Annotated in this window: 50 protein-coding genes (2 of these 50 only partly in view); 20 read left to right on the top strand and 30 right to left on the bottom strand. The window is 69.8% G+C overall.

The features are described from left to right. The 3 genes in view from ACOCEP_RS28860 to ACOCEP_RS28850 are tightly spaced (each overlapping or abutting the next) and all read right to left on the bottom strand, a layout consistent with a single transcriptional unit that may run on beyond the window. Window positions 1-557 carry the beginning of a hypothetical protein gene (locus tag ACOCEP_RS28860; RefSeq protein ID WP_482332211.1) on the bottom strand. 2476 nt of this gene lie to the left of the window's left edge, so the window shows 557 of its 3033 coding nt (coding positions 1-557); its start codon is at window positions 555-557; its stop codon lies off the left edge, out of view. Continuing rightward, the gene (locus tag ACOCEP_RS28855) at window positions 544-1599 is read right to left on the bottom strand and encodes a hypothetical protein (RefSeq protein WP_482332209.1); all 1056 of its coding nucleotides are present in this window, start codon (window positions 1597-1599) and stop codon (window positions 544-546) included. The genes ACOCEP_RS28860 and ACOCEP_RS28855 overlap by 14 nt, the downstream gene beginning before the upstream one ends. Continuing rightward, the gene (locus ACOCEP_RS28850; protein ID WP_482332208.1) at window positions 1596-2909 is read right to left on the bottom strand and encodes a hypothetical protein; all 1314 of its coding nucleotides are present in this window, start codon (window positions 2907-2909) and stop codon (window positions 1596-1598) included. Before ACOCEP_RS28850 ends, ACOCEP_RS28855 begins: the two co-directional genes overlap by 4 nt. Before the next feature lie 154 nt (window positions 2910-3063). Between ACOCEP_RS28850 and ACOCEP_RS28845 the strand changes: the two genes are divergently transcribed. Continuing rightward, entirely contained in the window at window positions 3064-6048 is a 2985-nt protein-coding gene (locus ACOCEP_RS28845) for a 3-keto-alpha-glucoside-1,2-lyase-like domain-containing protein (protein WP_482332207.1), read from the top strand. A 364-nt stretch (window positions 6049-6412) separates the two neighbouring features. Here ACOCEP_RS28845 and ACOCEP_RS28840 read toward each other — a convergent pair whose 3' ends face one another. Further along, window positions 6413-7159: an EI24 domain-containing protein gene (locus tag ACOCEP_RS28840; protein WP_482332206.1), complete on the bottom strand. Its 747-nt coding sequence runs from the start codon at window positions 7157-7159 to the stop codon at window positions 6413-6415. 28 nt (window positions 7160-7187) lie between these two features. Next, entirely contained in the window at window positions 7188-8531 is a 1344-nt protein-coding gene (locus ACOCEP_RS28835; protein WP_482332205.1) for an FAD-binding protein, read from the bottom strand. A gap of 82 nt (window positions 8532-8613) precedes the next feature. Between ACOCEP_RS28835 and ACOCEP_RS28830 the strand changes: the two genes are divergently transcribed. Next, a complete protein-coding gene (locus tag ACOCEP_RS28830; protein WP_482332203.1) occupies window positions 8614-9786 on the top strand; it encodes an MFS transporter in 1173 nt (390 codons plus the stop codon). After that, window positions 9783-10220 (top strand): Dabb family protein, encoded by a 438-nt coding sequence (locus ACOCEP_RS28825; RefSeq protein WP_482332202.1) that lies wholly within the window; start codon window positions 9783-9785, stop codon window positions 10218-10220. The genes ACOCEP_RS28830 and ACOCEP_RS28825 overlap by 4 nt, the downstream gene beginning before the upstream one ends. Here ACOCEP_RS28825 and ACOCEP_RS28820 read toward each other — a convergent pair. Continuing rightward, entirely contained in the window at window positions 10200-11195 is a 996-nt protein-coding gene (locus ACOCEP_RS28820) for a hypothetical protein (protein ID WP_482332201.1), read from the bottom strand. The genes ACOCEP_RS28825 and ACOCEP_RS28820 overlap by 21 nt on opposite strands. A gap of 98 nt (window positions 11196-11293) precedes the next feature. Here ACOCEP_RS28820 and ACOCEP_RS28815 point away from each other — a divergent pair, with 98 nt between their 5' ends. The 3 genes from ACOCEP_RS28815 to ACOCEP_RS28805 all read left to right on the top strand — a co-directional run bounded on the left by ACOCEP_RS28815 (window position 11294) and on the right by ACOCEP_RS28805 (window position 14465). Continuing rightward, window positions 11294-11866 carry a TetR/AcrR family transcriptional regulator gene (locus tag ACOCEP_RS28815; protein ID WP_482332200.1) on the top strand — a complete coding sequence of 191 codons (573 nt, stop codon included), beginning with the start codon at window positions 11294-11296 and terminating at the stop codon, window positions 11864-11866. 8 nt (window positions 11867-11874) lie between these two features. Next, window positions 11875-13023, top strand: a complete 1149-nt coding sequence (locus tag ACOCEP_RS28810; protein ID WP_482332199.1) for an SGNH/GDSL hydrolase family protein — start codon at window positions 11875-11877, stop codon at window positions 13021-13023. Between the two features lie 383 nt (window positions 13024-13406). Further along, window positions 13407-14465 carry a S1 family peptidase gene (locus ACOCEP_RS28805; protein WP_482332198.1) on the top strand — a complete coding sequence of 353 codons (1059 nt, stop codon included), beginning with the start codon at window positions 13407-13409 and terminating at the stop codon, window positions 14463-14465. Window positions 14466-14484: 19 nt separating this feature from the next. Here ACOCEP_RS28805 and ACOCEP_RS28800 read toward each other — a convergent pair whose 3' ends face one another. Beyond that, on the bottom strand, window positions 14485-15381 hold the full coding sequence (locus ACOCEP_RS28800; RefSeq protein ID WP_482332197.1) for a LysR family transcriptional regulator: 897 nt from the start codon (window positions 15379-15381) through the stop codon (window positions 14485-14487). Window positions 15382-15461: 80 nt separating this feature from the next. Here ACOCEP_RS28800 and ACOCEP_RS28795 point away from each other — a divergent pair, with 80 nt between their 5' ends. Continuing rightward, window positions 15462-15869 carry a hypothetical protein gene (locus ACOCEP_RS28795; protein WP_482332196.1) on the top strand — a complete coding sequence of 136 codons (408 nt, stop codon included), beginning with the start codon at window positions 15462-15464 and terminating at the stop codon, window positions 15867-15869. Then, on the top strand, window positions 15866-17434 hold the full coding sequence (locus ACOCEP_RS28790) for a multicopper oxidase family protein (RefSeq protein WP_482332195.1): 1569 nt from the start codon (window positions 15866-15868) through the stop codon (window positions 17432-17434). Before ACOCEP_RS28795 ends, ACOCEP_RS28790 begins: the two co-directional genes overlap by 4 nt. A 72-nt stretch (window positions 17435-17506) precedes the next feature. On the opposite strand, the gene ACOCEP_RS28785 is transcribed toward ACOCEP_RS28790, so the two are convergent. After that, a complete protein-coding gene (locus ACOCEP_RS28785) occupies window positions 17507-17710 on the bottom strand; it encodes a hypothetical protein (protein WP_482332194.1) in 204 nt (67 codons plus the stop codon). Window positions 17711-17955: 245 nt separating this feature from the next. Here ACOCEP_RS28785 and ACOCEP_RS28780 point away from each other — a divergent pair, with 245 nt between their 5' ends. The 3 genes from ACOCEP_RS28780 to ACOCEP_RS28770 are packed head-to-tail and all read left to right on the top strand — an operon-like array spanning window position 17956 to window position 19902. Then, window positions 17956-18309, top strand: coding sequence for a RidA family protein (locus ACOCEP_RS28780; RefSeq protein ID WP_482332193.1), 354 nt, complete (start codon window positions 17956-17958; stop codon window positions 18307-18309). Continuing rightward, window positions 18302-18946: a helix-turn-helix transcriptional regulator gene (locus ACOCEP_RS28775; RefSeq protein WP_482332192.1), complete on the top strand. Its 645-nt coding sequence runs from the start codon at window positions 18302-18304 to the stop codon at window positions 18944-18946. Before ACOCEP_RS28780 ends, ACOCEP_RS28775 begins: the two co-directional genes overlap by 8 nt. Beyond that, complete coding sequence (locus ACOCEP_RS28770) at window positions 18943-19902, top strand: pyridoxal-phosphate dependent enzyme (protein WP_482332191.1); 960 nt, start codon at window positions 18943-18945, stop codon at window positions 19900-19902. Before ACOCEP_RS28775 ends, ACOCEP_RS28770 begins: the two co-directional genes overlap by 4 nt. Before the next feature lie 426 nt (window positions 19903-20328). On the opposite strand, the gene ACOCEP_RS28765 is transcribed toward ACOCEP_RS28770, so the two are convergent. The 10 genes from ACOCEP_RS28765 to ACOCEP_RS28720 form a co-directional block, all read right to left on the bottom strand. Next, window positions 20329-21306, bottom strand: a complete 978-nt coding sequence (locus ACOCEP_RS28765; RefSeq protein WP_482332189.1) for an alpha/beta hydrolase — start codon at window positions 21304-21306, stop codon at window positions 20329-20331. A gap of 13 nt (window positions 21307-21319) precedes the next feature. Continuing rightward, a complete protein-coding gene (locus tag ACOCEP_RS28760) occupies window positions 21320-22885 on the bottom strand; it encodes an acyl-CoA carboxylase subunit beta (protein WP_482332188.1) in 1566 nt (521 codons plus the stop codon). After that, entirely contained in the window at window positions 22882-29274 is a 6393-nt protein-coding gene (locus ACOCEP_RS28755; RefSeq protein ID WP_482332187.1) for an SDR family NAD(P)-dependent oxidoreductase, read from the bottom strand. The genes ACOCEP_RS28760 and ACOCEP_RS28755 overlap by 4 nt, the downstream gene beginning before the upstream one ends. Continuing rightward, on the bottom strand, window positions 29271-31031 hold the full coding sequence (locus ACOCEP_RS28750) for a fatty acyl-AMP ligase (RefSeq protein WP_482332185.1): 1761 nt from the start codon (window positions 31029-31031) through the stop codon (window positions 29271-29273). The genes ACOCEP_RS28755 and ACOCEP_RS28750 overlap by 4 nt, the downstream gene beginning before the upstream one ends. A gap of 290 nt (window positions 31032-31321) precedes the next feature. After that, complete coding sequence (locus ACOCEP_RS28745; protein WP_482332184.1) at window positions 31322-32236, bottom strand: helix-turn-helix transcriptional regulator; 915 nt, start codon at window positions 32234-32236, stop codon at window positions 31322-31324. A gap of 196 nt (window positions 32237-32432) precedes the next feature. Beyond that, entirely contained in the window at window positions 32433-34595 is a 2163-nt protein-coding gene (locus tag ACOCEP_RS28740; protein ID WP_482332183.1) for an alpha/beta hydrolase, read from the bottom strand. 244 nt (window positions 34596-34839) lie between these two features. Beyond that, a complete protein-coding gene (gene ppk2 / locus ACOCEP_RS28735; protein ID WP_482332182.1) occupies window positions 34840-35835 on the bottom strand; it encodes a polyphosphate kinase 2 in 996 nt (331 codons plus the stop codon). A gap of 10 nt (window positions 35836-35845) precedes the next feature. Continuing rightward, window positions 35846-36301 carry a flavodoxin family protein gene (locus ACOCEP_RS28730; protein ID WP_482332181.1) on the bottom strand — a complete coding sequence of 152 codons (456 nt, stop codon included), beginning with the start codon at window positions 36299-36301 and terminating at the stop codon, window positions 35846-35848. Window positions 36302-36364: 63 nt separating this feature from the next. Further along, complete coding sequence (locus ACOCEP_RS28725; RefSeq protein ID WP_482332180.1) at window positions 36365-37267, bottom strand: serine hydrolase; 903 nt, start codon at window positions 37265-37267, stop codon at window positions 36365-36367. Continuing rightward, the gene (locus ACOCEP_RS28720; RefSeq protein WP_482332179.1) at window positions 37264-38145 is read right to left on the bottom strand and encodes a LysR family transcriptional regulator; all 882 of its coding nucleotides are present in this window, start codon (window positions 38143-38145) and stop codon (window positions 37264-37266) included. The genes ACOCEP_RS28725 and ACOCEP_RS28720 overlap by 4 nt, the downstream gene beginning before the upstream one ends. Window positions 38146-38220: 75 nt before the next feature. Between ACOCEP_RS28720 and bla the strand changes: the two genes are divergently transcribed. After that, window positions 38221-39114 (top strand): class A beta-lactamase, encoded by an 894-nt coding sequence (bla, locus tag ACOCEP_RS28715; protein WP_482332178.1) that lies wholly within the window; start codon window positions 38221-38223, stop codon window positions 39112-39114. A 53-nt stretch (window positions 39115-39167) separates the two neighbouring features. On the opposite strand, the gene ACOCEP_RS28710 is transcribed toward bla, so the two are convergent. The 3 genes from ACOCEP_RS28710 to ACOCEP_RS28700 form a co-directional block, all read right to left on the bottom strand. After that, complete coding sequence (locus tag ACOCEP_RS28710; protein WP_482332177.1) at window positions 39168-41042, bottom strand: Calx-beta domain-containing protein; 1875 nt, start codon at window positions 41040-41042, stop codon at window positions 39168-39170. Between the two features lie 350 nt (window positions 41043-41392). After that, window positions 41393-41935 (bottom strand): hypothetical protein, encoded by a 543-nt coding sequence (locus ACOCEP_RS28705; RefSeq protein WP_482332176.1) that lies wholly within the window; start codon window positions 41933-41935, stop codon window positions 41393-41395. A 103-nt stretch (window positions 41936-42038) separates the two neighbouring features. Then, window positions 42039-42515 (bottom strand): MarR family winged helix-turn-helix transcriptional regulator, encoded by a 477-nt coding sequence (locus ACOCEP_RS28700; RefSeq protein WP_482332174.1) that lies wholly within the window; start codon window positions 42513-42515, stop codon window positions 42039-42041. 92 nt (window positions 42516-42607) lie between these two features. On the opposite strand from ACOCEP_RS28700, the gene ACOCEP_RS28695 reads away from it, so the two are divergent. Together ACOCEP_RS28695 and ACOCEP_RS28690 are read left to right on the top strand one after the other, a co-directional pair. Further along, window positions 42608-43033, top strand: a complete 426-nt coding sequence (locus tag ACOCEP_RS28695; protein ID WP_482332173.1) for a Rid family hydrolase — start codon at window positions 42608-42610, stop codon at window positions 43031-43033. 75 nt (window positions 43034-43108) lie between these two features. Then, a complete protein-coding gene (locus ACOCEP_RS28690) occupies window positions 43109-43504 on the top strand; it encodes an ATP-binding protein (protein ID WP_482332172.1) in 396 nt (131 codons plus the stop codon). A 3-nt stretch (window positions 43505-43507) separates the two neighbouring features. On the opposite strand, the gene ACOCEP_RS28685 is transcribed toward ACOCEP_RS28690, so the two are convergent. From ACOCEP_RS28685 to ACOCEP_RS28670, 4 genes are all read right to left on the bottom strand, one after another. Further along, on the bottom strand, window positions 43508-44296 hold the full coding sequence (locus ACOCEP_RS28685) for an alpha/beta fold hydrolase (RefSeq protein ID WP_482332171.1): 789 nt from the start codon (window positions 44294-44296) through the stop codon (window positions 43508-43510). Further along, window positions 44293-44811 (bottom strand): PadR family transcriptional regulator, encoded by a 519-nt coding sequence (locus tag ACOCEP_RS28680; RefSeq protein ID WP_482332170.1) that lies wholly within the window; start codon window positions 44809-44811, stop codon window positions 44293-44295. Before ACOCEP_RS28680 ends, ACOCEP_RS28685 begins: the two co-directional genes overlap by 4 nt. 118 nt (window positions 44812-44929) lie before the next feature. After that, complete coding sequence (locus ACOCEP_RS28675; protein WP_482332169.1) at window positions 44930-45688, bottom strand: aminoglycoside adenylyltransferase domain-containing protein; 759 nt, start codon at window positions 45686-45688, stop codon at window positions 44930-44932. A gap of 17 nt (window positions 45689-45705) precedes the next feature. After that, complete coding sequence (locus ACOCEP_RS28670; protein ID WP_482332168.1) at window positions 45706-46608, bottom strand: NmrA family NAD(P)-binding protein; 903 nt, start codon at window positions 46606-46608, stop codon at window positions 45706-45708. Between the two features lie 97 nt (window positions 46609-46705). On the opposite strand from ACOCEP_RS28670, the gene ACOCEP_RS28665 reads away from it, so the two are divergent. After that, a complete protein-coding gene (locus ACOCEP_RS28665; protein WP_482332167.1) occupies window positions 46706-47260 on the top strand; it encodes a TetR/AcrR family transcriptional regulator in 555 nt (184 codons plus the stop codon). A gap of 47 nt (window positions 47261-47307) precedes the next feature. On the opposite strand, the gene ACOCEP_RS28660 is transcribed toward ACOCEP_RS28665, so the two are convergent. Then, window positions 47308-50991, bottom strand: coding sequence for a CARDB domain-containing protein (locus ACOCEP_RS28660; RefSeq protein ID WP_482332165.1), 3684 nt, complete (start codon window positions 50989-50991; stop codon window positions 47308-47310). A 269-nt stretch (window positions 50992-51260) separates the two neighbouring features. On the opposite strand from ACOCEP_RS28660, the gene ACOCEP_RS28655 reads away from it, so the two are divergent. From ACOCEP_RS28655 to ACOCEP_RS28640, 4 genes are all read left to right on the top strand, one after another. After that, window positions 51261-51593 (top strand): hypothetical protein, encoded by a 333-nt coding sequence (locus tag ACOCEP_RS28655; RefSeq protein ID WP_482332164.1) that lies wholly within the window; start codon window positions 51261-51263, stop codon window positions 51591-51593. Window positions 51594-52225: 632 nt separating this feature from the next. Then, window positions 52226-52879, top strand: coding sequence for a S1 family peptidase (locus ACOCEP_RS28650; RefSeq protein WP_482332162.1), 654 nt, complete (start codon window positions 52226-52228; stop codon window positions 52877-52879). A gap of 66 nt (window positions 52880-52945) precedes the next feature. Further along, a complete protein-coding gene (locus tag ACOCEP_RS28645) occupies window positions 52946-53944 on the top strand; it encodes a LuxR C-terminal-related transcriptional regulator (protein ID WP_482332161.1) in 999 nt (332 codons plus the stop codon). 189 nt (window positions 53945-54133) lie between these two features. Beyond that, window positions 54134-54265 carry a hypothetical protein gene (locus ACOCEP_RS28640; RefSeq protein ID WP_255432080.1) on the top strand — a complete coding sequence of 44 codons (132 nt, stop codon included), beginning with the start codon at window positions 54134-54136 and terminating at the stop codon, window positions 54263-54265. On the opposite strand, the gene ACOCEP_RS28635 is transcribed toward ACOCEP_RS28640, so the two are convergent. From ACOCEP_RS28635 to ACOCEP_RS28625, 3 genes are all read right to left on the bottom strand, one after another. Continuing rightward, the gene (locus ACOCEP_RS28635; protein WP_482332160.1) at window positions 54255-54485 is read right to left on the bottom strand and encodes a hypothetical protein; all 231 of its coding nucleotides are present in this window, start codon (window positions 54483-54485) and stop codon (window positions 54255-54257) included. The genes ACOCEP_RS28640 and ACOCEP_RS28635 overlap by 11 nt on opposite strands. Before the next feature lie 56 nt (window positions 54486-54541). After that, window positions 54542-55294: a trypsin-like serine protease gene (locus ACOCEP_RS28630; RefSeq protein WP_482332159.1), complete on the bottom strand. Its 753-nt coding sequence runs from the start codon at window positions 55292-55294 to the stop codon at window positions 54542-54544. Between the two features lie 74 nt (window positions 55295-55368). Beyond that, window positions 55369-56337, bottom strand: a complete 969-nt coding sequence (locus ACOCEP_RS28625) for a LysR family transcriptional regulator (protein ID WP_482332157.1) — start codon at window positions 56335-56337, stop codon at window positions 55369-55371. Window positions 56338-56430: 93 nt separating this feature from the next. On the opposite strand from ACOCEP_RS28625, the gene ACOCEP_RS28620 reads away from it, so the two are divergent. Further along, on the top strand, window positions 56431-57393 hold the full coding sequence (locus ACOCEP_RS28620) for a M64 family metallopeptidase (protein WP_482332156.1): 963 nt from the start codon (window positions 56431-56433) through the stop codon (window positions 57391-57393). A 6-nt stretch (window positions 57394-57399) separates the two neighbouring features. Here the strand turns inward: ACOCEP_RS28620 and ACOCEP_RS28615 are convergent, their stop codons facing one another. Continuing rightward, window positions 57400-57671, bottom strand: the 3' portion of a protein-coding gene (locus tag ACOCEP_RS28615; RefSeq protein ID WP_482332155.1) for an SRPBCC family protein. Its footprint extends 187 nt past the window's final position; only the last 272 of its 459 coding nucleotides appear in the window; the start codon falls outside the window, past its right edge — the gene reads right to left on this strand; it ends in the stop codon at window positions 57400-57402.

The following is a 57671-nucleotide window of genomic DNA, read 5'->3' as shown; positions in this document are numbered from 1 at the left end:
ATCAGCTCACGCGCCTTGGCGACGTCACCTTCCTCCGTGCACAGGGAGATGAGCACGCGTTCGGCGACCTCACGGGAGCCTTCGATCATCCGGAGCTCGACGTACTGTCCATAGTGGACAATTGCAACGGTGCTCACCCTGAAGACCTGGAGTACGGCTTCCGCACACTGACGAGCGTTGCGAAGGTCGCCCGCGGAATAGCAGACGGTGGCCAGGTCACTGACGGCGGCGAGGTCCAGATCCGTCCGGTCGAGCCGCTGCGCGATCTCCCGCAGCTTGCCGTACGTCCGGTGGGCACCGGCGACGTCGCGGGCGACGGCGAGCCGTTTGGCCTTGTCCTGGAGCTTGACCGCGTCGACGAGCAGCTTCCGGTACTGGCGTTCGGACAGTGAGCACGCGGGCAGTTCACCGTACGGCGCCGGGTCGAGGCCGAAATGCCGCGCGACGCAACGACAGTTGTAACCGTGCGAGGTCGCCGGGCCCAGTTCGGGCGGCAGCGGGCGGTCCGGCCGGTTCCGGGGCGGTGGCATGCCGACGAGCACGTCAGAACTCCTCATCGGCGGAAGCGGCCGCCGCCCGTTCGGCGAGTGTCCTCGCTGCCGGAGGGCGGGCCCGGACCAGCGCGATCACTTCCGCCCGGTCTTCCACCGTGGTCCCGGCGACGCTCTCGTCCGTCACTCCGACAGCCACCACGATCTGTCCACTGTGGACGCCAGCGGCGAGCCTCGTCGCGGCTTCGTCCAGCTCCGCCGCGCCGGAGAAGCGCGCCACGCCCAGCTCCAGCGGCACCTCGGCGAACGGCTCGCCCGCGTGACTCGCGAACGCGGTGATGGCCGCGTCGGCGAACGCGCCCGCGACGACGACTTCGATCCTGGCGGCGGCCGGGGCGGCGACGATCCGCCAGGTCACCGTGTCCTCCCCGGCGTCCAGGATCCCGGGTGGCACCCGCGCCCAGTCGACGCTCGCGCGCCCGCTCGCCAGGACCCCTTCACCGGGCGGGAGCGGATCGAGGCCCGCGGCCAGCGCGTACGCACGTTGGCCGGGCGCCGCCGATTCCAGCCGTGCCGACATGTCCGCCGCGGCCTCGGCGCGCACGACGTCGTCCTCGTCGTCGAACCAGGCGGCGAGACGCGCGCACAGTCCCCGGACTTCCTCCGCGACCGGCGTGGCCGACGCCAGGAGGGTGCCGTCCGCGATCGCCGCGTCGAACAGCTCGGCCGGGGAGGCTTCGAACCCGTCGAGAAGACCTTCGGCGAGGTCCTCCACGTCCGCCGTCGCGACCGCCGTTTCGAGGTCCAGCAACGCCGGGTCCAGCGAAGGGATCCCGAGCGAGGGGCCCGCGGGCCACCAGCGACGGAGCCACAGCAGCAAGGCGAGCCTGCCCAGTTCCGGGCCGGCGGCGACGTCCGCCTGGCCTCGGCCGAGCGCGGCGAGCGTGGCTTCCGCGCCGACGAGCCGGGCCAGCCAGGGTTCGGCGGCCGCCGCGTCGGTGAGTTCGATGCGCGTCGTGGCGGCCCGGCCGGCGAGAAGGTCGGCCAGGGCGAAGCGGATGAGCGCACCATCGGCCGCGACGACGGGTGTGTGCACCGGATGCGTCACGACACGGCCTCCAGCTCCGGCAGACGGGCCACGAGCGCGCGCCGCACCTTCGTCCGAAGATCCAGCGAAGTGGACCGGACCACGCCGGTGACGAGGTCGCGTACCTCGGCGGCGTCGGCGGGAAGGTCGCCGCGGACGTCGAATCCGTGCAGCCGGACCCAGAGCCGGCCGAGGAAGTGCTTGGCGAACTCGCGAAGGTCGCGCAGGAGTTCGGCGTCGGGCCGAGGAGTGAGCGGCGTGGCACCGGCCAGGGCTCGACGAGCGTGCAGGACGTACCCCTCCCGGGCGGCTTGCGCGTTGAGCTGCCGCGCGAATTCGGGAACCCCGGCGGGGGCCGCGCCGTCGAGTGGCCTCAGCGCGGGCGCCAGAACGACACCGAGCGCGAAACACGCGGCCAGCGCTGGAAAGCCGAGCCCGAATCCGGCGGCGACCCTGGTGAGTTCGTCGTCGACGAGGTCTTCGACCGAAACCGGCTCGGCCGGCGGGGGGCGGCGCAAGGTCGCGCGTACCCGCCGTTCGACACTGCGCTCCAGAAGTTCGTCGCCGGTTTCGCCGCTCCGGTTCAACGGCGGGACGACGGTGCGATCCCCGCGGTGCAGACCCAGATCCGGTGCGCACAGCCCGGAGATCTCTTGGACGACTTCGCTCAGGCCGCGGGCTCCGCCCGGCTCTCGCAGGCTGAGACCGAGTGCGTGCCCGGCGGCCGACTCGGCGAGAGCCCGCCAGGCGGAGTCGGAAAGTTCGTCGACGAACGCCCGGAGCGCGGCGACGTCCTGTGGTCCGGCGGATTCGGCGTGCCAGCGCCGCCGCAGTTCCGCGGTCAGCTCAGCCGAACGCCGCGGATCCGAGAGGTACGCGGTGAGCTGATCGACGCCGATCGTCCCGCCCTCACCGTGCAGTTCCCGCAACGCGGCCGCGGCGGCCTCCGCGGCGTCCGGGCCCGGCGAGCCGAAACCCGTCGCCAATTCGTACGCCAGCGGGAAACACACGTCCTGGACATTGCCCGCCGTGATGCGCAGAGCGCGGCGCTGCCGTTTGAGATGGGTGAACCACGCGGCCGTCGCGCGAAGCCTGTCCTCGTCGGCCAGCAGCGTTTCCGTCAGCTCGGCCGCCGCGACCGGGTCCAGCACCGGACGGCCGAGCCGAGGCCGCGCGGCGGTGCGGACGACCAGCGGGTCGATGATCTTCTTGATCGTCCGGGTCAGCGGGCCGCCGTCGGCCGACGACAGGACCTCGACACCGTCGATGCGTTCCCATGCCTGAGTGAGCACGGCCGAACGCAGCCGGGACTCGCCCGATCCCCTGGTCACTCGCCCTCCCCACGCTCCGGCCGCAACTCTATCCGAGAGACCGTTCGGCCTAACTTTCGTCCGTTTCGTACACACTTTCGTTGACTTCAACCGAAAGTCCTCTTAGGTTCAGCGTCGTCACAGAGGTGCTCCGCCGCCGACCCGAGGAGCAACGATGCTTCCGTCCGTCCGCAAGCGCTTCAGCCGGTCCATCGTCGCCTCGCTGGCGCTGGTCACGGCAGTGTCCGGGCTGGTGACAGCCCCGGCAGAAGCGGCCATCCCGCCCCAGCAACCCGGTGTCACGCTCCGCACGTACGACCTCCAGCGCGAGCTCACGAAGCTCTGCGCGATCAAATCCGGCCAGACTCCCAACGTCGACAAGCTGATGCCGACGATCAACTGGACCACCACGGCCGACTTCGGGCTCAACGAGCAGTTCGTTTCCGAGGTCATCGCCAACATCGACATCACCACCGCCGGGCAATACGAATTCCGGCTCACCAGCGACGACGGCTCCCGGCTCCGGATCGACGGCCAGCCGGTGATCAACCACGACGGCCTGCACGGCGCGACCCCCGCGACCGGTTCGGTCCAGCTGAGCACCGGGTATCACGCCTTGCGGATCGACCATTTCGACAACCTCCACGACCAGCAGGTCACCCTCGAATGGCGGCCACCGGGCGCGGCGGACTTCGCGCTGGTGCCGAATTCGGTGCTCAGCACCGACGCCGACGTCGTCCGGGTGACCTCGCCGGGACGCAAGGAATGCGAAGGTGCCACGGATTCGCCTGGTGACGGCCTGCCGCTGAACGGCGTCCACCCCGGCTTCACGCTGACGAATCTGCGTCCCGAGGGATTCCAGCCGCAGGTCACCGGCATGGACTGGCTGCCGGACGGGCGGCTCGCCATCGCCACGTGGGGCGGCTCCGACAAGGTCCTCGGTGAGGTCCACCTGCTGAGCAACGTCAGCGGGAACACCGACCCGGGCAAGGTCCGCACCCAGCGCGTCGCCAGCGGGCTGAAGGAACCGATGGGCGTCAAGTACGTCGACGGCAAGCTGTACGTGTCGGAGAAGACGCGGCTCGTCGAACTGAACGACACCAACGGCGACGGTGTGACCGACGACTACCGCACCGTGGCCACCTGGCCGTTCGGCGGCAACTTCCACGAGTTCGCGTTCGGCCTGCTGTACAAGGACGGCTTCTTCTACGCCAACCTCTCCGTCTCCATCAACTACGGCGGCGCCACCACCGACCCGCAGCCCGCGCCGAACCGCGGCACGACGATCAAGGTCGAGAAGGCCACCGGGAAGGTTTCCTATGTCGCCGGCGGGTTGCGCACCCCGCACGGCATCGGCTGGGGACCGGAAGGCGACGTCTTCGTCACGGACAACCAGGGCGGCTGGCTGCCGGCGAACAAGCTCGTCCGGGTCAAGCAGGACCGCTTCTTCAACCACTACACCAATCCCCCGGGCCCGTTCGACGCGAAACCGGTCACCGCTCCGGTGTTGTGGTTGCCGCACAACGAGATCGCCAACTCGCCGAGCAACATGGTCATGCTGTCGAAGGGCCCGTTCGCCGGGCAGATGGTATACGGCGACGTGACCTACGGCGGGCTCCAGCGAGCGTTCCTGGAGAAGGTCAACGGCGAGTACCAGGGTGCGGTCTTCCGCATGACCCAAGGCCTCGAGTCGGGTGTCAGCCGGATCAGCCTCGGCCCCGACGGCGCGATCTACACCGGCGGGATCGACGGCGGCGGCAACTGGGGCCAGCCCGGCAAACTCGCCTACGGCCTCCAGAAGGTGACGCCCAACGGCACGAACGCCTTCGACATCCGCGCCATGCGGGCCGTCGCGGGCGGGTTCGAACTGGAGTACACCCAGCCGCTGTCGGCCGAGACCGCGCAGAACCTCGCGGCGAAGTACCAGGCTCAGCAATGGCGCTACCAGCCGACCTCCGCGTACGGCGGACCGAAGATCGACGAGCAGACCCTGTCCGTCACGTCCGCGAGCCTCTCGGCCGACCGCAAGAAGGTCACGCTGCAGATGTCGGGATTGAAGGCCGGGCACGTGGTCCACGTCCGGTCGCCGCGTCCGTTCGCGGCGGAGTCCGGTGCGGCGCTGTGGAGCACCGAAGCCTGGTACACGTTGAACTCGCTGGTCGGTGGGCCTGCGGCGAGCACGACCTACGAGGCCGAGCGGGCCGCGCTGAGCGGTGGCGCCGGGACGAACACGAACCACGCCGGCTACACGGGCACCGGATTCGTCGACGGCTACTGGAACCAGGGCGCCGCGACGACGTTCACCGTGAACGCGCCGAAGTCCGGGGCCTACAACGCGGCCTTGCGCTACTCGAACGGCCCGGATCCGGCGCCGGGAACCAAATCGGTGACCGTCTACGTCAACGGGACGAAGGTGAAACAGGTCCGGCTCGCCAGTACCGGCACCTGGGACACCTGGAACACGCAACCCGAGACGCTGAACCTGAAAGCCGGGTCGAACACGATCTCCTATCGCTACGACACGGGCGACGCGGGCAACGTCAATCTCGACAGTCTCACCCTGACCGAGTCGCGGCGGATCCAGTTGTTCAAGGGCACCGACCTGAACGCGTGGGAGAAACGCGCGGGCGGCGCCGCGACCTGGCCGGTGACCGGCGGTGCGATGGAGTCGAACGGCGGGGACATCCGCACCAAACAGCAGTTCGGTGATTTCCGGCTGCACGTCGAGTGGAACGAACCGAACTATCCGCCCGAGGTCACCGGACAGGCCAGGGGCAACAGCGGCGTCTACCTCCAGGAACGCTACGAGCTACAGGTGCTCGAATCCTTCGGGGACACCACACTCGCCAACAACGAAGCGGGCGCGATCTACTCGAAGAAGGCACCTGACCGGAACATGGCGACGGCTCCCGGGACCTGGCAGACCTACGACGTCACCTTCCGTGCCGCACGGTTCGACGGTGCCGGGAACAAGACCGACAACGCCCGGGTGACCGTGGTGTGGAACGGTGTCGTGGTCCACAACGACGTCGCGATCGACGGCGGGACGGGCGACAGCATCCCCGAGAGCGCGGCGCCGGGCGCCATCCGGCTGCAGGACCACGGGGATCCCGGGGAGAACCCGAGGTTCCGCAACATCTGGATCGAGCCCATCGGCTAGGACCGCTCGTGAGTGGTAAGGACGGTTCTCTTGAGCCGTAGGGCAAAGGTGTCCTGTCGGGCGGCGAGTCCGTGAAGGCCTCCTTCCTCACTCTCAGGGTGGGGAAGGCAGCCTTCACGGACCGGCGCTCCGGGGGGCTCGGCGAGGTGAAGGGAGCTTTCCCCTCATCGCACGCGAGGAAAGTCCCCTTCGCCACAGATGGTGCGGTCCTTCTGCCTGCCGGAAGGCTCGGACACGTCGCGAAAGCCACTTTCGGGACGTCACGTGTCCCGAAAGTGGCTTTCGCGACACCGAAGCCCGCATCCAGCAAGCGTCCGAACACGCCACATTCGCCCTACGGGTCAAGAGAACCACTCACGAGGAATCAGGCCGCCTCCGCCGCGAGGACCTCACGGGCGACAAGCACGCCGCCGACGAAACCCACCGGCATCACGATCAGCGCGGCGAACGGGATCAGGCACAGCAGCGACACGGGAAGCCCCAGCCCGAGGGCGAGCGCGCGGTGCCGTCGCAGCAGCGGCCGCCGCTGCTTCAGGCCCATCCCCCGCCGGTAGAACGGCACGGCGATCAGCTCCAGCGCGAGGAACCACGCCGTCACCAAGGCCAGCAGGACCGGCACGACCGTTTGCCCCACCACGGGGATGAAGCCCGCGATCAGCAGCGGGATCGTGAACAGGAGCGAACGGAGTACGAGCGCGACACCGTCCTTCAGGCCCATGACCAGCAGGCGCCCCCACGAGAGGTCCACCGCGCCGGGCACGCCGCCGAGATCGTCCTCGACCTTCTCCGCGATGTGCTCGTAGAACGGCCCGCCGACCGCGAGGGTGATCGCCGTGAAGCCGATCATGGCGATGGCCAGCACCGCTCCGAACACCGCGACGCCGACCGCCACCCGGATCGTCGTCTGCCAGCCCGGCGACCAGTCGTCGGCGAACGGGGTGATCAGGAGCGAGAGATCATCGATCCAGAACGCCAGCGCGACGATGCCGCCGATGAGCAGCAGCGTGGTCAGCAACGCGGGAAGCGCGCCGATCAGCAGCAGTCTCGGCGACCGCAGAAGGATGCCCAGGCCTTGCCCGAACATCTGGAAACCCCTGAAGAAATCCCGCATCGGACATTTCTACCAGTGGCCGCGGACCTCAGGGCACCCGCAGGCACTGGCCGGGGTTGAGCAGGTTCCCCGGCGCGTACCGGGCCTTGGCGTCGGCGAGTTTCGGCCAGGCCTCGCCGAAATGCGCGCGCCAGTCCTCTGTGGACATCGGCAGCGCGTTCGACGGGTAGACCTTCCCACCGAGGTCGCGTGCCTTCCGGTAGAGGTCCACATTGAGCTCCAGCAGACGTGCGTTGTGCAGCGGATCGCGGGGCGAGCCGACACGCAGCGGCGAGAACAGCCAGGAGAGCTCCCCTGGCGGCACGGTGAACAGCGGAGTCTTCAATCGGTCGTTCCGCACCGGGTAGAGCAGGATCAGGCCCGTGGCACCGAGTTCGCGTTCGCCGGTGGCGGCGAGGGTTTCGGCGACGAACCGCTCGACCGTGTCGTCGGTGAGGAACACGTTCAGCCACGGATGCGGATGGAACCAGCTTCCTTCGGCCCGCAAGGCCGCCTCCCCGTCGGCCATCCGGTTCAGGAAGTCGAAGTACACCGTGTCCTCGTCTTCGGATTCGACGAACGTGAGCGAGTCCAGCAACGCGGACTCGTCCGGCCCGGCGGGCGGCGAGTAGCAGGCGACCGCCTCCAGCATGTACCGCCAGCCGTCGCCGACGGGGATCAACTGGCCCTCCACGTAGCCGAACCGGCCGTCACGGACGACGGCGCGCTGGTCCGCCAAGAACGCCGGAAGCGAGTCGTAGTAGAGCTTCCACCGGCGGGCCCGTGCCGGGGCCGGGGTCAGCCGCAGGGTCGCGCGGGTGATCACCCCGCATTGCCCCAGACCGCCGAGCATCGCGTCGAACAGGTCCGCCTCGTTCTCGCGCGAGCAGGTGATCACCTCTCCGGCACCGGTGACGACCTCCAGTTCCACGACACCGTCGGTCTGCGTGCCGTGGTGGTGGGTGGCGCCGCCGATCCCGCCGACCACCAGGGTGCCGGCGACGGTCAGCTCCAGGTAGTCGGTGAGCACGGGAGGCGCCAGCCCGTGCGGCAAGGTCGCCTCCAGCACTTCCCGCCAGCGGGCGCCCGCGTCCACCGAGACGAGATCACCGGTGACCACCCGGTGTGGCGGCAGCGAGGTCATGTCCAGGAGGATCCCGCCCTCCGCCTGCCCCTGCCCGTACGGCGAATGCCCCGCTCCGCGGGCGGCGACCGGCAGTCCTCTCGCGGCGGCGAACCTGAGCACGACGGCCACGTCGGTCACCGAGGCCGGCCTCACGACCAGCCCCGGCCTGGTGTGGATCAGGTTCCCCCAGTCCTTTCCCGCGACGGACAAGGCGGCTTCCCCGGTGAGGATCTCTCCGGCGATGGCGGGCAGGATCTCGTCGGTCATGCCTCGCACGCTACCGAGGACGGGCGGAGATAGGCGATTTTCACCGACGCGAAACCCGGTGTCCCGCCACGAGGTTGGTGGGGTGACGAACACGTTGGCACCGACGCGGCGAGCCCGAGCGACCGTGCTGGCCGCGGCACCGCTGACCATCATGGCCGCGGCGATCATCGCGCCCAGCCTGCCCGCGATGCGGGAGGTCTTCTCCGCTACCCCCGGCTCCGATCTGCTCGTGCGGTTGACGTTGACCGTGACCTCCCTCGCGATCGCGATCAGCGCGCCGCTGTCCGGGATCGTCGCCGACCGTGCCGGACGCCGCCCGCTGCTCTTGGCGGGCCTCGGCCTCTACGCGATCTCCGGTACGGCCGGATTCTTCGTGGACGACCTGGTTCTGCTGCTGATCACCCGGGTGGGGCTCGGGCTGGCCGTCGGCGGGATCATGACCGCGGTCAGCACCCTGATCACCGACTGGTTCTCCGGGGAGCGCCGCGCCGCGTTCCTCGGGTTGCAGCAGGCTTTCGCGAGTCTCGGCGGGGTCGTCTTCCTGCCGCTGGCGGGGGTGCTGGCCACCGTGAGCTGGCAGGCGCCGTTCTGGATCTACTCGGTCTCGGCGGTCGTGGCGATCTTCGCGATCGTGTCCCTCCGCGAGCCGGTCCGGAGCAGGCCTGCGGCCGGTGAAAGCCCGCGGACCCGGCTGCCCGCTCACGTCATCGGCGTCTACGTCCTCGCCTTGGTGGTGACGCTGGCCTTCTACATGGCGCCGACGCAGTTGCCCTTCCTGCTGGCAGGGTTCGGCAGCGGTCCCGTCGTCGTCGGGGCCGTGGTCGCCGGGAGCACGCTGACCAGCGTCGCCGGCGCGCTGGTGTTCCCCCGCCTTCGTGAACGTTCGAGCCCCACGGCGATCACCACGGCCAGCGTCGCGCTCATGGGCGCGGGCTGGCTGGTGATCGGCACGGCCGGCACCGTCGTCCAGGTCGTGGCCGGGCTGCTCATCGGAGGCTTCGGAGTCGGCCTCGTCGTCCCGAACCTCAATCTGCGCCTGGCCGAGCTCGCCCATCCCGCGCACCGAGGCCGCGTGCTCAGTGGCCTGGTCGCCGGGATCTTCCTCGGGCAGTTCCTGTCCCCGATCGTCGTCCAGCCACTCGTCCAGGGCATCGGCATCGCCGGCGCGTTCACCTGGACCGGTGCCGCCATGGGCGCCGGAGCGGCACTCGCCGCGCTCCTCCTGAACCGGATCAACCGAAAGGAAGCACGATGATCTACCACGGAAACCGTTTCACCCTGCGCCCCGGCGCCTCCCCGGAGCAGGTCGAGGAAGCGCTGGAGAGCCTCCGCAACCAGGGCCGGGTCATCCCGTCGGTGAAGTCCTTCGTCGTCGGCCGCGATTTCGGCGGCGACTACGAATGGGGCGCCGTCTTCGCGATCGAAGACCTCGACGGGTACTGGGAGTACCTCATGCACCCTGCACACCGGAACACCGACCGGGTCGGGCTGCCGCTGGTCGACAGGTTCGCGTCGTTCGACGTCACCGACGATCCGGATCCGGAGATGGGCGCGAAGATCGCCGAACTGCACCAGCGCCGGTACGACGACGACGCCGAGCTGACCTCGCTGATCTCCGATCTCGGCGAGTACTCCGGCAGCGCCGCGCCGGGAAAGCACGGATCGGCTTCAGCCACCGTCCGCGAGTGAGCCACTGCCGTCGGGGCCGGTCACGATCACCCGGGTGCTCACGGCGGTGCCGAACGGGACGATCGTGACCTGCCACGACCGCGGTTCCCCGACGTCGATGGTCTCTTTCGCCCGGCGAACCAGGGCAGGGACGCGGTCGGCCTTCAGGGCACGGAGGTCGAACCGCGGCACCTGGGCGCCCGTCGGCGCGAAGACCACGGTCAGCCGCCGGTCCTCGACGACCGCGGTGATCACCTGCGATACGTCTGCGGCTTGCGCCAGTGAGTCGATCACCCGGCGCAGTTCCCCGTCCTCCAGCAGGGAGCGGCTGACGTCGACGGTCGCGGATCCCGAGGAGGACGTGGTCACGCCGGACTGGGTTTCTTCCGCCCTGGCGGGCTCTTCCGGCGCGAACAGCTCCGCACGGAACAGGAACAGCACCAGCGCGGCGCCGAGCACGAACCCGAGGACGGCGAGCGCGGCGAACCCGCAGCCCTCCGGTGGTTCCCGCACCAGGCTCGACTCCGGAGCGGATTCGATCGTCGCTTCGGCCGCGCGGCGTTCCCACGACGGAGACGGCCGCTCCACGATCTCCGCTTTCCACGGCCGGTCCGGCGGGTACCGGATGACGAGGACGTCGCCCGGCCGGTAGTTCGGGATGTCGACCAGGTTGATGCTGTGGGCGACCTTCAACCGAAACGTCGCCATGCCGTCGGGGGCCACGGTGAAGACGAAGTCGACCGGGATGTCCCCGGTCTCGGTTCCCCCGGCACGGAGGCTTTCGACCTTCGCGAGCGCGACGACCGGAACGATCCTCGCCTCACGAGCGCGTCGCGGGGCTCCGGCGAGGTGGAGCAGGATCCCGTAGACGACGGGAAGCCCGACGCCCGCGACGATCAGCGGAACGTACTCGATGACGATGCCAACGATGAACGCGCACAAGGTCGTCCCGCTGATGATCCCCGTCAGGAATCCGCGGATATGGGTGAGCGGCATGAGCACAGCCTGTGCCGGGCCCTGCGCTACCGAACCCAGGTTTCGATTTCCTAAACCTATTAGGCAACTCCCAAATGGACTATGGTACGGTGGCGACCATGGTGCGAGCGGGGCTGACGACGGAACGGGTGATCCGGGCGGGCGCGGAGCTGGCCGACGAGGTCGGCTTCGAGCACGTGACCCCGACCGAGCTCGCGAAACGGTGCGGAGTCAAGACGGCGAGCCTGTACTCACACGTGAAGAACGCCCATGAGCTGAAGACCGAGATCGCCTTGCTGGCCTTGGCCGAGCTCGCCGATCTCGCCGCCACCGCGGTGGCGGGCCTGGCGGGCAAGGACGCGTTGATCGCCTTGGCGAACGTCCACCGCGACTACGCCCTCGAACATCCTGGCCGGTTCACCGCCGCGAGGTTCCGGCTCGCGCCGGACACGGCGGCCACCAGCGCCGGCGTCCGCCACGCCGAACTGACGCGGGCGATCCTGCGGGGCTACGACCTCGCCGAACCTCATCAGACGCACGCGGTCCGGCTGCTGGGCAGTGTGTTCAGCGGCTTCGTCGGTTTGGAGGCCGCCGGAGGCTTCAGCCACAGCACCCCGGGCTCGCAGGAAAGCTGGGCCGAGATCCTCGACGCCCTCGACGTCCTCCTGCGCGCCTGGCCTCGAACGAAATGAACGGAAGAATGCTCACCACCCCGATCACCGCCGATCTCGTCCGCGGCGCGCTCGACCTCGAATCCACCGCACGTGGCGCGCTCCCCCACCGGCTGCCCGCGTGGGCGAGGCGGCAGATCCCCGACGGCCAGCTGACCATGGCGGAAGCACAGCCGTCCGGGGTGCGGCTGGTCTTCCGCACCACCGCGTCCATCGTCGAACTCGACGTCCTGGCCACCAAACGGGTCTTCGCAGGCGCGCCGCCCCGGCCCGACGGCGTCTACGAACTGCTCGCCGACGGCAGGCTCGCGGGCCAGGCGAGCGTGGCCGACGGCGACACGATCAGCGTGGACCTGGCCACCGGCGCCGCACGGCACGTCGCGGGCCCGGTGCGCACCCTGCGGTTCGACGGCCTGCCCGGTCACGACAAGCGCGTCGAGATCTGGCTGCCGCACAACGAAACCACCCGGCTGGTCGCCCTGCGTACCGACGCGTCCGTCCACAGTGAACAGTCCAGCGGGCGCCGGATCTGGCTGCACCACGGCAGCTCCATCAGCCAAGGTTCCAACGCGGCGACCCCGACCGGGACGTGGCCCGCCACGGCCGCCGCCCTCGCCGGGATGGATCTGGTCAACCTGGGCTTCGGCGGCAGCGCCCTGCTCGACCCGTTCACCGCCCGCGCGATGCGCGACACCACCGCCGACGTCATCAGCGTCAAGATCGGCATCAACGTCGTCAACGCCGACCTGATGCGGCTGCGCGCGTTCGGCCCGGCGGTGCACGGTTTCCTCGACACCATCAGGGAAGGCCATCCCGCCACGCCGTTGCTGGTCGTCTCGCCGATCCACTGCCCCATCCACGAACACACGCCGGGGCCGGGCGAGTTCGACCCGGACGCCCTGCGTGAGGGGACAGTGCGGTTCAGGGCCACCGGCGATCCCGCGGAGACCGCCGCGGGAAAGCTGACGCTCACCGTGATCCGCGACGAACTCGCCCGCATCGTCAAGGAGCGGAGCGCGAACGACCCGAACCTGCGCTACCTCGACGGCCTCGAACTGTACGGCGAGGCGGACCACGCCGAGCTGCCGTTGCCCGACGCCCTGCACCCGGACGCGGCCACGCATCGGCTCATCGGAGAGCGCTTCGCCCGGTTGGCCCTCGACGCCGCGCTCACGTGATCAAAGGCGTAACTCGCGTGATCAGACGCGTAACTCGCGTGATCAGAGGCCGCACACCCGAGTTCCGCGTCCGATCACGTGAGTTACGCCCCTGATCACGCGAATGACGCGTCTGAGCACGCGAGTCGCGCGTTTGCTGTGCGCGTATCCGTCGGTAGGCCGACCGGCGGATACCTATTTTTCTTCCTGTCCAACGAAAGTCGGTATCCGCCACCGCGGCGGCGGATCACCATGATCGGAACCGGATCACCGGCGCCGGGTCGACTTGGCCGTGCCCGGCTATCCCACCGTGTCCAGTGCGGCCACCCCTCGCGCTGGATGTCCCCTCGCGAAAGTGAGACACCGGTATGCGCACAAACCCCTTAGCCCGTACCGCCACGACAATGGTGGCCGCGGCCGCGGTCATCGGCTTCCTCGCCCCGTCCACGGCCACCGCCACCACCATCGCGGGCTACTCCCCCACGGTGCAGCACGAGGCTGTGACGTCCCTCGCCGCCGAAGCCGGGATCAGCCAGGCCGCCGCCGTCGAGTTCCTCCGGACGCAGACGGCGAGCGTCGAGAAGCTGCACAAGGTCACCGCTTCGCTCGGCGCCCGTGCCGCGGACGGGTACCTCGACGACGCCGCCAAGCCCGTGGTGAACGTCCTCGATCAGGCCGCCGCGGACCAGGTCACCGCGACCGGGGCGCAGGCCCGGGTGGTCAAGCACTCCAGTGCCGCGCTGGCGGGGGCGCAGAACGCCCTGCAGGCGCTGCCGTCGGTCGCGCACACGTCGATTGGCCTGGACCCGAAGGCCAATCAGGTGGTCTTGACCATCTCGGACGCGGCGAAAGGCGCCGAAGCCCTCGTGAAGGCCGCCGAAGCCCTCGGCGACCGCGTGCGCGTGGAGCGGACCACCGGCGAGATGCACACCGCGATCTACAACGGTGAGGCCATCACCGGCGGCGGCACCCGGTGCTCGGTCGGGTTCAACACCAACCGCGGCGGCCAGAACTACATCCTCGACGCCGGCCACTGCACCCGCGCGGTCTCGCAGTGGAACGTGGGACCGTCGCAGGGCGCCAGCTTCCCGACGAACGACTACGGCCTGATCCGCAACACCACCGGCAGCGCCCCCGGCGCCGTCACCCTGTGGAACGGCTCCACCCAGCGGATCGCCTCCGCCGGAACCGCCACCGTCGGCCAGCGGATCAGCAAGAGCGGCAGCACCACGCGGCTCACGTCGGGTTCGGTGCAGCGGCTGAACGTCACGGTGAACTACGCCGAAGGCTCGGTGTACCAGCTGATCCAGACCAACGCGCTGGCCAACCCCGGCGACTCGGGCGGCTGCCTCTTCTCCGGCAGCGTCGGCCTCGGCATCACCTCCGGCAAGGGCAGTGGCACTTCGTACTACCAGCCGATCGGCGAGGCGCTGAGCGCCTACAGCGTCACGCTCAACCCGTAAGCACGCCGCCGTGCCCCGGTCACCGCGACCGGGGCACGGCCCGTGCGTGGAAATGGCCGACCAGGTGCTCACGGAACCTTTGGGCGGCAACGGAAAGGTACGTGTCCTCGCGCCAGGCGACGCTGAGTACACGGCGGCATTCGGGATCGTCGACGTCGAGCCAGACCACCTTCGTACCGCTGACGGAACGCAATCCCAGTGAAGGCACCAGCGCGATACCGAGCCCCGCGTCGATGAGCTGGAAGAGCACCGCGGCTTCGTCTCCCTCGCAGACGACGTGCAGTTCGAGCCCGGCCTTCGCGAAAAGACGATCGACGAGCGCACGCTGCCAGTAACCGGGCCGCGTGGTGAGAAACGGCTCGCCCTCGAGATCCGCCAGGCCGACCCGGCCGCGCTCGGCGAGCCGGTGCCCGGCGGGAACGCAGAGCATCACCGCCTCGTCGAGGAGCACCCGGCCGCGAATGTCGTTACCTGTCAAGGGTTGTGACGTGACGCAGAGGTCGACGTCGCCGGCTCTCAATTTCTCCGCCATCCCCACCGCCGATGCCTGGGAAAGGCGCAGGTCCACCAGCGGATGGGCGGGGACGAAGGTGCGAAGCGGTTCGGTGAGGGCGAGCAGGCTTTCGGCCGCGACGGCGACGGTGCCCCGGTCCAGCCCGGCGGCGTCGTCCAGTTCCTGACGGGCGTCGTCGAGTTCGGCCAGCGCCCGGTCGACGCGGCCGAGGAACGCGACCCCGAACCGGTTGAGCCGGATCCGTCGGCCGTGCCGGTCGAACAGCGGGACACCGAGCTCGTTCTCCAGCCGGGCCAGGGTCCGGCTGAGCGAGGGCTGCGCGACACGCAGTTTCTCGGCGGCGCGGCCGACGTGTTCGAGCCGGGCGACCGTCTGGAAGTACCGGAGCGCCAGAAGATCCACTGCTGATACCTCGCCTGTTATGAACAGATAACCGATCTTGTCTTGGACAGCATAAGGCGTCGGCTCCTACGTTCGGTCCCGTGAGTGAAACCCTGACCAGCCCGAGCCGGAAGGCGAACGGGACGCTGGTGGTGAACCGGGTGCTGGTGAGTGCCCACGCCGTCGCGATCATCGGCCAGCCGGTGTTCGCCGGCGGCTATCTCGGCGGCGACTACGACATGCTCTGGCTCCACCGCTGGGGCGCCGACGCCGTGTCGTACCTGGCGTACGCGCAGATCCTGGCGGCGCTGGTCCTGTGGCTGGTCCGCGGACCGCGCTGGCTGTTCTGGATCAGCCTGCTGCTCGCACTGGGCGAGACCGGCCAGTACCTCGCCGGGATGGCGGGCGCGCTCGACCTGCACATCCCCCTCGGCGTCACCCTGGTCACCGCGACCGTGCTGACGACCATCGCCGTCTGGCGGCCCCAGACGTGGCGGGTGGCCCGATGAGCGGGCGGCTGCCCCGCCGGACCTTCCTCGGGCTCGCCGGCGGGGCCGGTGTCCTCGTCGCCGCGGGGATCGCGGCTCCCCGCCTGCTCGCGCAGGGCGCCCCGGGAACCGGTGAGTTGCTGCGCAGCGGGCTCCCGTTGCCGGAGCCATTCCGGGTACCGTTGCCGATCCCGCCGGTGCTGCGTCCACAAAGGACCGCCGACGCCGATCACTACACCATCACCCAGCGGGCGGCCACGGCCGAGATCCTGCCCGGCGTCCGGACACCGGTCTGGGGCTACGACGGGATCTTCCCCGGTCCGACGATCGAGTCGCGGCGGGACCGGACGGTCGTGGCGCGCCACCGCAACGAACTTCCCGTGCCGACCGTGGTCCACCTGCACGGTGGGCACACGCCCGCCGACTCCGACGGCTATCCGACCGACCTCGTCCTGCCGCGGTCCGGCTGGACCACCGCGCACACCGGGCACGGCATGACCGACGCGCGTGCCCGGATCTCGAACGGGGAGCGCGACTACGTCTTTCCCTTGCGGCAGCGGGCCGCGACGCTGTGGTACCACGACCATCGCATGGACTTCACCGGTCCGGCCGTGTACCGGGGCCTGGCCGGGTTCCACCTGATCCGCGACGACGAGGAGGACTCACTGGGGCTCCCGTCCGGGGAGCGTGAGCTGCCGCTGATGATCGCCGACCGGTCCTTCGACGAGCACGGCGCCTTCGCCTATCCCTCCCTCGACCGGACCCTGCGGACCACACCGGGAGTGGAAAGTGCTTACGTGGAAGGCGTTTTCGGCGACGTCATCCTGGTCAACGGCGCACCGTGGCCGGTCCACGAGGTGGCGGCCGTCAAGTACCGCCTGCGGGTGCTCAACGGCTCCAATGCCCGTCGCTACGACCTGGCGCTGGACCCGCCGCCGCCCGGCGGGGGCGGTTTCGTGCAGATCGGCGCCGACCAAGGCCTCTTGGACGCGCCGCGCGAACACGACCATCTCCCCATCGCCCCGGCCGAACGGTACGACCTCGTCGTCGATTTCGGCCGGTACCCGGTCGGCACCGAGGTCACCCTCGCGAACCGGCTCGGGACCGGCTCGACCGCTCACGTCATGCGGTTCGTCGTCGCGCGCCGTGCGGCGGACGACAGCCGCGTTCCGGCGAAACTCGGCGAAATCGTGCCGCTCCCCCGCGAACAGGCCGTGACCACGCGCGAGTTCTCGTTCCGGGCGGGCACCGTCCACGGCCGCGCGGGCTGGGTGATCGGCGGGGAGCCGTTCTCGCCGGACGTGATGTCGGCGAGCCCGCGCCTCGGTGACACGGAGATCTGGCGGTTCGTCGCCGACATCCACCATCCCGTGCACCTGCACCTGGTGGGTTTCCGGATCCTTTCGCGCGGCGGACGTCCGCCAGGCCCGTTCGACGGGGGCATCAAGGACACCGTGGACCTGGCGCCGGGCGAGTCGGTCGAGGTCATCGCCCGCTTCGACGGCTACCGCGGCCGGTACGTCTTCCATTGCCACAACGCCGAACACGAGGACATGGCGATGATGGCGAACTTCGAGGTGGTCTGAGCGATGTCAGGAAAGGGGCGTTCAGGACGGAAAACGTCCTGAACGCCCCTTTCCTGACACCTCGGGGCAGGCTCAGCCCACGCCGAGCAGCGCCGCGAGCGCGTCGACCAGCGACGCGGACAGGCCGGCGATGGTGCTGTCGAGGTACTCGGCGATCGGCGTGAGTTCCGCCGCCGACGCCGAGCCGCCGAAGACGGCGAGCATCGGAACCGCCAGCAGACCGGCCGCGAGGCCCCGCTTCGTCCAGCGGCGGGTGGTGCTCTGGGTGTCGCGCATGGTGTCCATCCTCTCGGCTGTGGATGTGCGGACAGGGACCGCACGCCGAAGAGGCTGCCTTGATCAGCGAAGGCCGGACAAGGCGGTTCACCGCCATTTGACGATCATGAAACAGGGGTCGCTCGTCCGAGTGAAGCCCGTTAACCCGCGAGACTACCCGCGAGTAACACCGCGTTCACCAGGTGAGTGGTAGGTCACCGCAAATTCTTTTGGACTTTCCGTCCAGCGCTTATACAGTCAGTCTCGTGACCAACGAGCATCCGTACCCACCGGCCTTCCGCAGCGGCGACCTGGTTTCCGTGTCCGGCCGGCTCGGCGTGACCGAGACCGGCGCACTGGTGCCCGGCGGATTCGGCGCCGAATGCCCGCGGGCCTTCGCCAACCTCGACGCCGCGCTGCGTTCGGTGGGCGCGACGAGGGCCGACGTGGCGAAGGTCGTCGTCTACCTGACCGACATCGCCGATCGCGACGGCCTCAACCGGGTCTACGAAGAGTTCTTCGCCGAGCCCCGGCCCGCCCGGACCTGTGTCGGGGTCGCGTCGCTGCCCTACGGCGGCGTGGTCGAGGTCGAAGCCCTCGCCCGAGTACGCGATGTCTGAGCAGGACGCGATCCTCGACGCACTCGCGCCGGTCGCCGACGGCATCGCGGCGACGCTCGGCTCGTTCTGCGAGGTCGTGGTGCACGACTTCCGCCGCCCGGAGAAGTCGGTGGTCGCGATCGCCGGATCGGTCACCGACCGCACCGTGGGCGGATCGATGAGCGAGATCGGCATGGGCCTGCTCGCCCGCGGCGACGACGCCGAAGACCAGCTGAACTACGTGACCAGGACGGCGTCCGGGAAGCTCGTGAAATCGTCGACCATGCTGCTGCGCGACAGCGGCGGCTCGGTGTTCGGCGCCTTGTGCCTGAACCTCGACGTCACCGCGCTGGGACAGCTACGGACCCTGGTCGGCGAACTCGCCGACGTCGGCACCGCGGCCGAAACACCGACCACCACCTTCGGCGACGACGTCGACGCGGTGGTGGACGCGATCGTCGACGGGCATCAACTCCGGCTGAACAAACCCTGGAGCGCGCTCAGCCGCGAAGAACGTCTCGACCTGTTCCGCAGCCTGCACGCGCGCGGCGTCTTCGCCGTGCGGCGGGCCGTGCCCCAGGTCGCGGCCCGGATCGGGATCTCCCGCGCCTCCGCTTACAACTATCTCGCCGAAATCCGTGATCAAGGAGCATCATGACCGCCCCCGTGACCATCGACGACATCCGCGACGCGGCCGCCCGCCTGGCCGGGGTCGCGCACCGGACCCCGGTCGTGCGTTCCCGCACCCTCGACGAGCTCGTCGGCGCCGAGGTCTTCATCAAGTGCGAGAACCTCCAGCGCGTCGGGGCCTTCAAGTTCCGTGGCGCGTACAACGCCGCTTCGCGCCTTTCGCCGGAACAGCTGGCCAAGGGCATCGCCGCGTACTCGTCGGGCAACCACGCCCAGGCCGTCGCGCTCGCCGCGAAGGAACTCGGGAGCAGCGCGGTCATCCTGATCCCCGAGGACACCCCGCAGTCCAAAAAGGACGCCACCGCGGGATACGGCGCCGAAATCGTCACCTACGACCGCTACACCGGTGACCGCGTCGCGATCGGCGAGGCGCTGGCGGCCGATCGCGGTCTCGCGCTGATCCCGCCGTACGAGCACCCACACGTGATCGCGGGACAGGGCACCGCCGCGCTCGAGCTGCTGGAGGACACCGAGTCCCTGGACACGCTCGTCGTCCCGGTCGGCGGCGGGGGCCTGATCGCGGGCAGCTCGACCGCCGCGAAGGCTGTGCGGCCCGGCATCCGGGTCGTCGGCGTCGAACCCGCCGAGGGCGACGACACCAAACGCTCCCTGGACGCCGGGGAACGCGTGTCGATCCCGGTGCCGCGGACCATCGCCGACGGCCAGGCCGCCGCCATCCCCGGCGAGCTGACCTTCTCGATCAACCGGCGGCTCGTCGACGACATCGCGCTGGTGACCGACGACCAGGTCCGCGACGCGATGCGGTTCGCGTTCGAGCGGCTGAAGCTCGTCCTCGAGCCGAGCGGGGCGACCGGGCTCGCGGCGCTGCTCAGCGGCCGGGTGCCCGCTTCGGGGCGGGTCGGGGTGATCATCAGCGGCGGAAACGTGAGCCCGGAACGCTTCGCCGAACTGATCGCCGGCTGACGCATTTAGTCCTCTCGATGCGGCTGCCCATGACCGACCTGCGGTGCGCTGGCGTCGCGAAAGCCACTTTCGGGACGTCTGATGTCCTGAAAGTGGCTTTCGCGACACACCCGGCAAGCGCTGGCGTCTCATTTCGCCACCGCGCCCACCGGCCGACGTTGCGAAAGCCACTTTCGCAACGTTGAAGGTTGCGAAAGTGGCTTTCGCAACACCTTGCGAGGGTCTGGCGCGTGACTCGCGTGATCAGACGCCGCACTCGCGTGATTGGAAGCGTAACTCGCGTGTTTGGAAGCGTGACTCGCGTGTTTGGAAGCGTGACTCGCGTGTTTGGAGGCGTAACACGATGTGCGGCCTTCAATCACGCGAGTTACGCCTTCAATCACGTGAGTTACGCCTTCGATCACGCGAGTGCGGCGTTCGGTCACCTCACAGGCCGAGCCCGCCCGCCAGCACCGGCCAGGAGTTCCGCAGCGCCCGTTGCCAGTAGGGCCAGCTGTGCGTGCCGTCGCCGTAGTAGTCGACGGTCGCCGGGATCCCCTTGGCCCGCAACCGATCCGTGAAGCTCACCGACGAAGCCAGCGCCTGCGGTTCGAAGATGTCGGACTGTCCCGGCGGGTCGAGCGGGCCGGTCCTGCCGTTTCCGCACGAGATGTACAGCGCCGTGCCACGCAGGCCGTCGGCGTTGTCGTACGGGTTGTTCGCCGTCCAGATCGGGCGCATTCCCCAGCTGTCGCCCCAGAGTTCGAGGTAGTTGAAGATCCCCGCGCGGGCCAGGATCCCTTGGATGAACAGCGGAGCGCCCTGGTTGAGGGTGTTCGGCACCCCGCTGTAGGACGCCGCCGCGGCGAACATTCCCTTGTGCTTGTAGGAGTAAGCGAGCGCGCCGTACCCGCCGATCGACAGTCCGGCGATCGCCCGCCGCGTACCCGCCCGGTACCCGCGTTCGACGATCTGCCGCACCTCCAGGGTGTGGAAGGTGTCCCAGTCGGGAGTGCTCCTGAGACCGAAGTTCCACCACTTCGTGTACATCCCGGCGGGGCCGCCGGTCGGCATGACGACGAGGGCCTCCTTGTCCGCGGTGAACGCCTTGACGTCGGTGAAGTGATCCCACGAACGGTAGTCGACCGGTTCGCAGCAGCCGTGCAGCAGGAACAAGGCCGGCCAGGTCCGCGTGGGTTGCGCGGCCCACCCCGCCGGGACGAGCAGCCGGACCATTCCGGTGGTGCCGAGCGCGGGCGAGCTGATCTTGAGGTCGACGGTGCGCGGGTCCAGCCAGGTCTCCTCGACGACCTTCGCGCCGTTGTCGGCGGTGACCGGCGCGGGCGCCGCGCTCGCGGGGACCGGGCTGCCGAGCAGGGTCACCATGGCCAGCGCCAGCAGGCCCCACCGCCGGGTTCGCTTCATCGTTTCTCCTCGCTCACAACGGGATGTTTCCGTGTTTCTTGGCCGGGAGGGTCTGCCGCTTGGTTCGCAGCGCGTGCAGTGCCCTCGCCACCTGAAGGCGGGTTTGCGACGGCGTGACGACCTGATCGACGTAGCCGCGTTCGGCCGCCACGTAAGGGTTCGCATGGCGTTCGCGGTACGCGTCGGTGAGCCGTCGCTGTTCGGCCGGCCGCTGGTCGGGGGGCAGCGCGGCCAGTTCGTGCCGGTGCAGCACCCGCACGGCGCCCTCGGCCCCCATCACCGCGATCTCCGCGGTGGGCCAGGCCAGGTTGACGTCCGCACCGAGATGTTTCGACCCCATCACCGCGTATCCCCCGCCGTAGGCCTTGCGGATCACCACGGTCACCTTCGGCACGGTCGCCTCGGCGTAGGCGTAGATCAGCTTGGCGCCGCGCCGGATGATCCCGTGCCGTTCCTGCGCCTCGCCGGGCAGATACCCGGGGACGTCGGCGAGGGTGAGGATCGGGATGCCGAACGCGTCGCAGAAACGGACGAACCGCGCGGCCTTCTCCGAGGCGTCGATGTCGATCACGCCCGCCTGGTGGCGCGGCTGGTTCGCCACGACACCGACCGTCCGGCCCCGCACCCGGCCGAACGCGCAGATCATGTTCGGCGCGAAGCCGCTGTGCACCTCCATGAAGTCACCGTCGTCGACGAGCCGGACGATCACCTCGGCCATGTCGTACGCCTGGTTCAGCGCGTCGGGCACCAGCCGGTCGAGTTCGAGGTCCGCGGCGGTGACCTCGGGCGCGGTCTCGTCGGCGAATTCCGGGACGGTGTCGAGGTTGTTGGACGGCAGATACCCGAGCAGGGTCCGCACCCAGTCGATGGCGTCGTGTTCGTCGGTGGCCCGGTGGTGGGCGTTCCCGGAGACCTCGCTGTTCACCGCGGCGCCGCCGAGCCGCTGGGCGGTGACCCGTTCACCGCTGACGGCGTGCACGACGTCGGGCCCGGTGACGAACATGTGCGCGGTCTCGTCGACCATCACGGTGAAGTCGGTGATCGCCGGCGAGTAGACCGCCCCGCCCGCGCAGGGGCCCATGATCAGCGAGATCTGCGGGATGACGCCGGACGCCAGCGTGTTGCGCCTGCCGAGTTCGGCGTAGTAGGCCAGCGAGACGACGCCTTCCTGGATCCGGGCGCCGCCGGAGTCGTTGATCCCGACCACGGGACAGCCCAGCGTCATCGCCAGGTCCATCACCTTGAGGACCTTCTCGCCGAAGACCTCGCCCATGCTGCCGCCGAACACGGTGAAGTCCTGGGAGAACACGCAGACTTGGCGTCCGTCCACGGTGCCGTGCCCGGTCACCACCCCGTCGCCGTAGGGCCGGTTGGCGTCCATCCCGAATTCGGTGCACCGATGCCGGGCGAACTGGTCGAGTTCGACGAAGGAACCCGGATCCAGCAACAGCTCGACACGTTCGCGCGCGGTCAGCTTGCCCTTGGTGTGCTGCCGGTCGACGGCCCTCTTCTCGGCGATCCGGAGGTCTTCCCGCCGGGCGGCGAGATCGGCGATCCGGAACGCCGTCGTGTCGGTCACGACCGCGCCGCCTTGGGTTCCTCGAGCCGGGCGGCGAGGGCGGCGGCGACCACCTCGACGTGCGGCGGGTCGATCATCGACAGGTGATCGCCCGGCACCCGGACGACCTGAAGATCCGGGCAGAAGGCGTCCCAGCCCAGGGTGTCGTCGGTGCGCAGGTAACGCGGATCGAGGGTGGTGGTCAGCGGATGCGGCTCCTGCGCGCGCAGCAGCAGTACCGGCCCGGCATAGGACCGCGGCTCGTACCGTTCGGCGACCCGTGCGTCCACATAGGACTCGTACTGGTGCCGCAGCACACCGTGGCCCAGCTCGGGCACCCGCGCGGCCAGCTGGGCGATCACCAGCCGGATCTGTTCCTCGTCGCCGAGCCTGGCGAGCTCTTCACGCGGGATGTCGAGCGTGACACCGTAGGTGCGCTCGATGTGCTCGGCGAACCGGTCGAACCGGTCCAGCAGGATCTCTTGAGCCGGTTTCCCCGGCGCGGGCAGCGGCAGGATGCTGTCGATCATGAACACGAGATCGACCCGTTCCCCGGCGGCGGTCAGCCGCCGCGCGGTCTCGTAGGCGAGGCAGCCGCCGAACGACCAGCCGCCCAGCCGGTACGGGCCCCGTGGCTGGATTTCGCGGATCAACTCGGCGTAGCACTCGGCCTTGTCTTCGACGGTGTCCTCGTCGTCGATCCGTTCGAGCCCGTAGACGGCTCTGCCGTCGGGCAGCAGGCGGACGAGCCCCTCGTAGACGCTCGTCGGCCCGCCTGCCGGATGGAACAGGAACACCGGGTCCGTGGCGCCCTCGCGCAACGACCGGACCGGGCAGCCTCCGCGCCCTTCGATGTCGTCGCGCAGCAGATCGGCCATCGCGGCGATCGTCGGTGTCGTGAAGAGCCGTTCGGGGACGGCTCCCAGCTGCCCGGTGAACACGGCCCGCAGCCGTTCGGCCGCTTCGGCGTCGCCACCGGCGGCGAAGAAGTCTTCGTGGACACCGGGTTCCGCGCCGCCGAGCTCCGCCCGCCAGTGCCGGGCGATCCAGCGTTCGGCGGGATCGCGTGGCCCGACGGCCGTGACCGGGGCAACGGGCCCGGCGTCTCGCGTGCCGAACCCCGCCTGCTCGGCGAGATGGTCGGCGATTTCGGCGAGGCCCGCCCCCCGCAACAGCAGCGGGATCGGCAGTTCCAGCCCGAACTCGCGTTCCACCACTCCTTTGGCGCGCAGGGCGGCGAGCGAATCCAGGCCGAGCCGGGTGAGCGGCGTCCGCCGGTCGATCTCGTCCGCGTCGAGGCCGAGCATCCCGGCGACGAGCCCGGCGAGGTGGTCGGCCAGCATCTCTCGGGCGGCTTCCGGGAGGACCGCCCGCAGCGCGTCCAAGCCGTCCCAAGTGGACGGTCCGGCCGCCGGTTCCTCCCCTGGTACCAGGATCTCGAAGAACGGCCGTCCGGCCAGCCGGGGGAAGAGGGCGAGGACGGTCCCGGCGTCGACCCTGGCGATCCCGGTCGACTCGCGGTCACGGCGCAGCACGGCGTCCATCGCCGCCAGGGCCTCCTCCGTGCCGAGCGGTACGAGCACGGGATTTCGGCTGCCGACGGCCGCTCCCGCTTCGCCCCAGGCTCCCCAGCCGATGGTCGCCGCCGGCAATCCCGCGGCGCGGCGCCACGTGACGAGGGCGTCCACCCAGGCGTTCGCGGTGGCGTAGGCGGTCTGCCCCGGCGAGCCGAACAGCGCGGCCGCCGACGAATACGTCAGCCACCAGTCGAGTTCGTGTCCGGCCGTCGCCTCGTGCATTCGCCATGCCCCCAGCGCCTTCGCGCGCCAGACCGCCTCCACGGCGTCTTGGTCGAGGGTGACGGCTGCCCCGTCGGACAGCACACCGGCCGCGTGCAGCACGCCACGCAACGGCATGCCTCCCTCGGTCGCCGCCGCGACCAGGGCTTCGGCCGTCCCCGGCTCCGCGATATCCCCCGTCACCACGCGGACGTCGACGCCTTGCGCCCGCAAATCCGCCAGCAGCGGTTCGGCAGCGGGGCTCGCACCGCGCCGTCCGGAGAGCACGAGCCTGGTCGCGCCGCGTCCGGCCAGCCAGTCCGCCGCGACCAGGCCCAGGCCGCCGAGCCCACCGGTGATCACGTACGCGCCCTCGCGCACCACGGACTCCAGGCCGGGTTCGCCGAGCGTCGGGCGGGCCAGCACCTTCGTGTACCGAATGCCCTGGCGCCAGGCGATCTCGTCGTCCGGCGCGTCCGCGCGGATCTCCGCCACCAGCCTGGCTGGGTCCGGTTCGGTGCCGAAGTCCACCTGGCTCGCGCGCAGTTCGGGATGTTCGAAGGCGAGGACGCGGACCAGTCCACGCAGCCACGCCTGGCCGGGGTCGCCGCGCTCGCCGGGTTCGACGGCCGACGCACCCGCGCTGACGAGCCACAACCGCGGCGCGGTTTCGACCAGTTCGGCGAGAGGCAACTCGGCGAGCCTCCGTGCCGCGCTCATCGGATCCGGCCCTGAAGTGCCGGACCAGACGAGGACTCCCGCCACCTCACGGGAGCTCAGGGCTTCCGCGAGCGCCTTTTGGTCCCCTGGCCGGACCGTCACCAGCTCGTCGCCTGCTTCGGTGAGCCGGTCACGCAACGCCGTCAGCCACGGGGCGTCTTCGTGCAGCACGACCCAGCGGCGCGAACCCGGAGCCGCGACGGGCAGGCCAGCCTCCCGCCAGACCGTTTCGAACAGCAGGTCCGCCATGGGCACCGGCAGCGCCGAACGCTGGAACCGGCGGCAGTAGACCTCGCGGAACTCGACGAGGACAACGCCGTCCGCGTCGACCAGCTGGACACCGCCGACCAGACCGTCACCCGCCGGGTCGAGCGAGTCCAGGACCGCGTCGACCCGGACACCGCGGCGCGGATCACCGGTGAGGACGACTTCGCCCAGGGTCAACGGGAGGAACACGCCGTCGGCTTCGCGCAGCGCGTCCCCGGCCGCGGCGGCCAGCGCGTGCAGGCAGGCGTCGGCGATCACCGGATGCAGGAGGTAGGCCGGGTCGTCGGCGGGCAGCGTGATCGACGCCGAGGCCCGGCCTGGCTCGGCCAACGCGTCGCGCAGCGCACGGAAAGCGGGACCGTAGCCCTGCCCCATCCCGGTCAGCACCTGGTAGAGGTCGACCGGCCGGGCGTCGTCGCCGACCGGGCCGAACGGCACCACCGCGGTGTCGCCGTCGCGGACGCGGGCGGTGGCGTGCCGCACCCAGCCGCCGTCCGCGGACCGCGCGTAGACGTCCACGCTCCCGGCGCTCAGGCTGGTCGTCACCTCGGTGTGCGCTTCCAGCGGGAGGACCCGGTGCAGTTCGAGACCGCCGATGCGGAGCCGGCCACCGGGGCGCGACACCGTTTTCGCCGCCGCGAGCGCGAGTTCCAGGAATCCGGCGGCGGGGAACAGCGGGACACCCATCGCCGCGTGGTCGGCCAGCCACGGCAGCGCCTCGGTCCCGACGTCGGCGCGCCACAGATGCCCGCCTCCGGTCGGCTGTTCGATGTGGACACCGAGCAACGGATGTGCCCCGGCGGTCCGCGTCGCCGGGCGCCGCGGCCAGAACCGCCGGTGCCGCCAGCGCGGGCCGGGCAGTTCGACCGGAAGCGGGCGGGAGCCACCGTCGTCGAGCACGACGGGCAGCCCGAGGGTGTGGAGCCGGGCGAGAGTGGTCAGGAACGTCACCGCCTCGTCGCTCTTGCGGCTCGCCGTCGGGAGCGCGAGCGCGCCGGTGCTCTGCTCGATCGCGGCCAGTGCCACCGGATGCGGCGAGATCTCGACGAACACGCCGTAGCCGTCGGCGGTCGCCGACGCCAGCGCCTGGCTGAAGCGCACGGGATGGCGCAGATTCGCCGCCCAGTACTCGACGTCGAACACCACCGACCTTCGTGGATCGTCGAGAACGCTGCTGTAGCAGGGGATCTCCACCGGTCGCGGGGAAAGGCCGCCGAGCTCCGCGCGGAACCGGCCCAGGACGGCGTCGACGGCTTCGGAATGACCCGCACCCCCGACCGGCAGCCGCTTCGCCAGCCTGCCGAGGCCCTCGACATGCGACACGAGCGCCTCGACCTGTTCTGCGCCGCCACTGACGGTGCACTGGACCGGTGAGGCGTAGACCGCGACGGTGATCCCGGGGAAGTCCGCTTCCAGGTCGGCGAGTTCGGCCGGAGACAGCTCGACCACCGCCATCGCGCCGTCGCCGGACGCGTCGACCTCGGCCAGCAGCCGGGCGCGGGTGGCCATCACGCGAAGGCCGTCGGCGACGTCCAGCGCCCCCGCGACGACGGCGGCCGCGACCTCGCCCATCGAATGCCCGAGCACCGCGGCCGGGACGACACCGTGCGCGCGCCAGAGCCCGGCGAGGGCCAGCTGCATGCCGAACAACGCGAGCTGTGTCGCCGCGAGATCCGGCACGTCACGCGCGCCGGAGAACACCTCGCTCAGGGTGAATCCGGCATCGGCCAGGAACACCGGATCGAGTGCCTCCACCTGCGCCCGGAACGCGGGCTCGGTACGCAGCAGGACACGGCCCATCTCCGGCCCCTGGGAACCATAGCCGGAGAAGACGAACACGACGCCGGGCACGGGTCTGGCTTCACCGAGGACGGCGCCAGCGCGTCCGGCGGCCAGTTCCCGCATCGCGGCGGCCACCCGGTCGCGTTCCGCCGCGACGACCGCGCCCCGGATGGGCAGGTGCTCGCGGCCGCGCGCCAAGGTCGCGGCGACCGCGTCGAGCGGGACCGGCCGGTGGGCGGGATCCTCCAGCCAGTCCGCCAGATCGGCGGCCCGCGCCCGGAGCACCTCGGCCGAGCGCGCGGACAGCGCGAAGATCCGCGGGCGCCCGGTCTCCGTCCCGCGAACGGCGAACGACGCGGCGGGCCATTCTTCGAGGACCACGTGGGCGTTGGTGCCACCGAATCCGAACGCGGAGACCCCGGCGCGCACGACGTCGGAGTAACGCGGCCAGTCCGTCCCGGTGTCCACCACCCGGAGGCCGAGCCCGGCGAAATCGACATGCGGGCTGGGTTCGTGGTGATGCGGGGTCGGCGGCAGCCGCCGGTGGACCATCGCGAGGACGACCTTGATCAGCCCGGCCATCCCGGCCGCGCCCTCCAGATGGCCCAGGTTCCCCTTCACCGAGCCGATCAGGAGCGGCCGGGCGGGTTCACGTCCGGCTCCGAGCACCTCGCCGAGCGCGCTCGCCTCGATCGGGTCCCCCACCTCGGTCCCGGTCCCGTGCGCCTCCACGTAGTCCACAGAGGACGGATCGACTCCCGCCGCCGCGTACGCGTCCCGCAACAGGTCCGCCTGCGCGCCGGGACTGGGCGCGACGAGACCATTGGACCGGCCGTCGGAGTTGACCGCGCTGCCGCGGATCACCGCGAGCACCCGGTCGCCCGCGCGGCGGGCGGCCTTCAGCGGTCTGAGCACGATCACGCCACAGCCCTCACCTCGGGCGATGCCGTCGGCGGCCGCGTCGAACGGTTTGCAGTGCCCGTCCGGAGCCAGCACGCCGGCCCGCTGGAAGGACGCGGTGACCGCCGGTGAGAGCAGCAGGTTCACCCCGGCGGCGAGGGCCGTCCCGCATTCGCCGCGGCGCAGGCTCTGTATCGCTTGATGCACCGCGACCAGCGAGGACGAGCACGCGGTGTCGACGGTGAGACTGGGCCCGCGCAGGTCGAACAGGTACGACAACCGGTTGGCGGCGATACTGGTCGCGGCGCCGGTGGCGGACCAGACGTCGACGACGGCGGGATCGGCCATCGTCAGGTGGCCGTACTCGCCAGCCGAAAGCCCGACGAACACCCCGGTCCGGCTCCCCCTCAGCGTGGACGGCGGGATACCGGCGTGCTCCAGCGCCGCCCACGCCACTTCGAGCAGCATCCGTTGCTGGGGATCCATCGCTTCGGCCTCGCCAGGCGTGATCCCGAAGAACTCGGCGTCGAAACCGGCGATGTCGCCGAGGAATCCGCCACGCGCGGACATCTCCCGGCGATCGTCCGGAACTTCCCGGATGCCGTCCCGTCCGGCGTCCAGGAGCCGCCAGTAGCCCTCCGGGGAATCCACGCCGCCGGGCAGGCGACAGCCGAGGCCGACGATCGCGATCGGTTCCTCTTCGCGGGCCTCTCCGCTGGCGTCCGCGAATTCCTCCACTGTGGACAGACGCTCGGCGAGGGCGGTGATGGTCGGGTACTGCCACACCAGGGTCGGCGGCAACGTACGGCCCACGTACCGGCTCAGCTCCGCCGCCAGCTCCATCGACTCCCGCGAGGAAAGCCCGCTCTCGTGCAGCGGCCGGTCCGGATCGACGTGGTCCGCGGGCGAACCGGTCCGCTCCGCCACCCGCGCGACGAGCCAGGCACGGATCTCCGCGGTCACCCGAGCCGCCGCGCGGTCAGCGAACCGTCCGAATAGGACTTCCGGCACGACGCACGGCTGATCTTGCCGCTGGAGGTGCGCGGCACCTCGCCCGGAGCGAGGAAGACGACGTCATGCGGCCGCAGACCGTGCGCGGCCGAGACCGCCCTCCGGATCTCCGCCGACGCCACGGCGAGATCGGCCTCGCTCCCCTTGGCTCGCTCCACGAGCACGACCGCCGCTTCGCCGTCTTCGCGCTCGATCGCGAACGCGGCGGCGGAATGCGGCCGGACCGCGGGATGCGTCTCAACGGTCTGTTCGACGTCCTGGGGGTAGTGGTTGCGGCCGTCGACGATGACGAGGTCCTTGAGCCTGCCGGTCATGAACAGTTCGCCTTCGTACCGCACGCCGAGATCGCCGGTCGCGAGCCAGCCCGCGCCGGAGTCCGGGTCGATCGGTGGCAGGCCGAAGACGCCGGCGGAAGCGGCGGGCCGTCCCCAGTAGCCCACGCCGACGTTCGGGCCGTTGACCTGGATCTCACCCACCCGGCCCGGTTCGACCAGCGCGCCGGTGACCGGGTCGGCGATACGGATCCGTTGCCCCGCCGGGAATCCGCAGGAGACGAGCGTGGTGGAGGCCGCGCCGGGCACCGCGGGGGCCGCGAGTCCGGCGGCGAGCCGGTCGCGGTCGAAGGCGATCTGCCGTGGCGCTTTGCCCGCCTCCGTGACGGAGACGAGCACCGTGGCTTCGGCCAGCCCGTAGGAGGAGCGGTGCACCTCCGGACGCAGCCCGCATTCCGCGAAGGCGCCGTGGAACTTCGCGATGGTCGACGGAAGAACCGGCTCGCTGCCGTTGATCAGCGAGACGACCCGGCTCAGTTCGAGATAGCTCTTCTCGGCCTCGGTGACCCGGGAAGCGGCGTAGGCGTAGGCGAAATTCGGTGCCGCGCTGATCGCGCCGGGGCTGGCCGAGAGCGCGCGCAGCCACCGCGACGGCCGTTCCAGGAACGCGTGCGGATCCATCAGGACCGACGCCGCGCCCGCCGCCAGCGGGGCGCCGATCCCGAGGATCAGGCCCATGTCGTGGAAAAGCGGCAGCCAGCTGACGGTCGACGTCGTCCCGGTCTCGATCGCGTAGGCGTCGCAAGCCTGACGGGCGTTGGTCAGCGCGTTGCGGTGGGTCAGCATCACGCCCGCCGGCGTTCGGGTGGAACCGGACGTGTACTGCAGGTACGCCACTCCGTCCGGTTCCGGTCGCGGCCAGGAGCGATCACCGGCCGCGACCGGAGCAGTGGTGTCGACGGCGAGCACGGCGGGCCGCTCGAATTCCGTCGAGGAAAGGAAACCGGCGGCGTCTTCGAGTCCGTCGGTGGTGGTGAGCACGACCCTCGGCGCGCAGTCGGCGAGCACGGCGGCCAGCTTGCCCGCGTGCCCGGGGAGGCTCGGGGAGAACAGCGGGACCGCGATCAGCCCGGCGCGGATCGCGCCGAGAAAAGCGACGACGTAGTCGACCGACTGGCGGGCCAGGATCGCGGCCCGGTCACCCGGGCCCGTGAACCCGGTCAGCCGGGTGGCGAGTGCGTCGACCCGGTCGTCGAGTTCGCGCCAGGACAGGGTGATCGCGCGGCCGTCGGCCCCGGCACGATGGTCTAGGTAGGTCACCGCGCCGTCGTCGCCGAGCCGCCACGCCCAGTACCTCAGCAGCGTCGCGAACGACTCCCCGCCGCGTGCGTCGTCCGGCCCGCAGGCGGCGACGACCGATTCCGAAATGGTTTCCATGGCCCCTCGTTGTGACGACTCGTACAGGAGCGGGTGAATTCGGAACGGCGCCGTTGCCGAAAGCGGATTCCATTCCGGAGACCGTTCTTTATCTGCCCGGAACTGTATGGACGTGCCGGGAAGAGTGTCAATGAAAGGATGATGGAACGCCGCCGAAAGCGCGGACGTGCTCACGGGGACGTGAGAAAGGGGGCACTCCGCTTGTCACTTCGGCACGAACTTCGGTGCCGGCGCCGACTCCTCGTGAGTGGTAAGGACGGTTCTAACCGTCCTTACCACTCACGAGACGATCAGAGCCAGCCCTGGCGCGAAGCCTGCGCTCCCAGCTGGAAGCGGGTCCGCGCGCCGAGCTGTTCCTGCAACCGGCTGATCCGCCGGAGCACCGTGCGCTCACTGATGCCGAGTTCGCGCGCGATCGCCTCGTCGGTCAGCCCTCCGCTCAGCAGCGCGAGAAGGCGGCGGGTGGCGACGGTCGGTTCCCGCGCCGCTTCGGCGTCGTCCGGGCCGCCCGCCCGCACGGGCACGGCCATCCGCCAGAACGACGCGAACAACTCGATCAGCGCGCTCAGCAGCATCGACGGATGGATCAGCAGGGCGAGGACGTCACCGGCGTCGGAATTCGGGACCGCGATCAGCGCCCGGTTGCTGTCGGCGATCACCAGCTTCAGCGGCAGGCCGGGGAACACCCTCGCCTGCTCCCCGAGCGCGATACTCGACTGCACCTGGGCGAATCCGTCGTCGTGCAGCACGGACGAGTCGTAGACGACGCGGTACGCTATGCCGCGCGCCATCGAACCGGGCTGCACCGTGCTCACTTCGGCCTTCGGGCTCATGTACGACCCCGGGTCCAGCGCGACGATGTCGGCACCCGCCTGGGTCTGCATCGCTTCGAAGGTGGCGATCACCTCGTCCCGGCTGCGCAGCACCTCGACGAAGTCCGCGTCTCGGCCCGTGCGCAGCGAATAGGCGGCGCCGAGTACCTCGGCCGCTTCCCGCGCGCGGATCGCCGCCGCCTCGTGCTGGGCCGCGAACGCCGACAGCGCCGCACGCGGCGGGCACACCTCCACCCCGGACGCGCCTGCCCGGATCAGGCCGAACCGCTCCAGCTCCGCCAGCTCGGCGCCCGGCGTGATCGGGCGCCCGTCCAGAAGGGCCCGGTACACCTGCTCGGCCTCCATCGACAGGCCCCGCGACTCGGCGAGCATGACGCTTCTCCTCCCCCACCCCGGGATCGATCGGCGTGACATCGATGTCACGCCTGGCGGAGCGGCTGGTTCCGCTCACAGGTCTTGAGGGGGAAAGGCGCGGGATCGTGCGCGTGAACCGATAACGAAAGCGTCACAGATCACGCCGAAGAGGCTCCCGCGAACCGCGGGAGCCTCTCGCCGGCACCGCCAGGGACTAGGCGTTGGCGGGCATGCCCTTCTCGTCCGCTTCCGGCGTCGCGGCGCCTTCCAGCAGCTCACGGACGATCTCGTTCGCCTTGCGCACCTCGGGCGTGATCATCTTGATCTTGATCTTCCCGTCGTGCCCGAGGTGTCCGCCGACCTCGACCGTCTTGTCCTCACCCGGCAGCGGCAGGCCCTGGCAGCCGGTGAACTTCTTCCTGGGCGTGAACCCCGTCTGGAAGTAGGCGACGATCGGGTCGTCGACGCAGTCGGTGTTGTACGGGAAGATCCCGTGGCTGCCTTCGTTGTCGACGCTGATCATCTTGGCGCCCGGCAGGCCGTTCGCGGTGGCGAGCGCGCCCTCGTACGGCGTGGCCGCGTCGAGTTCGGTCTGCGCGATCAGCACCTTCGGGAACGTCTTGGCGTCCGGCGCCGGCTTGGCGTTGGTGGTCGGCCAGAACGCGCACAGCGGCGCGCCCGACAGGGCCATGATCGGCGCGATGAACGGCGCGTTCACGGTCAGGTCCGCCTGCCAGTAGTTCCAGTAGTGCAGGTTCTGGTTCCACTGGCCGTCCTGGCAACGGATCGCCTCGAACGCGGCGTCCCAGGTCTCGACCTCGGCGCCACCCTGGTAGGAGGCCTTGCGCTCGACCGAGTCCTTCTTCGCGATGGCCTCCAGCGCGTTGCCCTTGGCCTTGTTCAGGAACGCCTTGTTCGCGTCGGTCAGCCCGGGAGTGGCGAGAGCCTTCGCGACGACCTGCTCCAGCTTCTCCGCATCGGTCCCGGTGGGGGCCGGCGCCTTCGCCAGCACGGCCACCATGGAGGCCGCCGACGGGTACTGGCTCGTGTCGTACATCGCCGGGATGATGAACCACGCGGCGTAGAGCATGCCCGCGAATTCCCGGGTGCCGCCCGCCTTCTCCCAGTTGCGGCGGATCTCGAGCGGATCGGTGCCCGCCTTGTACTTGGCGTCGTTGCGCGCGACGTAGGGCAGCAGCGCCTCTTGGAACTGGCGGTCACGGCTGCGGGGCTGGAGGTCCCAGGTCCTCTCCAGCGTCGAGCGGCTCGCGTCGGTCGACGAGTCGAGCAGGAACCGGTGCGCCTTCGACGGGAACGCGGTGGCGTACCAGGTACCGAGCCACGTGCCGTACGAGTAACCGATGTAGCTGGTCTTCTTCTCCCCGAGCAGCACCCGGATGAAGTCCATGTCGTACGCGGTCTGCTCGGTGGTGATGAACTTCGTCAGCGGGTTCTTCAGGCACCCCTCGACCTTCGCCCGGCTGATCACGGTCTGATCCGTGCTGTCCGGGACGGTGTAGCTACAGGTCAGCGGGGTGCTCTGGCCGACGCCGCGAGGGTCGAAACCGACGAAGTCGTACTGCGCGGCCAGCACGGGGCTGCGCATCGCCATCGCGGCGCCCCACGGGAGGCCTTCGCCGCCGGGCCCGCCGGGGTTGACCAGCGCGATGCCCTGCCTGCCGGTGCCGGGGTAGGCGGTCGCGGTCTTGGAGACGCGGACGCCGATGGTGTTGCCGTCCTGCGGGTCGTGCCAGTCGCGCGGCACCTGGACGGTGGCGCAGGCGAGGCCCTTGACCTTCTTCAGCTCGGCTTCCGTCGCCGGTGCGACGGAGGGGAACGAGCACTCGCCCCAGGCCACGGCCTGTTTCGTCAGCGCGCCGGCGAGCACCGCGGTGTCCGGCTCCGCCTTGGCCGCGGGTGCCGCACCCGCCGCCGGGGCCGGCACCAGGCCGGAGGCCAGGAACGCACCGGCGACCACGGCCACCGCGCCCCTCCGCGTCTTTCTCGTACTACTGATCACCATGATCCCTTTCGACAGGAGCCCCCGACGTCCGTACGTGAAGTAAAGACGGGTGATCAGCTTTCCCACACGGCCGGAAGCTGGCGGATACCCGACATGGCAGGATCTCGACACCGCGTAACTCGCGTGCTTGAAGGCGTAACTCGCGTGCTTGAAGCCGTAACTCGCGTGCTTGAAGGCGTAACTCGCGTGCTTGAAGGCGTAACTCGCGTGCTTGAAGGCGTAACTCGCGTGCTTGAAGGCGTAACTCGCGTGATCAGAGGTGTCCTGCCGGGTGGCGAGTCCGGTGCTCGAGGTGATCGGCGAGGTGAAGGGAGCTTTCCCCTCGTCGCACGCGAGGAAGGTTCCCTTCGCCACAGGTGGTGCGGTCCTTGTGGGCGTCAGAAGGCTCGGACATGTCGCGAAAGTGGCTTTCGCGACGTCGCGTGTCCCGAGAGTGGCTTTCGCGACACCGAAGCCGACATCCAGCAAGCGCCCGAGCACGCCACATTTGCCGTACGGGTCGGTGACTCGTGAGTTACGCCTTCAATCACGCGAGTTACGTGTTCGATCACGCGAGTTACGCCTTCAATCACCTGAGTTACGTGTTCGATCACGCGAGTTACGGGTGCAGGCCCGGTCCGTGGTCGGGGTCCGGCAACGGCGCGATCGGGGTCGGGCTCAGCGACGCCTCGTCCTCCCCCTCCTCCAGCAGGGTCGCCGCGGCGCCGACGATTTTCAGATCCGGGTCGCCGACGGCGGCCTCGTCCTTGTCCGCGTAGTCCACGCGAGCGAGGACGCTGCGCATCGCCTCGACGCGCGCCCGTTTCTTGTCGTTGCTCTTGACCACCGTCCACGGCGCGATCTCCGTGTCGGTCGACCGGAACATCGCGACCTTCGCCTCGGTGTAGGCGTCCCAGCGGTCGAGCGACTTGATGTCGTTGGGGCTCAGCTTCCATTGCCGCACCGGGTCGACCTGCCGGATGAGGAACCGGGTCCGCTGCTCGGATCTCGACACCGAGAACCACAGTTTGACGAGGACGATCCCGTCGTCGACGAGCATCTCCTCGAACGTCGGCGCCTGCCGCATGAAGCGCTCGTACTGCTCGTCCGTGCAGTACCCCATCACCCGTTCGACGCCGGCGCGGTTGTACCAGGATCGGTCGAACAGCACGATCTCGCCCTCGGTGGGCAGATGGTTCACGTAGCGCTGGAAATACCACTCCCCCTGCTCGCGTTCGGTGGGCTTGCTCAGCGCCACCACTCGCGCGCCGCGCGGGTTGAGGTGTTCGGTGAACCGCTTGATGGTGCCGCCCTTTCCCGCCGCGTCGCGCCCCTCGAACAGGATCACCATGCGGCCGCCGGTGTCCTTGATCCAGTACTGCAGTTTCAGCAGTTCGATCTGCAGCGACCGTTTCACGACGTCGTATTCCTCGCGCGACATCCGCGTCGTGTACGGGTAGTTCTCCCGCCACGTGTCGATCGGCGAGCCGTCGGCGCGGAGCAGGACCGGGTCGTCCGCGTCGTCGTAGTCGACGACGAGACGCTGGTCCTCCAGTTCCGGGAAAGACGAATGATCGAGCACGCGCCGCTGATACCCACGCCGGACGGCGCGCAAACGCGGCGCGTCACCCGCAGAGCCCCTCGGCGAACCGTCGCGCCGCTTCGAGATCGGCCGTACCGGGCCGGTTCCTGCCGATACCCCCGACGAGCCTGAACGGCAGCCAGGTGTCGAAACCCCGGCACGAGAACGTGCCCACCACCTCGAATCCCTTGCGACCGAGCGACCGTGCCAGCCCGCGGGTGTAGCGCCGGAACGGCGGTTCGGGCAACCCGCTGGTGGTGAACACGAACGCCTTGCTCCGCCACTTCGACGGCATCTCCTCGACGAAGCGCCGCAAGCGCGGATGGAAGTCCATGCCGAAGATCCCCGAGCCGAAACCCACGAGGTCACAGGATTCCAGGTCGGCCGGGTCTATCTCCTCCGGGCCGACGACGCGGGCGCCGAGAACCTCCGCCAGTGCGTCGGCGACCCTCGCCGTGTTGCCGTGGGACACCGAAACGCACACGATGACTACCTTCATGCCGATCCTCCACTTCGCCGGTTCTTCCCCCTTGAGAACCGGACAGGCGCGAAGAACGTGACATCACCCTTCGCGCAGGTGATCCCGCAGCGCCCGCGCCACGCGGGCCATCAGCACTTCGGCCTCCGGCTGGATCGCGGCGGGCACCCGGGATCCGGTCAGCGCGGCGATCGCGTACCGCCCGCCGTCGGCGTGTTCGACCACCCCGACCTCGTGCCGCAGGTTCAGCACCGTGCCGGTCTTCGACGACCATTTCGTGGCGTCGGAGACGAAATCGGGGCTCAGCCGCTGACGCAGCAGGTTCAGTCCCATGAGTTCACGCACCCGTGCCGCCACCTCTGCGTCCACTTTGGACGGTGTCCACAGCGCTTCGAGAAGGTTCGCGAACGCGCGGGCCGAACCGGAACTCGCGCGCGTGACGTCGAGCTGCGGAACGGGATGGCCTCGCCCGGCGGTGCCCGCGTTGATCGCGAGCGCGTGCGCGAGGTGGACGTCGGCCGGGGCGAACCGTTCGGCCGGCGTATCGCTGAGGTCCGCGGCCGGATGCCGCGCGGTGATCCCGGAAACACCCCATTCGCGTGTCATCCTGGTGACCTCGGCGGGCGGGGTCAGCGCGAAGAGCGCGTCCGCGGCGGTCTCGTCGCTGATGGCCATCGTCAGGTAGAGCAGGTCGTCGATCGCCACTCTGGCCGGATGCCGGAACCGCGTCAGCCCGGTCGGTCCCGGGGCGGTGGCCCGTCCAGGCTCGACGTCGATCGGCGCGGAGCCGTCCAGTTCGCCCCGGCGGATCCGCTCCAGGGTCGCCGCGGCGAGCGGGATCTTCACCAGCGAAGCGCTCGGGAACTCCAGATCCGGGTCGATGCCGATCTCGTGTCCGGTCCGCAGATCGCGCACGAGGAACGAACCGCGCAGGCCGCCGTCGTCCAGTTCGGCGCGCAGCCCGAGGAGCAGGGTCTCCGTGTTCATGTCGTCTCCTCCGCGCCGAGACACCGGGCGATGTCCGGCCACAATCGTGCCCGGAGCCGCTGCGTGTCCTCGCCGGGCCCCGCCGTGATCTCGAAGCCACGCGCGAGCCGGAGCTCGCCGATCGGCCGCCAGTTCAGGCCGAGGCCGGTGGCCTGGGCCGCCGAGCAGAGCAGCAGATCGTCCGAACCGAACACCGCCGCGGCGGCCGCGGTGAGCGCGTCGGCGACGGACACCTGCGCGGGCCGCAAACCCACCGAGTCACGGACGCGGAAGAGGCGATCCCGGATATGCGGCACGTCGTCCTCGGGCTGGATCCAGACCCGGCGGGGCGACCGGCCGGACCGGCCGACGCGCAGCGTTTCCAGGTGGAGGACGCTCGCCCGCGGCCTGCCCCCGCCCGCCAGCCCGAGCGGCACCGTCCAGGTGCCCTCTTCGGCGGGAACGGCCGTGAGCGCCGCGCGGACCTCCTGGGTGCGCACGAGTTCCGCCCGCTCCCCCGGCGGCGCCTGCCGGAACTCGAGGAAGACGTCCAGCGCTCGCGCCGCCGCGTCGAGTTCGGCGAGCTCGCGGACCGTGCAGGTGTCCGGCATCGCCAGCCGCATCGGCCGCAGCCTGGCTCGCTGCGCGTCGTGCTCCATCGCGTCGGCCAGCGCCACCAGCCGTTTCGCCGAAGGCAGCATGTCACGGCCGAACGGGGTGAGCACGGCGCGACGGATGGAGCGGTCGAACAGCCGCTCGCCGAAATGCCGTTCCAGCGCGGCGATCCGGCGGCTCGCCACCGGCTGCGGGATGCGCGCGATCGCGGCTCCCGCGGTGAAGGTCCCGGCTTCGCTCACGCTCACGAACGCCCGGCAGCTCCCGATCAGGTCCACGACCACATACTATGTCGATACTGCATGAAAGAGGTCGTTCGTGTCTTGGACAGCATGATCGGTGCCGGACAGACTGCGTGCATGTCCGTCACTTCTCGCCGCTGGGCCGCCCTGCTGGCGCTCTCGGTCGCTTCACTCGCCGCGTGTTCCACACCCGCCCCAGAGCCGCCGCCGGTCGCCGCTACTCCGGTCGCGGCGACCGGGCGCGCCGACTTCGAACAGCTCGAACGCGGCTATCGCGCCCGGCTCGGGGTGTACGCGGTGGACACCGCGACCGGCCGCGAGGTCGCCTTCCGCGCCGACGAGCGGTTCGCCTACGCCTCGACGCACAAGGTGTTCAGCGCCGGAGGTGTCCTGCAGCGGACACCGGTCGCCGAACTGGACCGCACGGTGACCTACGAGCGCGAGGACCTGGTCGTGAACTCGCCGGTCACGGAGAAACACGTGGCGACGGGAATGCCGCTGCGCGCCGTCATGGACGCGACCCTCCGGTACAGCGACAACACCGGCGGGAATCTGCTCTTCCGCGAACTCGGCGGCCCCGAAGGGCTCAACGCGGTGTTCCGCGGGATCGGCGACACCACGAGCCACGCCGACCGGATCGAACCCGCGCTCAACGACACGGCGCCCGGCGACGACCGGGACACCAGCACGCCCCGTGCCCTCGCCGTGAGCCTGCGCGCCTTCGCCTTCGGCGACGCCCTCCCCGAGGACAAGCGCAAGATCCTCGTCGACATGATGCGCGCCAACACCACCGGCGACCAGAACATCCGCGCCGGCGTGCCCGGCTGGGCGGTCGCGGACAAGACCGGAACGGCGGCTTACGGCACGCGCAACGACATCGGGGTCGTGTGGCCGCCGAACCGGGCGCCGATCGTCCTCTCGGTGCTGACCGACCGGGCCGAGAAGGACGCCGAGATCGACAACAAGCTCCTGGCCGACGCCACCGCGGCCGCGGTGAAGGCCCTTCCCTGAGCGAACCCGCCGGGACGGACGAGGTTCCGTCCGTCCCGGCGGGATTCAGCGGCTCAGCGACGGCAGGGGTTGCCGGCCGGATGCGCCGAGGTTCCGTGCACGTCGGCCTGGGACTCCGCGAGCACGATCTTCGCGAGCGCGGTGTCCAAGGCCACGGCCTGCTGCTTCACCACGCCGTTCGCCACGGTCTGGCCGTTGAGCTTCAGCGAACCGATGACCAGCGGGATGGTCAGCGGCGCCGAGCCCACGGTGATCGACTCACCGTTGATCTTCAGCGAGGCGACGTTCGAACTGCCCGCCAGTACAGGCGCGAGCCCGCCCGGAGACGGCTGACAGGTCGCGGTCGCCTGCGACTGGATCACGCCGAGTTCGACCGTCAGCCCGAGCGTGCTGATCACCGTCTTGTCGATCTTGGCCGACGCCAGCGCGCGATCGCCCGCGGCCGGGGCCGCCGACTGGTCGTCCGGCGTGAGATCCGTCGACGCGGTCAGCACCTTGGTGTCGACCTTGATGAGGCCGGCGTTGAGCGTCGCGGCGGCGACGGTGCTGCTGTCGTCGGCGCAAGGCAGGTTCGCCGGATTCGCCCGCGCCGCGGTCACCCCGAGGACGTTCGCCGCGGTGCCGGTGCAGGAGAAGACACCGTCACGGTCGTCGTCGACGATCGTGCCGACCCCGGCCGGGTCGAGGAGACCGGCGCCCGACGGGGCCGACAGGTTCACCGTGAACGTCTCGTTCGGCTCGTCGACGGTGTCCGGGTTGACCAGGACGGTCACCGGTCTGGTCGTCTGCCCCGGGGCGAACGTGACCGTCCCGCTCGCCGCCGCGTAGTCGGCGGGCGCGGACGCGGTGCCATTGGCGGTCGCGTACTGGACCGTCACCGGATTCGGGCTGGGGCCGCCGAGCAGCGACACCGTGAACGTGGCGGGCACCTGCGCACCGCCGGAGCCCTCACCGACGGTCACGTCGTTGATGCTCAGGCCGAGCACGCGCACGGTGGTGGTCTCGATGTATCCCCGCGAAGCCCCGTCGACCTGGTAGTCGACCACGCACTGATAGGTGCCGGGAGCGGCACCGGCCGCGGCCTTGATCGTCTCGGTGAACGTGGCGACCCCTCCACTGGCCACCTTGACGCTGCCCGGGTCGTTGGTGACGGTGAGCTGCGGATCGCAGCTGGTCACCTTCGGGGTCACCGTGACCTCGATGGCCTTGATGCCGTCGAGAATGGCCTGGGAGACCTGACCGGCCGGGACGTTGTTCAGCAGCACCCCGCCCGTGGCCGAGGTGATGGCGGAAGCCTGGCCCGTGGCGTCGAGGGCACCGACGTTGACGGCGACCACGCGGATCTTCGCCGCCTGCAGCGCCGCGATGGTCTGGGCCAGGGTGTGCCCGCCGCTCGGGTCGTGCGACGGCGCGTCGCCGAACCACGCGATGATGCGGGTGCCGTCCGGCCGGAACGAGACCGCGCCGGTGGCCAGCTGGTAGAGCGCGTTCAGGTTCGCCTCGGGCGTGTCCCCGCCGCCCGAGGCCGCCCACTGGTTGATCCCCGCCTGCACGGCGGTCGTGTCCCCCGTGATGCCCTGATTGACCTTGAACGGCACCGAGTCGGTGAAGTCCTTGTACTCGGCGACACCGAACTGGGCGGTCGGCTGTGCGGCGAGGACGTCACCGGTGATGGCGCCGGCGTTCGTCCGCACGTTGCCGATCGGCCCGCCCATGCTGCCGGTGGTGTCCGCGAGCAGGACGAGATCGGGGTTCGGCGGCACGGCCGAGGTCGTCACGTTCTTGGTCACGGTCGTGCTCTGCCCCGCGTTCAGCGTGAGGTCGAGCGTGGCCGGATCGACTCCCGGCGGAGCCGCGGCGGCGACCGCGGTGGAAGCGAGCATCGCCGAAACGGCGGCCAGGACGACGAGTGTTGGTCTTCGTGACATGGACTTCCCTTTCGAGACCCGGCCTGAGCCGGAATTCCTGTGGGCTCGGTGGAGAAGACGGAATGCTTCGCTTTTCGTTAGCGCGAGGGCCGGGCTTCACCCGGGCGCCGGTGTCAAGGCGCCCAACGGGCTGTTACCGCGAATCCGGGCTACGCGGACCAGGTCCGCATTACGCCGTCCAGCCGAAGGGTTTTCGGCATCTCTCACTCTCCAGCGTGAGAGGCGCCGGATATTTCGGCGTGCTCCGTGATCATTTCGCCGGGCGGAAATCTGATTTCATCGCCGAATCCGCACCGAATGTCGCAACGTCGCCCGCCGGTCGATACCGGAACGAGACCTCGTGCGCCCGGTCAGTAGACGCACTGGATGATCGCGTCGTCCAAGCGGACGTACTTCGCCGGCCCGCCGTTGTTGCCGTAGATCGGCTGGAGATAGACGGTACCCACGCCGTTCAGATCGAGACCGGCCAGTGTGATGAGCTGATAGCCCGCCCGGTCGTCGATCCACTTCACCGTCTGGGAGATTTTCCGCCAGCCATGGGGATCCCAGATCTCCAGGCCGATGTTCGCTCCACCACCGACCGGGTCGGCGTAAATCGCGGCGGCGCAATTCGATCGATTCGCCGGGAAGCCGGCGAGTGACTTCGGGGTCCTCATCGCCGACCAGCCGTGGTCCGCGAAGAGCCAGCCGTTGTTGTTACCGGTCCGCGCCACTCCCATGCCGATGTCGAACCAGGAATGCCCGTCACCGCCTTGAATTCCCCGCTCCCATACGCCGTGGGGGTTCGATTCGTAACCGTCGGACCATTGCACGATCCCGGCCTGCGCCGTTCCCGCGAGCCCCAGGAGCGCGATCGAAAGCGCCGACAGGACGGCGAGTGTTTTCTTGAACACGAGAGTTCCCCCTCTTCGTGTGAACTGAACCCAGTCAGGGGACCAGAGTCCGGAGCGCGGGCACAAGGTACCTTCGCGCGCACGATCGACCGCCTCGAAGTACCTAAGCGAGGTCGGCGGGCCGCGTCCGCAGTTTGGCGGCGATCCTGGCCAGTGCCCGCTGATCCTCCTCGGTCAAGGGATCGAGGACGAGCTCCCGCACCGATCGGACGTGCGTGGGCGCGGCCGCGACGACCACGTCGTAGCCGTCGCCGGTGAGCCTGGCGAGCGTGTACCGGCCGTCGGCGGGATCCGGTGTCCGCTCCACCCAGCCCCGCTGCTCGAAGCGTTTGACCACATTGGACAGACGTGAGAGTGAGCCGTTGGCGAGGTAGGCCAGCTCGCTCATCCGCAGCCGCCGGTCCGGGGCCTCCGAAATATGGCTGAGGGTCAGGTACTCGAACAGCGTCAGCCCGGCGTCGTGCTGCAGCGGCGACTCGAGCCGCCCCGGCAGCAGGAGGACGAGGGAGACCAGCCCGGTCCACGCCTCTTTTTCGGCAGGGTTCAGCCAGAGCGCTTCGTCGGGGTCCGGGGCGGCCATGGCGGAACCTTACCCAGAACCCGGCGACTTCACACGTGAAGTTAAATCGTGCTAGCTTGACTTCAAGCATGAAGTCAACGAAGGGATCCATCATGACCCAGCCGGAGTTCTTCGCCACGCCCGGCTACGGCGACCGGCAGCTGAAGGTGATGCGCTACAGCCAGGCGGTGCGCGTCGGCGATCGCGTCGAGATCTCGGGGCAAGGAGGCTGGGACGACGACCTGAACTTCCCCGAGTCGCTGGAGGAGGAGATCGTCAAGGCTTTCGAGAACGTCGAGCGGACGCTCGCCACGGCGGGCGCCACCTGGCGTGACGTCATCGCCGTGAACTCGTATCACGTTCCGGAGACCCCCGGTTTCCTCGGCGAGACCCACAACCGCGTGATGGTCGAGCAGTTCCGCGAGCACATGGGCGACCGCGCGCCGATCTGGACGGAGACCGGCGTCCCGGCCCTCGGCGCGCCGGGGATGCGGGTCGAGATCAGGGTCACCGCGATCGCCGGGAGTTCCCACGTGTGAATCCCGCGCCCGGTGGGTATCTCCCGACTGCGCCCATGCTCTTGGCCAAGCTGGGAAACCCGCTAAGGAGAACGCGTGGGTATCACGAGAACACGACAGGCTTACGAATTTCCCGCCGGCATCGCCCCGCCGCTCGGGGAGATCCGGGCCTGGCTGCGAGAGCGGCTGAGCGAGGTCGGCCGAGCGACCATCGCGGACACCGAACTGCTGACCACGGAACTGATCACCAACGCGCACGAACACGCGGACGGCGTCGCCGAGCTCAGGGTCTCCGTACCCTCCGGCCGGGACGTCGTCCGCGTCGAGGTCGACGACCACCGGCCGCGTCTGCGGCCGTACCGCGTGACCAAAGCGGACCCGGCGAGCCCCCGCGGGCGAGGACTGGCACTGGTCGAGGCGATCAGCGCCCGGTGGGGCGTGATCGCCGGCGCGGGACGCAAAACCGTGTGGGCGGAGATCCCGGTGCTCTGACTCTCAGCGTCGAGCCGCCGGCCGGTTCACCAGCCGCGAATCCACGGTTCCCCCGAGCCAGGCCCGAAGGACTCCGTTGAACAGTTCCGGGTCCTCCACGTTCCAGATGTGGTGCATTCCCGGCGCCAGCCGCGACCGCGCCTGGGGCGCGGCCCGCGCGATTTCCGAAAGCGAGCGTCGCACCGCGGCGGAATCCTTCTCCCCCGCTATCGCGAGCAGCGGCCCGGTGTAGCGGCGCACTTCCGCGGGCACCCCGCCCGCGCACACGTCGGCGGCCATCGCCGAAGCGGTTTCGCGGCGCACCGAGAGACCGTGCTCGACATACCGGACGCGGGCGTCCCCAGGGAGCCCGAAGACGGCCGCCTGGGCGCGCCAGTACCAGCGAGCTCGCGAGAACGCCGCCTGCAGCCCACAGTACAAGCGCATTCCGGGACCGGCGGGCAGGAGCGGCGCGCTCGTCAGGAACGCCGAACTCACCCGGTCCGGGTGCCGCGCCAGGACTCGCAACGCCGTGAGCGCGCCGAGGGAAAGCCCGACGAGATCGAACGGACCGTCGATACCATGCCCGGTCACTCTCGCGACGACGTCGTCCGCCACCGCGTCCAGCCCCGGCCAGTCCTCGCCGACCCGTTCGCCGAAGCCCGGCAGGTCCGGGGTGAGCACCGTCCGATCGTCGAAGGCGGAAAGTTGCGGCTCCCACATCCAGTTCGCGACGTTGCCGCCGTGCAGCAGCACCACCGGCCGCTCCGCCGTGGCCGTCGCGGCGGTGTGCACCTCGGGGAACGCGTTCACGCGAGCTCCTCTTCGAGCGAGTCGAGCCAGACCAGTTCGGTACGCAGGTGCGCGATCCCGTTGTCCAGTGTGGACAGTCGCAGGCGCGCCGCCCGGTCGGGCGTGCCCGCCTCCGCCCGCGTCCGTTCGAACCGCTCCAGTCGCGTCCGGGTCGCCTCGCGACGGACCGCCAGCAGGGAACGGAAGGCGTCGTCGTCGAGGTCCGCACCGAAGAACACCCGCGCGAGGAACGGATCGCGGTCGACCTGACGTTCGGGCTCACTCGCCAGCCATTCGGCGAGCGCCGTCCGCCCCGCGGCGGTGATGCGGTGCTCCTGCCGGTCCGGCGCCCCGGAGCCGGCCACCTTCTCGACCTCGGCGAGCCCGTCGGTGACGAGCCGGGCGAGGGTGCGATAGATCTGCGCCTTGTCCGCCGCCCAGAAATGCCCGACGGTCGACTCGAAATGGCGTTTGAGGTCGTAGCCGGTCATGGGTGCGAGGGCGAGCAACCCCAGGATGAGGCGGGAGAGAACCATGCCGCTAGTAGACTAGTCACCTATAGGACTTGTCAACTAGCGCGCGGCCGACTCGACCGAGAGCAGTGGGGTGCTCATCCATGATTCTTCCCGTGCGCGGCGTTACGCGGAGCACTGTTCAGCTTCGCCGGACGCCCCTCGCCCGGGTCGCGAGCGCACGCGCGAGCGAGGCCACCTCGGCCGAAAGTCCGGTCCAGTCATCGGAAGCCGTACCGAGGTAGCCCGCCCGCGCGCGCTCGAGCAAGGCGCGGCCTTCGCCGTCGAGAGCCGGCGCCAGGGTCTCCGCCGCGGCGTCCTTCGAGACGATGGCGCCCGTCTCGACGGTCAAGACGATGCGCGCGAGGGTGAGCAGGACATTGCGTTCGTCGCCTTCGATCTCGGACACCAGACCGGGGACGACGCCGAGCGCCGCGTCGCGGAGCGAGTCCCTTGGCACCGGATCGACGAGCTCCGCGAGCGCGGGACCGCGCAAGACGCGATGCGCCGCATGGGCCGTGGCCGCGAGGATCACGACGTCGGGATCCTCCGCAGGCCGGGGAAGACGGCCCTGGACGAAGTCCTCTCGCAGCCATTCCCCGTACTGGAAATCCCTGCGCGACGGCCTGTCCCCCGCCACGATCCCGGTCAGCTCGATCGGACGGCGGCCCGCCGCGCCGGGGAATCGGGCGGCGTGGCCACGCCATCCCGAAACCTCCAGCAGCAGGGACACCAGCGCGGCCCGGTCCGGCTCGCCGAGCGAGCGGCGGGTGACCAGCAGCAGATCGACGTCGCTGTCCGGTTTGAGCCCGCCCGCCGCGGCGGAACCGTAGAGGTACAACCCGAGGACGCCGCCGGGGTCCTCGCGGTCGAGATGGTCCAGCAGACGATCGACGCGCATGCCTCTACGATCACGCACTACGCAAGGTATTTCCGCGCCCAGTCGGCGAATCCGGTGAGCGGGAGACCGAATTCCCGCGCGTGGTCCGGACGCCCGGGCTGGCCGACCACGTTCAGCCACTCGTGCGAGGCACCCATCGGCGGCATCCCGGCGGCGACCGCCTGCTCGACGGTCATGTCCGGTGCCGCCAGCCGGACACCCAGCACCTCGGACAGGATTCCGGCGATCTCCGCCATGCTCAGGAAGTCGCTCGCCAGCTCCAGTTCGACACCGGTGAACCGCTCCGGTTCGGCGATGACCGCGGCGGCCGCGGCACCGATGTCGTCGACGGCCGCCAGCGAAAGGAACGTCGACGGCTTGATGACGCTCACCAGACCGCCGTCGACACCGCGCGGGAAGAGGAACTTCATCCCGGGCAGGAAGTTCTCCATGAAGAAACCCGGCTTGAGCAGGGTCCACCAGGGAAATCCGGCTTCACGGAGCCGGTCTTGGATCGCGGCCTTGGCACCCAGCGTCGGTTCCATCGACGTCCAGCGCCCTTCGGCCCAACCGTCCGCCTCGACGTGGCGGCCGGCACCCGAAACGGAGGTGTGCACGAACTGCGGCACCCCGGCCGCCTTGGCGCCCTCGATGAGATTGACGCCTTGAGTCACCTCGCCGGCGAAGTCGAATCCGTCGGCGCTGATACCCGGCATCTGCACCGAGAAGACGGCACGCGCCCCCTTCGCCGCCCGGATCACGGAATCGACGTCGTGGAGATCGCCGACGACGAGTTCGGCACCGAGCGCTTCGACGGCTTTCGCCCTGGCCGGGTCGCGCACCAGCGCGCGGACGGGAACACCGGCCGCGAGCAGGGCACGCGCGGTCGCACCGCCCTGCCTGCCGGTGGCGCCGGTGACCAAAACGGGTGCTGAGGACATGGGAACTCCTTCGGTCGACTAAGTGGCGGGGCCCGCCACTTATCGTCCGCTACAATATGGCGGGGCCCGCCACTTACGCAAACTCCGAGGTGAAGACATGTCCGACGGCCTGCGTGCCGACGCACGGCGCAACTACGCGCGGATCCTCGCCGTGGCCGAGGAGGAGGTCGCGGCCCACGGCTCCGGGGCCTCCCTGGAGCAGATCGCGCGGACCGCCAACGTCGGCTCGGCGACCGTCCGGCGCCACTTCCCCACCCGCCGGGCCCTGCTGGAGGCCGTTTCCGCGAACCGGATCGCGGCACTGTGCGCCCGGGCCGCCGAACTGACCGCCGAGGACGACAGCCGCGAGGCGCTCCTGACCTGGCTCGACGAGGTGGTCGCCTACTGCGTCTCCGCCCGTGGCCTGGCCGCCGCGCTCTCTTACGACGGCCCCACGCACGAGAACTCGTGTTCCGCCGCCATCGAGGAAGCCGGGGATCCGCTCCTGCGGCGAGCCGCGCGGGACGGCGTGGTGGCGCCGGAGGTCACCGTCGCCGATCTCATCACGCTGATCGTCGGCATCGTCCTGGCCACCGAGCAGCACCCGGATCCCGCCGCACAGGCGGACCGGCTGTTCCGGCTGGCCGTGGCGGGAGTGACCGCCCGGACGTGAAAGGGGCCGGAACGGTCTCCCGCTCCGGCCCCGAAACACTTTCCGGCCTACCGCGTGCCGCGGCGGCCCGCCGAGACCACCGCCGGCACCGGACCGCCGTTGATCACGAACTGCGACCCCGGCTCACGGACGACGTCACCGTTCGCGGAGTCGGTGATCGTCACGTTCGTCAAGGTCGCGCTGCCGCGGGCGCCGCTCATCGCGAGAATGCCCGCGCCGTTGTTCGACTTGTCGATCTTGACGTTCGTGAGGGACGCGGTCACGACGCCGCCACCGGTCTTGAACTGGACACCGTCGTAGGTCGAATCGTGGATCTCCGTATCCCGCAGCACGACCCCGGGAATGTCCTTGCCCTGCGCGAAGAACGTGATCGCGCCGAACTCCTGCTGCTCGCCCCAGAACACGCCGCCGCAGCGGTACAGGGCGTTGTTCGCGATGAGCGTCTCCCCGGAGAACGGCAGCGGATCGTGATCCGTCGCCAGCATGATGCCCGGGTAGTTCATCGTGTCGTGGACGACGTTGTTCTCGATCTTGTTCCCGTAGCCGCCGTAGATCGCGATCCCGTTGGCACGCCACGGGAGCTGGATCGTGTTGTTGGCGAACACGTTGTCGTGCGCGATGTCCTGCGACGGATCCTTCACGTACTGGTTCGCCCACACCGCGAGCGCATCGTCACCGGTGGTACGGAACGACGAGTTGAACACCTTCGAGTTACGGGTGCCGTTGGTGAAGTTGATGCCGTCGGCATAGGTGTTCCGGATCCGCATCCCGCTGAACTCGAGGCCGTCGCCCGGGCCCCAGAGCGCCGGGACGTTGCTGTGGTCGCGGCCGACCCACGCGCCGACGTTGGCGTGCTCGATCCACACGTTCGTGATCTTCGTGCCGGTGCCGAACCGGCCGTTGAGGCCGACTCCGCCTTCCGCGCCGCCGTCCCCGCCGCGGATCCGCCCGGAACCGAAGATGGCGATGTCGGAGATCTGCGTGTTCTTGTCGATGTCGAACCCGAAGTTGCCCTCGTGCGGATGGTTGATGCCGCCCGCATTCTGCGGCTCGATCAGCGAATACAGCTGCGAATGCCACATGCCGGCGCCGCGGATCGTCACGTTGGAGATGCCGACCTGGTTGTACTGGCCGCCGCCGTTGGGCACGTTCGGGTCGTCGGTCAGGATCTTCTTTTCCTGCCGCCACTGCCCCGCCGGGATCCAGACACAGGCGATCACGCCGTTCTGGTCGTCGGTGACCGCGCGCTGGATCGCCGCCGAGTCGTCGTTCCCGTCGTTCGGCACGGCGCCGTATTCCGTGATCGACACGCAGTTCGCGGGCTTGGCCGACGCCGGGGCGACCTCTTCCAGATCGACGAGGTCGACGATGTAGAACGCCGCGTCGTCACCACTGTCCCGCTGCAGCTTGAATTTCGTACCCGGCGGGTACGACCGGGACAGCAGGGCGTGCGACTCGTCGAACAGCCGTCGCGCGTTGGGCTGCGGGGTGTTGGTCAGGCCTTCGGGATCGTCGGTGCTGCCGTAGAGCCAGCTGTGCTTGGACGACAACGTGAGCTTCTGCGCGAAGGTCCCGTTGACGTACAGGCTGAGCGTCGCGTCCCGCCCGCCGCCACCGGGGGCGTCGGGGATGGAGTTGCGCACGACGATCGAGTTCGCCTGGTTCGCCGACGTGAACTCCACGTACTGCCCTTGATCCGCCAGCCGCACGGATTTGCGGCCCGAGGATTCGGTCGCGAAGTTCGTGTGGCCGAACGTGCGAAGCGGGTCGGCTTCCAGCAGTTGTCCTTGGTACTGCGCGGCTTCCGCCTCGTATTCGACGTACGGGACCGCCGCGCCGCGGCCCACGACGATCGCCCGCGAGAGGCTGTTGTTGGACTCGTTGGTCTCCGTGACCGTGCCGTCCGCGTCGGCCGTCGCGGTGAGGGTCGCGCCACCGTCGGCGGCGGTCCACGTGCCCGAGATCGCGACGTTCGCGGTGGCACCAGCCTCGATCGCGCCCGTGGTGCCGGTCAGTGTGGTGCCGCCGACGGCCAGCCGCGTCACCGAAGTGCCCGCGGCGCTCGTGCCGCGGTTGTGCACCGCGACGGTGAAGGACACCGCCGAACCGGCCGCAGGATTGGGCGGATTCGAGGTGATGCCGGTGACCTGGAGGTCGGGCCCCGGCGACTGGGCGACGACCAGCGGTGTCGGCGAGGTGTAGGTGTTGTTGGTTTCGTCCTGTTCGGCCACCTTGGCCGCCGGGTCGGCGGCGGCGGCGACGGTGTAGGTCCCCTGTGGACGCGTTCCCGCGTCGACGGTCACCGTGGCGGATTCGCCGGCGGCGAGCGCCCGGACCGCCGCGTCGCCGACGACGGTGCCGCCGAGGCTGACGTTCACGGTGGTGGCGGCCGCGTTCGCGGTTCCGGTGTTCTTCACCGTCGCCGACACGGCGAGCCTGCTGGTCTCCGTCGGGTTCGACGGCGTCCAGGTCGTGCCGGTGACGACGAGGTCCGGGTTCGGCGCGGGCGTGCCGATCACCTGGAATTCCGCGACCTGGCCGCCGGGGGCACCGGAGTTGGCGAAGAACTGGAGGCGCACCTCCGAAGCGCGGCCGCTGACCGGGACGACCACGGAGTTCTGGTTGGTGGCCGGGTCGAAGCGGTGGTCGGCTCGCGCCGACAGCGCGGTGAACGCGGTGGAACCCTGCGCCCGGCCGAGTACCTCGAAGCTCTGTGTCCGCGCGCCCCAGATCGTGTCCGGGTCGAGCTTCACCACGACCGAGTCGACGTCCGCGTCGACCCCGAGCTTCACCGTCAGCGCGTTCGGATGACCCGCCGCGGATTCCCAGTACGTGGCGGTGTCGTTGTCGTTGGCGTTGGCCGCGACGAAGGAATGGACGGTCGACGTGGCCTCGATCGGCTTGCCCGCCGCCAGGTTCGCGCCCGCGCTCGTCCCGGAGCGCACGACGTGGTTGCTGTCACCGGACTCGTTGCCCGCCGCGTCCTTGGCCCGCACGAAGTACTCGACCCGCGTTCCCGTGGGCCTGGATTCGGTGAACGTGGTGCCGGTGATCGTCGTGATCGGCGTCCCGTCGCGATAGACGGTGTAGCCGGAGACGCCGACGTTGTCCGCCGACGGCGACCAGGTCAGCCGGATCTGACCGGCGGAGGGCTCGGTCAGCGCCAGATTCGCCGGCGCGCTCGGCGCCTGCGTGTCGCCGGTGTCCGGTCCGAACAGCTCGAATTCCGAAAGCTGCGCGGCCGGCCACCGCGAGTTCGCGGTGACCTGCAGCCGCACGTAGCGGGCCGACGTGGCCATCGGGATGGTGACGGTGTTGGTGCCGGGAGCGAACGCGTAGGCGGTCGGCGCGGCGAGGTCGGTGAACGCCGTGCCGTCGGTGCTTCCGCGCACGGCCAGCGTCTGGGTGCGGGATTCCCAGCCGGCGGGCAGTTTCAGCACGATCCGCGAGAGCGATTTCGCCGTGCCGAGATCGGCCTGGATCCATTGCGGGAACGCGTTGTTGGCGGATTCCCAGTAGCTCTCCTGGTTTCCGTCGACGGCGTTCGCGACGGGATAACCGGGCAACGCGCTGCTCGCCGACACCGTACGCGTCAACGGCACTTCGGCGAGCGCGGCCGGGACGGGGTCGGGTGGTGGCCCGCTCGCGGCGGAAGCGAGGGAGAGTCCGGCGACGGAAAGCCCCGAGACCAGGAGACCGGCGATGAGCCGGGACAGGCGCATACGTGTCATGGCGTCTTCTCTTCTTTGAGACGGCGGGGAGGGAGCCAGAGCCGTACGAGCATGCAACAACTCGGAGACGAAATGCAAGAAGTAGACATGTTTCAGAAATTTTGCGACTGTCTTAGCGCTGCGCTTAGCTGACCACTGCCAACGCACTCCGCTTACGCACGTTCGCCAAATCTCGCCTTCCCTTGCTCCCTGCACCATCGACTATTCCGCTTGTCCGGTGTACAGCTGTACACTGAGCGCAGTGCCAGCCGCGTGGAGGTCGATCCCTGATGGACGTGACGAAAACGCTGAGGTCCGCGCTCACCGGGACGACGAACGAGTCGCGATCCGCGGTCCGGGAGCTGCGACGCGAGACCGAAGACCTGGTGGCGCGCCGCGCGGGCCGGACGGCGAACCGGCTGACCGAACTGGGCGAGCGGCTCGCCGATCTGGTCCTGGTCTCCGGCAGCAGGCTCGCGGGCCTCGCCGAGCGGCACAGCGTGCCCGCGGGCGAGGGGGTGCGCCGGGAGGCCGGTCGGATCGGCGAATCGGTCGAGCGGTTGTCCGTCACGCTGTCGGAGCGGACGATCCTCCTCGCCGAGGAATTGCTACGACGCCGATGACCGCGAAGTAGCTCGTGGTCCGTGAAGGAAGCCTTCACGGACTCGCCGATCGCCATCCGCGGCCTCAGCGATAACACCAGTCTCAGCAGCCACAGCGGCAGCGCGTGAAGGCCTCCTTCCCTCGGCTCAGCCGAGGAAACTCGACCTTCACACCTTCCCCAGTACGTGAAGGCCCCCTTCATTGCGTCTAGCGCAGTGAAGGGGGCCTTCACGTACTGCAGCTGCGAGCGAGCGTGGCAGTGGCATGGTGAGGCGCAGCTCGTGAGTGGCGATTCGGCTTAGAACCCGAAACGCCACTCACGAGCCCCGCACCAACCAGCGCCTATACGACTTAGCCGGGACCCTGAACCTGAAGGTAGTGAAGGGGCCTTCACGGACTTCACCGATCAGCAGGCCACGAAGGCCCCCATGACACATCGGTGCCATCGGCACTCTCATGCCGAAAACCCAGGTCCGGTGCCGCCCAGCGCGGTCTTCTCCCGTCTTTAGTCGCTATCTACCGCCGTATCCGCCTGCCTAGCATGAGAAACCGATTTCGGATCCGGCCGGGCGATCCCTGGCTATCCGTCGCGGCCGAAAACGGGTGACCCGTCGATTCCTTTCCCCGATTTCCCTGCATTGGAAGGCACCCCATGCGCATCCGAGGTCTCCTCACCACCCTGCTGTGCGCGGCCGGGCTCACGGCGGTCGCGCCCGCCGCCGTCGCGGCCCCCATCATCGACGGCGAGTACGCCCGGTCCGGCCCGTGGGCGGCCATGATCGAACAGAACGGACAGCAGTGGTGCTCCGGTTCGATCATCGGCGCCCGCTGGGTGCTCACCGCCGAGCACTGCGTCGACGAACCCGGCGCCGACTACTCCGTCCGGGTGGGCGACGTCGACCACCGTGCCGGAACGTACGCCGTGGTCACCGGCATCCACACTCCGTCCAGCGGTGCCGACATCGCGCTGCTGCGGCTCGACCGCTCGGTGAGCGCGACCTACGCGTCCCTCGGCACTTCCGTCGCCGTCGGCGACACCGAGCACGTTTACGGCTGGGGCTACAACGAAGACGGTGACCTGCAGCGCTACCTCAAGGTCGCCCGGATGACGGTCGCCAGTGTCGGGAATGGACTGATCAAGGCCCGGCGCGGCGACGGGCTGACGAACGGCGGGGACTCGGGCGGCCCGGTCTTCGTCGGCGGCAAGCAGGTCGGCGTGCACATCGCCGGCAACAAGGTGGACACCTCGACGCACACCAGCATCTCGGCGAACCGCACCTGGATCCGCGACACCTCGGGCGTCTAGGTTTCGGCGGACCGGTCCGGGAGCGGTGGCCTCACCGCTCCCGGACCGCTGAGAGGCAGGTGGAAAGTGGCATCGACGATTCCCCCGGACGGGCTCGGCGCGCAGCTGACCAGGCTGGGCCTCGGCGAGACCGCCGGCCGGATCTACCGGCGGATGCTCGAAAGCGCCCCCGTCACCGCCGGGGAGCTGGCATGGCGGGAGGGTGACGCGGAGACCGTTCAGCTGGCGTTGAAGGAACTGGCCGACGCGGGGCTCGCGGTGTCGTCCGGAGTGGACGGGTCCGAGTACCTCCCCGCCAACCCCAGCGAAGCGCTCACGGCATTGACCACGCGACGGCAGGCCGAACTGCACGACGCGCGCCTCGCGGTCCAGACCGCGTACCGCGCCTTCCGGCGGGCGCATTCGGGCATGCCGGACGCGCAGGACCTGCTCGAAGTGGTCACCGGCGACGCCATCATCCCCCGGCTTCAGCACCTCGCGACGACGGTGCGGCATCAGGTGCGCCGCCTCGACTCCCCGCCGTATTTCACCGGCGGCCGCCGGAATCTCCTGGAGGAGGAGCAGCTACGGCGCGGGATCACCTACCGCTGTGTCTACAGTGGAGCGTCGCTCGGCGATCCCGGCTATCTCGCCGCGAACATCCTGCCGTGCCTGCGGGCCGGCGAACGGGCCCGGCTGCTGCCCGAGCTCCCGGTGAAGCTGACGCTGTTCGACGACCGTGCGGCGACCATCGCGCTGACCATCCGCGAGGCGGATCGCAACCAGTCCATCGTCATCGTGCGTCCCTGCAGTCTCTTCTCCGCACTGGAAGGACTGTTCGAAACCTCCTGGGCGGCCGCCCTCCCGCTGGACCGGCACGGGCGGACGGCCGAACAGCCGATCCGGCCGGTCGAACGGGAGCTGCTGCTCCTGCTCGCCGCCGGGCGCAAGGACGACGAGATCGCCGCCGAGCTCGGTGTCAGCAGGCGGACCCTGTTCCGCTATCTCGAGAACCTGATGGACCGCGCGGGCGTGTCCAGCCGGTTCCAGCTGGGAGTCTTCGCCGCGCACAACGACTGGCTCTGAGACCACCCGCGTTCAGTCCTCTCGAGGCGAAAGTAGGCACTATGAACAATCGCATCTAGAGGACTAAACGCGAGTACCAGAGCCGACGACTCCGGTACCCCTCACCCGGCCGGGGTCACCCGGATGGACCCTCCCCGCTGCGCCGAACGCGCCGGCGGCGGATGGTGAGCTGGGAAGGAGGGCGGAATCATGGGGAATCACCGACACCACACCGGCACCGCGTCGCTCCGGATCGCCACCGCCGGCCTGCGGGTGATCGCGGTCGTCGTCGCGGTCGCGGCCTGCGCGTGGCTCGCGCTCTGGCTCGCGTTCACCCTCTGAGTCCCGCCGGCCCCGGCTGGGCTTCCGGCGGGCTCTCGGGCTCCGGGATCGGGCGGTCCGGCCCCGGATCGGGGACCCGTTCCGGCACCCCGGGATCCGGGACCGGTTCCGGCTTGCCCGGGTCCGGCACCGGTTCGGGAATCCCCGGATCGGGCACGCCGGGGTCCGGCGGCATGGGGTTCGGCGGCGCCGGAGGCGCGGTCATTCGAGTACTCGTCATCGCACTACCTCCTTGCCCACGCCACTACCCGGTCCGCCGCCGGACGAAACGGCCCGTTAGCCCGTATGGGTGGCGATCCAGTCCGCGATGACGTCCGCGCGCGAGGTCGTCTCGATCCCGGCGTGCGGGCAATCCGGCCCGGTGGCCTCCAGCGAGACCAAGGCGCCGCTCTTGCCTCCCGGGACGAAGTACGGCGCGCCGGAGTCGTACGTGCAGGCGCTGGTCGTGATCGAGGGCGCCGCGCCGCGGACACCGATCGTCGTCGGGGCGACGGTCGCCACCTGGACCGTGCCTTGCTGCATCCGGGTGGCCGGAGCGGGGTTCTTGGCGGTCAGGCTGCCCCAGCCCGCCAGCGTGAGCTGCTGGCCGATCTTCGGGAGCACCCGGTTCACCGTCAGCGGCGTCACCGTCGTCACCGGGGTGTCCAGTTTGATCAGCGCGACGTCGTTTTCCTTCGCCTGCACCACTTCGGTCGCCTTGCGGGCCACACCTGATTCGATCGCCTCGTCGACGAGGCCCAACGTCACCGTCGTCGGATACGGCACCTTGCCCGCGACACGCTTGCGGTGCGCGTCGTGGAAGCAGTGCCCGGTGGTGACGACCCAGCCGGGCGCGATCAGCGCACCCGTGCAGTAGCTGCTGTAGGTCGAGCCGTCCGGGCGTGGGATCTTCGTCATCGCGATCTTCGCGACGAACCCGAACTGCCCTGGTGGGACATCGGTGCCGTGGGCGACGTCCGGCGCGGCGAGCGCGGCCGGAGCGGTGGTGATGGTCAGGACAGCAGCGGCCAGCAGGGCGCGCAGACGCAATTTCTTACCCTTCGTCGATGAGGTGATCCGAGGCTAAGACCCCTGCGCGACAAGGGGAATTCCCCGACCAGGTGTCACCCGATGGCACGCCGGGGCGATTGTTCGCGACGTTCGAGCCACCGCCGATAGGGGTGACTGCTCTCGGTGTCGGACCGGTAGGCCGCTTCGGCCGCGGTGATCAGGACGTCGCTGTCCGCACCGAAGGCACCTTCCCTGCTCCAGGCGATCAGGTACCGCATCCACAACGGATCTCCCGCGAGGGGCAGGATCGCGATCCCGGGCGAGGAGGGAAAAGTGACCTGGCACGGGGAAACCGCCCGGCCCGCGGCGATCAGGCGTTGCAGGGGCCGCAACTCGGTGCTCCGGTGCGCGACCTGTGGCCGGAATCCGGCCTGGGCACAGGCTTCCTCGAAGCACTCCGGCCAGCCGGCACCGTCGGACGGCCCGAGCACCCACCGTTCCCCGGCCAGGTCGGCGAGGTCTATCTCGGCGAGGCGGGCGGCCGGATGGTCCGCGGCGATCGCCACGAACACCGGTTGCCTTGCCAGCGACCGAGACGCCACGCCGGGGGCCGACGGCAGGACGTGCCCGGGATAGTCGGCGACCACGGCGGCGTCGAGGTGCCCACCGGCCACGAGATCCAGCAATCGCAAGGGTGAGAACTCGGTGGTCACCGAAACCGCTTGCCCTCGGCCGGAATCGCCGAGCCGGTCCGCCAGCTCGACGACCATCGAACCGCCGATCCCACCCAGCGCGACAGGACGTTTTTCGCCGTCCGCCAGGAAACGCGCCGCGTCCCGGTGCATCGTGTCCGTCGCGGCGAGGACGGCGCGGGCGCGGACGAGCACGTGTTCACCGAACGCCGTCGGGAAGACCCCGTCCCGCCCCCGGACGAACAACGCTCCCCCGAACGCGCGCTCGATCCGTTGCAGGGCGGCGGTCAACGCGGGCTGGGTGGTCCCGATCCCGATCGCCGCGCGCGTGATGCTGCCCGCGTCGGCGACGGCGCACACCACTCGCAGGTGACGTAACTCGACGTCCATCACGCGGACCTTATGGCCACTTGGGATGTGCCGGAAGCCGTCGAAAGTCGGGATCGTTTTTCGTACTCCCCTCCCTCCCCGCAAGGAGTACGCATGCGACGCGCCTGCCTGATGGTCGCGCTGACCGCCGCTCTCGTCGCCGGATTCGTTCCCGCGACGGCGTCCGCGGCGCCCGGATTCACGACGTCGATGGAGGCCTTCGAACCAGGCGGGACCATCACCCGGGTGGACGTCACCCGGCCCGCTTCGGACCGGACCGCCGCGCCGCAACGGATCGCCGGTGCCGCCGCGGTGACCCCGATCGAAACCAACGGCCCGAGCGAGACCACGTTCGACCTGGTCTTCGTCGGTGACGGCTACACCTCGGCCCAGCTGGGCACCTACTCACGGCACGTCCGCTCCAGTATCGCCGCGCTGTTCGCCATCGAGCCGTACAAGAGCCACCGCAAGCAGTTCAACCTCTGGCAGGTCGACGTGGTGTCCCCGCAGTCCGGGATCACCAACGACCCGACGCAGGGCATCCGGCGCAACACCGCGCTGGGTTCGTACTTCTGGTGCGGCGGCATCGAACGGCTGTTGTGCGTCAACGAAACCAAGGCGAACCAGTACGCCGCCGCCGCGCCGGACGTCGATCAGGTCATCATGCTGGCGAACACCACGAAGTACGGCGGGGCCGGTGGCGGCGTCGCGACCTCGTCGGGCGGCAACATCCAGGCCAGCCAGATCGTCGCCCACGAGCTCGGGCACTCCATCGGCGGGCTCGCCGACGAATACGACTACGGCACCTGCGACGCCCGCGAACCCCGGGAGCCCAACGCTTCCGCGCTCACCGCCCAGCAGATGAAGGACCGCCGCGCCAAGTGGTACGCCTGGCTCGGCAAACCCTCCCCGGACGGCGGCACGGTCGGCGTCTTCGAGGGATCCCGCTACTGCAAGACCGGGATGTACCGCCCCAGCGTGAACTCACTCATGCGCACGCTCGGGCAGCCCTTCAACCCACCGAGCACCGAAGCGATGATCGCGGGCTTCCACCGCGAAGCCGCTCATCGACACTGATTCCCGTCATGGCCGCTTGGCCGGGCCGCCGGCGTGTTCGGCGAGCCCGGTCGCCATATCGCGCATGAAGCGGCGGAGGTACCAGCGGAAGATCCACGCGTTGCCCTTGCCGACGCGATACGTTCCGTGCCAGCGGATCCGGGTCCCGCCACCGGGCGTTTCGCACAGATCGACCGATGCCCGGTAGTCGAGCATGACCGGGACGTCCACGCCCTCGTAGGCGAACCGCCGCTCGGGGTCGAGGGCGGTGATCCGTTCCTTGGTGACCGTCTTGCCGG

It is taken from the genome of Amycolatopsis sp. CA-211722 (assembly GCF_056828465.1).
This window is presented reverse-complemented; position numbering and strand designations above follow the sequence as displayed.

Excerpts from the sequence above, each read along its gene's own strand:
- ACOCEP_RS28845 (WP_482332207.1), top strand. The coding sequence starts at position 3,064 with ATGCTTCCGTCCGTCCGCAAGCGCTTCAGCCGGTCCATCGTCGCCTCG.
- ACOCEP_RS28840 (WP_482332206.1), bottom strand. The coding sequence starts at position 7,159 with ATGCGGGATTTCTTCAGGGGTTTCCAGATGTTCGGGCAAGGCCTGGGC.
- ACOCEP_RS28835 (WP_482332205.1), bottom strand. The coding sequence starts at position 8,531 with ATGACCGACGAGATCCTGCCCGCCATCGCCGGAGAGATCCTCACCGGG.
- ACOCEP_RS28825 (WP_482332202.1), top strand. The coding sequence starts at position 9,783 with ATGATCTACCACGGAAACCGTTTCACCCTGCGCCCCGGCGCCTCCCCG.
- ACOCEP_RS28820 (WP_482332201.1), bottom strand. The coding sequence starts at position 11,195 with ATGCCGCTCACCCATATCCGCGGATTCCTGACGGGGATCATCAGCGGG.
- ACOCEP_RS28815 (WP_482332200.1), top strand. The coding sequence starts at position 11,294 with ATGGTGCGAGCGGGGCTGACGACGGAACGGGTGATCCGGGCGGGCGCG.
- ACOCEP_RS28810 (WP_482332199.1), top strand. The coding sequence starts at position 11,875 with ATGCTCACCACCCCGATCACCGCCGATCTCGTCCGCGGCGCGCTCGAC.
- ACOCEP_RS28805 (WP_482332198.1), top strand. The coding sequence starts at position 13,407 with ATGGTGGCCGCGGCCGCGGTCATCGGCTTCCTCGCCCCGTCCACGGCC.
- ACOCEP_RS28790 (WP_482332195.1), top strand. The coding sequence starts at position 15,866 with ATGAGCGGGCGGCTGCCCCGCCGGACCTTCCTCGGGCTCGCCGGCGGG.
- ACOCEP_RS28785 (WP_482332194.1), bottom strand. The coding sequence starts at position 17,710 with ATGCGCGACACCCAGAGCACCACCCGCCGCTGGACGAAGCGGGGCCTC.
- ACOCEP_RS28775 (WP_482332192.1), top strand. The coding sequence starts at position 18,302 with ATGTCTGAGCAGGACGCGATCCTCGACGCACTCGCGCCGGTCGCCGAC.
- ACOCEP_RS28770 (WP_482332191.1), top strand. The coding sequence starts at position 18,943 with ATGACCGCCCCCGTGACCATCGACGACATCCGCGACGCGGCCGCCCGC.
- ACOCEP_RS28765 (WP_482332189.1), bottom strand. The coding sequence starts at position 21,306 with ATGAAGCGAACCCGGCGGTGGGGCCTGCTGGCGCTGGCCATGGTGACC.
- ACOCEP_RS28750 (WP_482332185.1), bottom strand. The coding sequence starts at position 31,031 with ATGGAAACCATTTCGGAATCGGTCGTCGCCGCCTGCGGGCCGGACGAC.
- ACOCEP_RS28745 (WP_482332184.1), bottom strand. The coding sequence starts at position 32,236 with ATGCTCGCCGAGTCGCGGGGCCTGTCGATGGAGGCCGAGCAGGTGTAC.
- ACOCEP_RS28730 (WP_482332181.1), bottom strand. The coding sequence starts at position 36,301 with ATGAAGGTAGTCATCGTGTGCGTTTCGGTGTCCCACGGCAACACGGCG.
- ACOCEP_RS28725 (WP_482332180.1), bottom strand. The coding sequence starts at position 37,267 with ATGAACACGGAGACCCTGCTCCTCGGGCTGCGCGCCGAACTGGACGAC.
- bla (WP_482332178.1), top strand. The coding sequence starts at position 38,221 with ATGTCCGTCACTTCTCGCCGCTGGGCCGCCCTGCTGGCGCTCTCGGTC.
- ACOCEP_RS28710 (WP_482332177.1), bottom strand. The coding sequence starts at position 41,042 with ATGTCACGAAGACCAACACTCGTCGTCCTGGCCGCCGTTTCGGCGATG.
- ACOCEP_RS28700 (WP_482332174.1), bottom strand. The coding sequence starts at position 42,515 with ATGGCCGCCCCGGACCCCGACGAAGCGCTCTGGCTGAACCCTGCCGAA.
- ACOCEP_RS28695 (WP_482332173.1), top strand. The coding sequence starts at position 42,608 with ATGACCCAGCCGGAGTTCTTCGCCACGCCCGGCTACGGCGACCGGCAG.
- ACOCEP_RS28680 (WP_482332170.1), bottom strand. The coding sequence starts at position 44,811 with ATGGTTCTCTCCCGCCTCATCCTGGGGTTGCTCGCCCTCGCACCCATG.
- ACOCEP_RS28675 (WP_482332169.1), bottom strand. The coding sequence starts at position 45,688 with ATGCGCGTCGATCGTCTGCTGGACCATCTCGACCGCGAGGACCCCGGC.
- ACOCEP_RS28670 (WP_482332168.1), bottom strand. The coding sequence starts at position 46,608 with ATGTCCTCAGCACCCGTTTTGGTCACCGGCGCCACCGGCAGGCAGGGC.
- ACOCEP_RS28665 (WP_482332167.1), top strand. The coding sequence starts at position 46,706 with ATGTCCGACGGCCTGCGTGCCGACGCACGGCGCAACTACGCGCGGATC.
- ACOCEP_RS28660 (WP_482332165.1), bottom strand. The coding sequence starts at position 50,991 with ATGACACGTATGCGCCTGTCCCGGCTCATCGCCGGTCTCCTGGTCTCG.
- ACOCEP_RS28655 (WP_482332164.1), top strand. The coding sequence starts at position 51,261 with ATGGACGTGACGAAAACGCTGAGGTCCGCGCTCACCGGGACGACGAAC.
- ACOCEP_RS28650 (WP_482332162.1), top strand. The coding sequence starts at position 52,226 with ATGCGCATCCGAGGTCTCCTCACCACCCTGCTGTGCGCGGCCGGGCTC.
- ACOCEP_RS28640 (WP_255432080.1), top strand. The coding sequence starts at position 54,134 with ATGGGGAATCACCGACACCACACCGGCACCGCGTCGCTCCGGATCGCC.
- ACOCEP_RS28635 (WP_482332160.1), bottom strand. The coding sequence starts at position 54,485 with ATGACGAGTACTCGAATGACCGCGCCTCCGGCGCCGCCGAACCCCATG.
- ACOCEP_RS28625 (WP_482332157.1), bottom strand. The coding sequence starts at position 56,337 with ATGGACGTCGAGTTACGTCACCTGCGAGTGGTGTGCGCCGTCGCCGAC.
- ACOCEP_RS28620 (WP_482332156.1), top strand. The coding sequence starts at position 56,431 with ATGCGACGCGCCTGCCTGATGGTCGCGCTGACCGCCGCTCTCGTCGCC.